The sequence below is a fragment of the Selenomonas sp. FC4001 genome, assembly GCF_000701565.1.
Classification (GTDB): domain Bacteria; phylum Bacillota; class Negativicutes; order Selenomonadales; family Selenomonadaceae; genus Selenomonas_A; species Selenomonas_A ruminantium_B.
This window is the reverse complement of sequence record NZ_KL370793.1, coordinates 230,685-287,618: the sequence shown is the minus strand read 5'-3', so window position 1 is coordinate 287,618 and position 56,934 is coordinate 230,685. Positions and strand designations below refer to the sequence as shown.

Annotated in this window: 47 protein-coding genes, 1 tRNA gene, 1 pseudogene and 1 riboswitch (1 of these 50 cut by a window edge); of the genes and pseudogenes, 45 read left to right on the top strand and 4 right to left on the bottom strand. The window is 51.4% G+C overall.

Going from position 1 to position 56,934, the window contains the following annotated elements; genetic code table 11:
• Positions 1–90: 90 nt before the first annotated feature.
• From T320_RS11010 to T320_RS14690, 16 genes and pseudogenes are all read left to right on the top strand, one after another.
• Positions 91–570, top strand: a pseudogene (locus T320_RS11010) (ATP-binding protein); the annotation flags it as partial.
• A 96-nt stretch (positions 571–666) separates the two neighbouring features.
• Complete coding sequence (locus tag T320_RS11005; RefSeq protein ID WP_037355734.1) at positions 667–1,821, top strand: exodeoxyribonuclease VII large subunit; 1,155 nt, start codon at positions 667–669, stop codon at positions 1,819–1,821.
• A gap of 104 nt (positions 1,822–1,925) precedes the next feature.
• Positions 1,926–2,001: transfer RNA gene (locus T320_RS11000), tRNA-Thr, on the top strand.
• Positions 2,002–2,214: 213 nt separating this feature from the next.
• Positions 2,215–2,958, top strand: coding sequence for a PrsW family glutamic-type intramembrane protease (locus tag T320_RS10995; protein ID WP_037355729.1), 744 nt, complete (start codon positions 2,215–2,217; stop codon positions 2,956–2,958).
• A gap of 178 nt (positions 2,959–3,136) precedes the next feature.
• A complete protein-coding gene (locus T320_RS10990; protein WP_051608731.1) occupies positions 3,137–4,453 on the top strand; it encodes a YjiH family protein in 1,317 nt (438 codons plus the stop codon).
• Positions 4,454–4,530: 77 nt separating this feature from the next.
• Complete coding sequence (locus T320_RS14065) at positions 4,531–6,558, top strand: PAS domain-containing hybrid sensor histidine kinase/response regulator (protein ID WP_051608730.1); 2,028 nt, start codon at positions 4,531–4,533, stop codon at positions 6,556–6,558.
• Between the two features lie 82 nt (positions 6,559–6,640).
• Positions 6,641–7,519, top strand: coding sequence for an ABC transporter ATP-binding protein (locus tag T320_RS10980; RefSeq protein ID WP_026761111.1), 879 nt, complete (start codon positions 6,641–6,643; stop codon positions 7,517–7,519).
• A gap of 2 nt (positions 7,520–7,521) precedes the next feature.
• Positions 7,522–8,265: an ABC transporter permease gene (locus T320_RS10975; protein ID WP_037355727.1), complete on the top strand. Its 744-nt coding sequence runs from the start codon at positions 7,522–7,524 to the stop codon at positions 8,263–8,265.
• Between the two features lie 83 nt (positions 8,266–8,348).
• Positions 8,349–8,544, top strand: a riboswitch (cobalamin riboswitch).
• Between the two features lie 138 nt (positions 8,545–8,682).
• Positions 8,683–9,675 (top strand): sirohydrochlorin cobaltochelatase, encoded by a 993-nt coding sequence (locus T320_RS10970; protein ID WP_037355725.1) that lies wholly within the window; start codon positions 8,683–8,685, stop codon positions 9,673–9,675.
• Between the two features lie 167 nt (positions 9,676–9,842).
• Positions 9,843–10,544, top strand: coding sequence for a precorrin-2 C(20)-methyltransferase (gene cobI, locus T320_RS10965; protein ID WP_037355723.1), 702 nt, complete (start codon positions 9,843–9,845; stop codon positions 10,542–10,544).
• 14 nt (positions 10,545–10,558) lie between these two features.
• Positions 10,559–11,506: an ABC transporter substrate-binding protein gene (locus T320_RS10960; RefSeq protein ID WP_037355721.1), complete on the top strand. Its 948-nt coding sequence runs from the start codon at positions 10,559–10,561 to the stop codon at positions 11,504–11,506.
• 57 nt (positions 11,507–11,563) lie between these two features.
• On the top strand, positions 11,564–12,517 hold the full coding sequence (locus T320_RS10955; protein ID WP_156032854.1) for a FecCD family ABC transporter permease: 954 nt from the start codon (positions 11,564–11,566) through the stop codon (positions 12,515–12,517).
• A 2-nt stretch (positions 12,518–12,519) separates the two neighbouring features.
• Positions 12,520–13,299 (top strand): ABC transporter ATP-binding protein, encoded by a 780-nt coding sequence (locus tag T320_RS10950; RefSeq protein WP_037355714.1) that lies wholly within the window; start codon positions 12,520–12,522, stop codon positions 13,297–13,299.
• A 195-nt stretch (positions 13,300–13,494) separates the two neighbouring features.
• Entirely contained in the window at positions 13,495–13,719 is a 225-nt protein-coding gene (locus tag T320_RS10945; RefSeq protein WP_026761104.1) for a FeoA family protein, read from the top strand.
• Between the two features lie 47 nt (positions 13,720–13,766).
• The gene (gene feoB / locus T320_RS10940) at positions 13,767–15,662 is read left to right on the top strand and encodes a ferrous iron transport protein B (protein WP_037355712.1); all 1,896 of its coding nucleotides are present in this window, start codon (positions 13,767–13,769) and stop codon (positions 15,660–15,662) included.
• A 14-nt stretch (positions 15,663–15,676) separates the two neighbouring features.
• Positions 15,677–15,835: a FeoB-associated Cys-rich membrane protein gene (locus T320_RS14690; RefSeq protein WP_155266750.1), complete on the top strand. Its 159-nt coding sequence runs from the start codon at positions 15,677–15,679 to the stop codon at positions 15,833–15,835.
• Positions 15,836–15,881: 46 nt separating this feature from the next.
• On the opposite strand, the gene T320_RS10935 is transcribed toward T320_RS14690, so the two are convergent.
• A complete protein-coding gene (locus tag T320_RS10935) occupies positions 15,882–16,235 on the bottom strand; it encodes an ASCH domain-containing protein (RefSeq protein WP_014424653.1) in 354 nt (117 codons plus the stop codon).
• A 162-nt stretch (positions 16,236–16,397) separates the two neighbouring features.
• On the opposite strand from T320_RS10935, the gene T320_RS10930 reads away from it, so the two are divergent.
• From T320_RS10930 to T320_RS10920, 3 genes are all read left to right on the top strand, one after another.
• Positions 16,398–17,378: a bifunctional heptose 7-phosphate kinase/heptose 1-phosphate adenyltransferase gene (locus tag T320_RS10930; protein ID WP_037355711.1), complete on the top strand. Its 981-nt coding sequence runs from the start codon at positions 16,398–16,400 to the stop codon at positions 17,376–17,378.
• A gap of 55 nt (positions 17,379–17,433) precedes the next feature.
• Complete coding sequence (locus T320_RS10925; RefSeq protein ID WP_037355710.1) at positions 17,434–20,349, top strand: insulinase family protein; 2,916 nt, start codon at positions 17,434–17,436, stop codon at positions 20,347–20,349.
• A 106-nt stretch (positions 20,350–20,455) separates the two neighbouring features.
• Positions 20,456–21,403, top strand: coding sequence for a hypothetical protein (locus T320_RS10920; protein WP_037355709.1), 948 nt, complete (start codon positions 20,456–20,458; stop codon positions 21,401–21,403).
• 75 nt (positions 21,404–21,478) lie between these two features.
• On the opposite strand, the gene T320_RS10915 is transcribed toward T320_RS10920, so the two are convergent.
• Positions 21,479–22,216, bottom strand: coding sequence for a DUF134 domain-containing protein (locus T320_RS10915; RefSeq protein WP_037355708.1), 738 nt, complete (start codon positions 22,214–22,216; stop codon positions 21,479–21,481).
• Between the two features lie 200 nt (positions 22,217–22,416).
• On the opposite strand from T320_RS10915, the gene T320_RS10910 reads away from it, so the two are divergent.
• The 3 genes from T320_RS10910 (at position 22,417) to T320_RS10900 (ending at position 24,192) form a co-directional block, all read left to right on the top strand.
• Positions 22,417–22,815 (top strand): DUF488 family protein, encoded by a 399-nt coding sequence (locus tag T320_RS10910; protein WP_197019424.1) that lies wholly within the window; start codon positions 22,417–22,419, stop codon positions 22,813–22,815.
• Positions 22,816–22,892: 77 nt separating this feature from the next.
• Positions 22,893–23,486: a hypothetical protein gene (locus T320_RS10905; protein ID WP_037355706.1), complete on the top strand. Its 594-nt coding sequence runs from the start codon at positions 22,893–22,895 to the stop codon at positions 23,484–23,486.
• Positions 23,487–23,703: 217 nt separating this feature from the next.
• Entirely contained in the window at positions 23,704–24,192 is a 489-nt protein-coding gene (locus T320_RS10900; protein WP_037355704.1) for an acyl-CoA thioesterase, read from the top strand.
• Between the two features lie 37 nt (positions 24,193–24,229).
• Here the strand turns inward: T320_RS10900 and T320_RS14995 are convergent, their stop codons facing one another.
• Positions 24,230–25,762: a sensor histidine kinase gene (locus T320_RS14995; RefSeq protein WP_037355702.1), complete on the bottom strand. Its 1,533-nt coding sequence runs from the start codon at positions 25,760–25,762 to the stop codon at positions 24,230–24,232.
• Positions 25,759–26,451: a response regulator transcription factor gene (locus tag T320_RS10890; RefSeq protein ID WP_037355700.1), complete on the bottom strand. Its 693-nt coding sequence runs from the start codon at positions 26,449–26,451 to the stop codon at positions 25,759–25,761. The genes T320_RS14995 and T320_RS10890 overlap by 4 nt, the downstream gene beginning before the upstream one ends.
• Before the next feature lie 145 nt (positions 26,452–26,596).
• Between T320_RS10890 and T320_RS10885 the strand changes: the two genes are divergently transcribed.
• The 23 genes from T320_RS10885 to T320_RS10775 all read left to right on the top strand — a co-directional run.
• A complete protein-coding gene (locus T320_RS10885; protein ID WP_156032824.1) occupies positions 26,597–26,815 on the top strand; it encodes a hypothetical protein in 219 nt (72 codons plus the stop codon).
• Positions 26,816–27,062: 247 nt separating this feature from the next.
• The gene (locus T320_RS10880; protein ID WP_255327097.1) at positions 27,063–27,293 is read left to right on the top strand and encodes a chaperone NapD; all 231 of its coding nucleotides are present in this window, start codon (positions 27,063–27,065) and stop codon (positions 27,291–27,293) included.
• A 92-nt stretch (positions 27,294–27,385) separates the two neighbouring features.
• Positions 27,386–27,937 (top strand): 4Fe-4S dicluster domain-containing protein, encoded by a 552-nt coding sequence (locus tag T320_RS10875; RefSeq protein ID WP_037355694.1) that lies wholly within the window; start codon positions 27,386–27,388, stop codon positions 27,935–27,937.
• Between the two features lie 16 nt (positions 27,938–27,953).
• On the top strand, positions 27,954–28,700 hold the full coding sequence (locus tag T320_RS10870) for a 4Fe-4S binding protein (RefSeq protein WP_081824838.1): 747 nt from the start codon (positions 27,954–27,956) through the stop codon (positions 28,698–28,700).
• A gap of 27 nt (positions 28,701–28,727) precedes the next feature.
• Complete coding sequence (locus tag T320_RS10865; RefSeq protein WP_026761092.1) at positions 28,728–29,255, top strand: cytochrome c3 family protein; 528 nt, start codon at positions 28,728–28,730, stop codon at positions 29,253–29,255.
• A gap of 12 nt (positions 29,256–29,267) precedes the next feature.
• Positions 29,268–31,541, top strand: coding sequence for a molybdopterin-dependent oxidoreductase (locus T320_RS10860; protein ID WP_231465893.1), 2,274 nt, complete (start codon positions 29,268–29,270; stop codon positions 31,539–31,541).
• Positions 31,542–31,670: 129 nt separating this feature from the next.
• Complete coding sequence (locus T320_RS10855; RefSeq protein ID WP_037355692.1) at positions 31,671–33,233, top strand: methyl-accepting chemotaxis protein; 1,563 nt, start codon at positions 31,671–31,673, stop codon at positions 33,231–33,233.
• A gap of 399 nt (positions 33,234–33,632) precedes the next feature.
• Complete coding sequence (locus T320_RS10850) at positions 33,633–34,151, top strand: phosphatase PAP2 family protein (protein WP_037355691.1); 519 nt, start codon at positions 33,633–33,635, stop codon at positions 34,149–34,151.
• A 183-nt stretch (positions 34,152–34,334) separates the two neighbouring features.
• Positions 34,335–34,655, top strand: a complete 321-nt coding sequence (locus T320_RS10845; protein ID WP_037355685.1) for a metal-sensing transcriptional repressor — start codon at positions 34,335–34,337, stop codon at positions 34,653–34,655.
• Positions 34,656–34,662: 7 nt separating this feature from the next.
• Positions 34,663–37,230, top strand: coding sequence for a heavy metal translocating P-type ATPase (locus T320_RS10840; RefSeq protein ID WP_037355683.1), 2,568 nt, complete (start codon positions 34,663–34,665; stop codon positions 37,228–37,230).
• Positions 37,231–37,515: 285 nt separating this feature from the next.
• A complete protein-coding gene (locus T320_RS10835; protein ID WP_037355681.1) occupies positions 37,516–40,653 on the top strand; it encodes a beta-galactosidase, LacZ type in 3,138 nt (1,045 codons plus the stop codon).
• A gap of 12 nt (positions 40,654–40,665) precedes the next feature.
• A complete protein-coding gene (locus T320_RS10830; protein ID WP_037355679.1) occupies positions 40,666–42,915 on the top strand; it encodes an alpha-galactosidase in 2,250 nt (749 codons plus the stop codon).
• A gap of 822 nt (positions 42,916–43,737) precedes the next feature.
• The gene (locus T320_RS10825) at positions 43,738–44,337 is read left to right on the top strand and encodes a cytidylate kinase-like family protein (RefSeq protein WP_026761082.1); all 600 of its coding nucleotides are present in this window, start codon (positions 43,738–43,740) and stop codon (positions 44,335–44,337) included.
• A gap of 18 nt (positions 44,338–44,355) precedes the next feature.
• On the top strand, positions 44,356–45,792 hold the full coding sequence (locus T320_RS10820; RefSeq protein WP_231465892.1) for a glycoside-pentoside-hexuronide (GPH):cation symporter: 1,437 nt from the start codon (positions 44,356–44,358) through the stop codon (positions 45,790–45,792).
• 177 nt (positions 45,793–45,969) lie between these two features.
• Entirely contained in the window at positions 45,970–47,163 is a 1,194-nt protein-coding gene (locus tag T320_RS10815; RefSeq protein ID WP_037355677.1) for a galactokinase, read from the top strand.
• An 80-nt stretch (positions 47,164–47,243) separates the two neighbouring features.
• Positions 47,244–48,233, top strand: coding sequence for a UDP-glucose 4-epimerase GalE (galE, locus tag T320_RS10810; protein ID WP_026761079.1), 990 nt, complete (start codon positions 47,244–47,246; stop codon positions 48,231–48,233).
• 102 nt (positions 48,234–48,335) lie between these two features.
• Positions 48,336–49,841: a UDP-glucose--hexose-1-phosphate uridylyltransferase gene (gene galT / locus T320_RS10805; protein WP_037355675.1), complete on the top strand. Its 1,506-nt coding sequence runs from the start codon at positions 48,336–48,338 to the stop codon at positions 49,839–49,841.
• A gap of 21 nt (positions 49,842–49,862) precedes the next feature.
• Positions 49,863–50,894: a LacI family DNA-binding transcriptional regulator gene (locus tag T320_RS10800; RefSeq protein ID WP_037355673.1), complete on the top strand. Its 1,032-nt coding sequence runs from the start codon at positions 49,863–49,865 to the stop codon at positions 50,892–50,894.
• Positions 50,895–51,048: 154 nt separating this feature from the next.
• Positions 51,049–52,350 carry a L,D-transpeptidase family protein gene (locus T320_RS10795; protein WP_037355671.1) on the top strand — a complete coding sequence of 434 codons (1,302 nt, stop codon included), beginning with the start codon at positions 51,049–51,051 and terminating at the stop codon, positions 52,348–52,350.
• Between the two features lie 30 nt (positions 52,351–52,380).
• Positions 52,381–54,987, top strand: a complete 2,607-nt coding sequence (gene polA / locus T320_RS10790; RefSeq protein ID WP_037355669.1) for a DNA polymerase I — start codon at positions 52,381–52,383, stop codon at positions 54,985–54,987.
• Position 54,988: 1 nt separating this feature from the next.
• Positions 54,989–55,819, top strand: a complete 831-nt coding sequence (gene mutM, locus T320_RS10785) for a bifunctional DNA-formamidopyrimidine glycosylase/DNA-(apurinic or apyrimidinic site) lyase (RefSeq protein WP_037355667.1) — start codon at positions 54,989–54,991, stop codon at positions 55,817–55,819.
• A complete protein-coding gene (gene coaE, locus T320_RS10780; protein ID WP_037355665.1) occupies positions 55,819–56,427 on the top strand; it encodes a dephospho-CoA kinase in 609 nt (202 codons plus the stop codon). Before mutM ends, coaE begins: the two co-directional genes overlap by 1 nt.
• Positions 56,411–56,934 carry the 5' portion of a lytic transglycosylase domain-containing protein gene (locus tag T320_RS10775; protein WP_081824819.1) on the top strand. 88 nt of this gene lie beyond the right edge of the window, so the window shows 524 of its 612 coding nt (coding positions 1–524); its start codon is at positions 56,411–56,413; its stop codon lies off the right edge, out of view. The genes coaE and T320_RS10775 overlap by 17 nt, the downstream gene beginning before the upstream one ends.

The following is a 56,934-nucleotide window of genomic DNA, read 5'->3' as shown; positions in this document are numbered from 1 at the left end:
TGATTCGCTCCTGCGTGGTTGTTCCGGGAGATGGGGCGGGCGGGTAGTCTACTGTTATCGTTACCGCACCCGCACAATTATCCGCACGGATGCCCCTGCGGTTATGCTGGTTCTCCGGACAGGGAATGCAAGTGCACGCCTTATGAAATCAAGCGCTATACGCAGCGGATTTCCGGGCCGCTGCTCGATCGAATCGATATTCACATTCAGGTGCCGCAGGTGAAGTATGAGGAGCTTTCCTCAGCCAAGCGGGCGGAATCGTCGGCGAAAATCCGTCAGCGGGTGGCAGCGGCCCGAAAAATACAGCTGCAGCGGCTCAAAAAATATCATATCTTCTGCAATGCCCAGATGAATCATGCCATGCTGCAGAAGCTCTGTCCATTGGAGCCGCAGGCAAAAGCCATGCTGGAGCAGGCCTTCAGGCAGAAGCATCTTTCCGCCCGTTCCTATGATAGGATTATCAAAGTGGCCAGAACCATAGCAGACTTGGCCGGGGCGGAAAATATCACAGCGCCGCATATTGCCGAGGCAATACAACTGCGCAACGATAAGGGGCTCGGGACGGATTAAGGAGCGATTTTTAATCTTGCTTTAATTGTATTTCCAGACGATATGCTTTATCATCAATAGATGTTTGAAACTCTGCTCATTGATGAAGGAAGATATATGGAATTTAAGATTAAGCAACAAGAGAACCAGAAAGACCCCTATCAGAACCGCAACTTTTGGGAGACGCTGAAGACGGAAAGATTTCCGGGAATTAATGTGGGAAATGTTAACCATAATTGGATGTGGTGCATTGACTCCCAAAAGCTGAACACAGAACAGCTGAGGAAACAACATGAAAAAGAATTTCCGGAGGCGGTTTCCTATATCATCCAGGAATACAATAAGCGAAGGCCCATCCCCATGGATGATTATCTGGATTTGCTATACGACAACGTGGAATTAGGGGATGAACTCAAGGAAGTCCGTACGCTATATGGAACCGTCCACTACATAAATGAGAAAAAGACCTTTATGATCATGACCTGCGGCATCGAGGAAAAGAAGAAACTTTCCGTCTGGATACCGGCACATATTGAAATTGCTGACCGGGATGCGATCGTCGAAGGTGCGGTGGTGGATGTTCGCGGCAGCCTGCAGATTTGGCATGAGCGCAAGAACGAATTTCAAATCAAGGCGGAGTATATCGGCCTGTCCCGTCTGGAAAACGGCGAGGCACGGGAATCTGAGTGGATAAATCAGCTCAAGCAGTGGCAGGCGGAGTACAAGGATGAATGGTCAGCAACGGCACCGCCGGAAATCAAAATCACAGAAAATCGGATGGCTTTGATTACCGCTGGCGGCAGTGCCGGCAAGGCTGACTTTTACGCCTTGCGCAAGGGCAATTACAGCATAAAATCCTATGATATCACCATAAGTTCCCCAGAGGAAATCGTGCAAACCATTCAAGCGATAAATGACGAAGCGGATAAATACGATTTCATCTGTATCGTGCGCGGCGGCGGGGACAGGGTGGACTTTACGCCCTTTTATCATCCGGCGGTAATCGAAGCGATTGCCAAAAGTGAAACACCTGTGACGCTGGCACTAGGGCATGCCTATGATATGCATTATGCCGCCAAGGTAGCCAGTGAAACCTGGCTGACGCCGACGGATGCCATCAAGGGGATAAACGCCTTGTACTTCCGCAATACCAATATCTCGGATAGTGATAAGATAAAAGTGCTGGAGGATGAAATCCATAATCTGCAGCAGAAGTTAAGGCGCTATGAAGACAGAGGATTCCTGGCTAAGGTTTGGGACCTGTTCAAGTAGGAAGGGGAATTTGACATGTCAATGTTCCGTTTTCGACCCGCCTCCGAAGATTAAAAAAAGTGTTGACAGGATACCCTGTTAAATGCTATATTATACGAGTCGTTGCTGATATAGCTCAGTCGGTAGAGCGTATCCTTGGTAAGGATAAGGTCACCAGTTCAATCCTGGTTATCAGCTCCATAATTGAATATATCCTGCATGGCAGGTTCGATTTTAAGATACCCCGTGGGGTTGGCACTTTTGCCTTAGTTGCAAAGATGCTGGCTCTGCGGGGGATTTTTGTTTGAGAAAAGGATTTCTTGAACATAGCGGGAAATATATAAAGAACTACCTGCACAAATGCATAGGTATAGGCTGGTCGTTGTAATTCCGTGACGAAAGGGGTGACGTATCATGGAACTTATTCAGATGCTTTTAGCCGCAATTATATTAGGCATAATCTACAAGAAAATGCGCAAATGGGAGGTCGGCGCAACCATCGGTAAAAAGCAGGCCCTGCTTCCTATCGGCCTGGGGGTACTTTCAACCATCCTGGCCTTTGCTGTTACGCTGGCCATCGGCTATGGCCTGACGGTGGAGGGCTATAGCCTAAGCGATATACAGGACCCGTTTTTGAAAGCTTTTGTCTCAGCTTTTCTGCGGGCTGGGCTCACCGAGGAATTTGCCAAGCTATTGATGATACTCTGGGCCATCTGCATATTGAAGCCGAAAAATGTCTACGAATACGCCCTGATAGGCGGTGCGACAGGTTTTGGCTTCACCTTGCTCGAAGAGATGGTGTATGGAGAAAGTATCATGACGCTCTTCCGCCTTACCGATGTAGCGATGCATATGTCAATGGGCATCATCATGGGCAAATACCTTGGGCTGGGAAAATACAACAGGGAAAACGGTCTTCTGTATAAGTCCTCCTATGTGATCGCGTTGGCCGTTCCTGTACTCATTCATACCATCTACGATGCCCTGACGGTCTACAATCCGGCCATAGCGGTTGAAGGAATGGATGATGAAAGCATGGCCTTCTGGATAATAATGGGACTTATCGTCATACTGTGTGCCTTTGTCTTCCAAATCGTCATCATAAAAGGCATGAAGCGGGAGGCGCCAAGGCTTTCTGAAATGTTGCTGACGAAGTGAACCGCAGATTTTAATCGTCCGGGGGGAGTGAATTGGCCCTGACATTTGACTTGTCAGATTGACTTGTCAACAAGGGCTGGGCTATAAGAATCGGGCAAAAAAATGCGTGACAAGAGGACAAAAACCGTGTAAAATAGGTGCTGTTGTAAATTTATGCATTAAAAGTGAGGAAAAATACATGACATGGATTAAGTTTGTGGTTGGTGCCCTGTTTGGTATGGGCATGTTCCTCCTGCCTGTTGGGGGCGGGGAGGGCTTTTCAACTCCTGTAGGGATGCTGACGGAGTGGCTGGAGAAGCTCATTACCGCCAATGTTCCCTGGTTCTTGTATCTCTTGGTGGCGTTGTCTTCTCTGGGCGCGCTAGCCTGCCGGTTCTGTCAGCCGTCTTTTATCACGAAGCGCAAGTGGGCCATGGGGCTTTTTAATGTGTCCTGGCCTTATCTGCTTACGCGGCTGGTGGCATTGCTCGTTGTCATTGCCGTGGGCGGTGAAATCGGCCCCGAATGGATTCGCGGCGCTGATGTGGGCGGCAGCATGGTGGGGCTTTCCCAGACCTTGGTGGCTTTGGCTTTTTCGTTGAGCTTTGTACTGCCCTTCCTGACGGATACGGGTATTATGGAGTTTACGGGGGTGCTCTTAAAGCCGCTTATCCGTCCGCTGTTTCATGTGCCGGGGCGGGCATCGGTTGACCTCATTGCCTCCTGGCTGGCTTCGTCCAACACGGCGGTGCTCATAACGGCCGGTCAGTATAACAGTGGCTACTACAGCCGCCGCGAAGCGGCCACCATTATGACGAACTTCTCTTTGGTGTCCATTCCCTTCTGCATGGTGGTAGCGGGCACGCTCCATGTGGAGCATTTATTTCCGCTGCTCTATCTGACGGTAACGGTGGTGGGCCTCTTGCTGGCGGTAATTGCCGTGCGCATTCCGCCACTGGCTGCGGTGGCCGAGGATTATCGCGGTGAGCCACAGCTAAAAGAAGAAGTGCCGCAGGGCAATTCACTCGTCAGCTGGGCCATTGCCGCGGCCTTGGAGCGGGCGGCAAAGTTCCGTCTGTCCGTAGCGGTGAAGGTGGGGCTTGAGATGGCCATCGGCATTCTCTTTGACCTGATTCCCATCGTCATTGCCTGGGGCACCATCGGCACACTGCTCGTCAATGAAACGCCTATCTTCCAATGGATTGCCTATCCCATGGGACTTTACATGTGGGCTATCGGTATTCCCGATGCTTTCACGCTGGCACCGGCTACGTTGGTGGGCTTTATCGACATGTTTATTCCGGCGCTCATCACGAATCCCGAAGCACCGGAACAGATTCGCTTCTTTATCTCGGCCCTGTCGCTCGTGCAGATTATCTATCTGACCGAGGTGGGCAGCATCATCGTCAAGAGTGATGTAGGCTTGGATATCAAGCGCCTGTTTGTGATTTTTTTGGAACGCACCTTGGTGGCCGTGCCGCTTCTCTGGATGGTGACAAAATTTTTTATTGGTTAACCACTTTATAGAAGGAAAATTTACGCTTCTTACAGAATATCTAGTGAAAGATTAAGTCATTGCTGGAGGGAGCGCAAATGTTAGCCGATTCGAAATATAAATTTGCTAATATTGATGATGCCTATGCGCCGGTTTTGGTTTGCCGGAGGTATCCTGACGCCCTTGAAGTCCTGCATATTTCTGCAGGACTTTGTCGTATGTTCAAAATGAGCCGCGAAGAACTCTATGATTTCTTTATGCTGCCGATAACTGAACAGATTCATCCGGATGATTTGGTACGCGTATTGCGCATGGTGCAGCGTGTTTTTCATAATCCGGAGGAACTGCTGCAGTTTAGTTACCGCATGGTTCTGCCACCAGAAAAAGATAAATTTATATGGCTGATGTCGACCATTTATGGCAGAAAATTGGCTGATGGTTCGGTTTTGCAGTATATTGCCAGCATGGATATAACGGCCGAACGGGAAGAACAGGAAAAGCAGGCGGCAGTGTTTACCCATACGAATGCGCTCTTGGAACGGATTTTGGATACCACGCAGACGGCACTTTTCTGGAAGGATAAGGAACGGCGCTTTCAGGGAGCAAACAAGGCCTTTTTGGATTATTACGATTTTCCTTCGGAGCAGGTCATCTTAGGGAAAACCGATGAGGAAATGGGCTGGCATGCGGAGGAAGAGCCGTTCAAAAGTGATGAGTGGCGCGTTCTGCATAAGGGAGAATCGACTTACCGCGTCCGTGGCAAATGCATGAGTCATGGCGAAATGCGGGATATTGTGGCCAGCAAACGGCCACTGATTGAAAATGGCGAAATTGTGGGGTTGGTGGGCAGCTTTGAGGACGTTACCGATGAAATTCGCCATCAGGAGCAAATGGAAAAGCTCAACGAACAGCTGCGACAGGCTTTGGAGAAGGCTGAAAGTGCCAATCGAGCCAAGTCGGCGTTCCTCTCCAATGTAAGCCATGATATGCGGACTCCCTTGAATGGTATTTTGGGTGTGGCAGAGCTGGCCTTGCAATGTCAGGAAATCGACAAGGTGCATGAATACCTGCAGAAGATTATGACGGCCGGTTCTTTGCTGAAGGATTTGATTAACGACACATTGGAGCTTTCCCGGATAGGCTCCGCGAAAAAGCAGCTGGATTATGAAGTGGTGGAAGCCAACCATATGCTGGACCGCTTGATTGCCTCCATCCGTTCAACGGCGGAGCAGAAGGGGGTCAATTTTCATGTCAATATGGATTTTGCAGAAGTGGGCCTTGTCCGGCTGGACAGGCTGAAGCTTTCCAAAATCCTGCTGAATTTCCTGTCCAATGCGGTGAAGTTCACGGAGGCAGGCGGGGATGTATGGCTTGAGGGCAAGGTGCTTGAAAGAGATGACCACCATTGTAAGTGCCGCTTTATGGTGAAGGATACCGGTAGGGGTATATCTGCCCATTTCATTCCCAAGCTGTTTGAACCCTTTGAGCAGGAAGATGCTCTGTCTGCGCAGGGCGTTATGGGCACAGGGCTGGGCCTTTCCATTGCCAAGGGGCTGCTGGATATCTTAGGCGGTACTGTGGTGGTGGAAAGTGAACTGGGGAAGGGCACAACCTTTACGGTGGAACTGGAGATAGAAAGGGCCAGTGATGAGGGGCGGCAAAAGCAGCTGCCGGATAGCGAGGCGGTCGATTTGGAAGGCCGTCAGGTTCTCGTCTGCGAGGATAATGAGCTGAACCGGGAGATTGTGACCACCATTTTGGAAATGAATAATCTGCAGGTCATTACCGCTGAAAACGGCGAACAGGGCGTACTGCAGTTCTTGGAGTCGCCGCAGTACAGCATTGATGTGATTCTGATGGATATTCGGATGCCGGTGATGGACGGTTTGACGGCGGCGGCACAGATTCGCCAGCTGGACAGGAAGGATGCGGGGCTTGTGCCCATCATTGCTCTGTCTGCCAATGCGTTTCAGGAGGATGTAGAGGATTCCCGCAAGGCGGGGATGAATGACCATCTGACGAAGCCGGTGGAGCCGGAACTTTTGCTGGCCAGTATGCGGCAGCAGATTGGCGCGTATGATGTACAGCGGAAAGCAGTCAGGGGCGAACAGACGGAAACACACTGAAGGTTCGCCAAAAGGACGTAATGATGCTATACTAATGGGTGAATGAACGCCATGAATACCGAGGGGGAAGAAATTAGACCCGATGATTGTTATTGATAAACTGACCAAAAAATTTCCGCATAAGGATAAGAAGGGGCAAAAGACGGAAAAGACTGCCGTCGATGCGCTGTCCCTGCATGTCCGTCCTGGGGAGGTCTTTGGCCTGCTGGGGCCCAATGGGGCAGGCAAGACCACGACCATCCGCATGCTCACCATGCAGCTTAAGCCCACCGCAGGTAAAATTGCCTATGGCGGGCGGGATATCTTCAGTTCCGGGGAAGCCCAGCGGGTCAAGTCTTTGATTGGCGTGGTGCCCCAGCATGTGAACTTTGACCAGGATTTGACCGTGGGAGAGAACATGGAGCTTCATGCCCGCCTGCATCATATGGAAAAAAGGGAACGCCAGCAGCGGATTGCGGAACTTTTGAACTATGTGGAACTGACCGAGGTCATAAATGATAATGTGCGCCGCTTGTCCGGGGGAATGAAGCGGCGCTTGCTTATTGCCCGGGCACTGATTCATAAGCCCAAGATTCTCTTTATGGATGAGCCGACTGTAGCCCTTGACCCGCAGGTGCGGCGGCGCATCTGGGACTTGGTGCGGGGACTTGCCCGGGACGGCGTGACGGTGTTTTTAACCACGCATTATATCGAGGAAGCAGAAAATCTCTGCCAGCGGGTGGCCATCTTAAACAAGGGGAAACTTACGGCACTTGACACGCCGGAAAACTTCAAGGAACGGCTCGGAAAATTCACCGTGGAATGGGATGGCAGCGAGGGACGGGAATACCGCTTCTTCGGAGAAAAACAGGAAGCGGCGGCCTTTGCCGGCAGTCAGGAAGCGGCTGGCGGCATCCTTATCCGCCCCACGAATCTCGAAGATGTGTTTATTGAACTTACCGGGCATAAAGGAGGCCTGTGATTTTGCAAGTTTTATACGATACCTGGACGGTATTCTGGCGGGATTGGGTTGTACTCAAGCGGCGCCTGACCAAGTTCATTCTGGCCCGTATGGTGGCGCCTATGCTCTATCTGGTGGCCTTTGGCTGGGGATTGGGGCGCAGTATTAACGTGGGCAGCGGCAGTTATCTGGACTTCCTCGTGCCGGGGATACTGGCGCTGAATTCCATGAATATCAGCTTTAACAGCATCACGCCGGTACATGCCGAGCGCATTTACCATAAGAGTTTGGAAGAATATATTCTGGCTCCGATTAAGCCTGCCGCCTATGTGCTGGGGAAGGTCTTAGCGGCGGTTCTCCGCAGCCTTATCTCCAGTGCCATCATTTTGGTACTGGCCTATGGTTTTGGCGCCCGGCTGGAGCTTTCCGGCCAGATGCTGCTGGTGCTGGTGCTCAATGCCGTTATCTTTGCGGAGGTAGGCTTTTTTGCCGCCATGAAAATCAGCACCTATGAGGAAATGAGTCAGGTGAACACTTATATCCTGCTGCCCATGTCCTTTCTCTGTGGCACCTTTTTTACCACGCAGGCATTGCCGAGCGTCCTGCGTTGGGCGATTGAAGCCCTGCCACTGACGCATACGAGCATGCTGCTGCGAAGTCTGGCTAGTGGCGGCGAAGGGGAAATTCTATCCCTGCTCGTACTGGCTGCGTATGCGCTGCTGGGCTTCTATCTGAGCCGTCGTGCCTTTGATAAGTTGGCCGCATAAATGAAATTCTTTTATGCTGTGATTGACAGCATATATCTTAGTGATTATAATTAAAAATGTGAGTGATTTCACATTTATTTATAAACTGCATAAGAGGAACAGGTGCAAGCCGGCGCACATCCGGCTGCTGAAAAGAGAAGCTGGTTAAAGGCCAGCGCGGTCCCGCCACTGTAAGGGGAGTAAGCCTGCATAGTTAAGTCACTGGAAGCGAAGCTTTTGGGAAGGCGCAGGGGAGCGATGAACCGAGCCAGGAGAACTGCCTGTTTGACAATCACCGTAGCAGCTGTTGGGAGGCTGCTGAACCTGCGAGCGATGGGAAGGGGATTTCGTCTTTTGAGATGGGAGCATCTTTCTGCGCTTTTTTGCAGAGAGGTGCTTTTTCTGATGCAGGGGAGTATTTAGGGAGGTTTTTTATTTATGAAAAACTGGCAGAAAATGTTAGCAGCAGCTATCGCCTGCGGGGCAGCTTTCTCCGCAAGCTATGTACCGGCAGAAGCAGCTTATCAGCTCAACGAGGAAGTCAAGGCTCCGACCAAGGCCCTCAAGCAGGCATCCGAAATCGGCGTGCTCAAGAACGAAAACCCGGCTATGGCTAACAAGGCCAACAAGGACGCCATTGTGGTGATGACTTTTGGTACGACGTTCAAAGATACCCGCGCTAAGACCATCGATGCTACGGTAAAGGCCATTCAGGCTAAGCATCCGAATACCAAGGTGGTAACGGCGTATACTTCCCATATCATCATTAACCGCGTGAAGAAAAACGAAGGCATTACTTTCCCGACGCCGGAAGAAGCCTTGGAACAGCTGAAAAAAGAAGGCTACACCCGCGTAGCACTGGCATCTCTCGATGTTATTCCGGGCATGGAATACAACTACGATATCGGCGTATATCACAACTACAAAGACCAGTTCAAGAAGATGACGCTGGGCACTTCTCTGATGTACTGGCAGGGTCAGGAAGAACAGGCTGACGATGTGGCTGAAACCATCAAGGCGCTGTCCACCCAGTTCCCGAAACAGGGCAAGGAAGATGCCATCCTGATTATGGCACATGGTACGCCGCAGGTTTCCAACGCTTACTATTCTGTAATTCAGGCTAAGCTCGACGAAGCCGGTTACAAGAATGTTTACGTTTACACGGTAGAAGGCTGGCCGAACCTCGAAACGGTTATGCCCAAGCTCAAGAAGAACGGCATCAAGAACATCACGCTCATGCCGATGATGATGGTTGCCGGTGACCATGCCAACAACGATATGGCTGGTAAGGAAGAAGATTCCCATAAATCCATTCTGGAAAAAGCCGGCTACAAGGTTAATGCCTACATTCACGGCATTGGCGAAAACAAGGCTATCCGCGACCTCTATGTAAAACGTGCGGAAGATGCCTGGAACGCTCTCGAAAAATAAGATTTCACCATATTCATCTATTTTATCTATATTCATCGCTGTGTTAAGCCGTCTGCCCTGCCTGAAATTGGGGCGGGCGGCTTAAACACACTTAGAGGTTTATTTGACAGGTGATAGTCAGCATAGTATGATAGGCTAAGACACTATTGTATGGAGGTTAATGATTCATGAGTGGAATCTTTTATGGTATCGGTGTGGGCCCTGGCGACCCGGAACTTTTGACGGTGAAGGCCATCAAGGCCATTGAACAGGTGGACGTGCTTATCGCTCCTAAGACGGAGAAGAAAGACGGCAGCGTGGCGCTGACGGTAGCCAAACCCTATCTCAAGAAGGATGTGGAAATCGTCTATCAGGTATTCCCCATGGTGAAGGGCTTTGCGGAAAACAGCATCGATGCATGGGAATCCAACAAGCAGGAGATTCTGGAACTGCTGCGCTCTGGCAAGAACGTGGCCTTCCTGACCATCGGTGACCCCATGTTCTACAGCACCTATATCTACGTGTTCCGCCTGCTCGAAAATGAGGGTGTGGACATTCAGACCATTCCCGGCATTCCGGCATTTGCCGCTATCGGCAGCCAGCTCGGTTACCCTATTGTGGAAGGGGACGACGTGCTATCCATCATTCCGGCAACTGCCAGCCCCGAAAAGGTGGAAAAGGCCATGCAGGCTGCCGACAATGTGGTGCTCATGAAGGTCTACAAGAACTTTGAAGAAGTGGCCGACATGCTGGACAAAAACGAAATGGCTGAACAGGCTGTACTTGTGAGCCGTGCCGGCCTCGATGATGAAAAAATCATCTATGATGTCCTGGCCCATAAGAAGGAAAAGCTGAACTATCTCTCCACGATTTTGACGCGCAAAAAATAATAGGGGATGATATTATGAAGCGTCAGCTGTGCGCATTGCTGGCGGCAGTTATGGTATTGGCACTCCTGCTGACTGGTTGTGGCAGTGAGCAGCAGAAGGCCGCTGACCAGTCAACTTTTGTTACGGTAACGGACGATTTGGGCCGTCAGGTAGAACTCAAGGCGAAACCTGCCCGCATTGTGGTGACTTCGGCTTCCTTTTTGGAACCCTTGGAAGCTGTGGGCGGTGCCGATTTAGTGGTGGGCCGTCCGGATTCCAAGACCAAGATGCCGGCCTATGCCAAGGACATTACCAGCGTCGGCAAGGTTTATCAGATTGATACAGAAAAGGTACTCTCCTGCCAGCCGGACTTGGTCATCATCAACAAGGGCATGAATGAAAAGCTCGTGGAAGCGCTGGAAGGAAGCGGCATCAAGACCTTGGTGCTCGATATGAAAAGCTACGAGGATGTGAAGCGGGAAGTAAATACGCTCGCTGCCGTTACCGGCAACAAGGAAAAGGGCGAAGCGCTGATTAAGGACATGGATGATAAGATTGCGGCCGTGAAAAACAGCATTCCTGCAGACAAGCGGCGCGTGTCCATCATCCATAGCACGAGTCAGGGCCTGTCGGTACAGCTCGATGGCAGTATCGCAGGTTCCGTGGCCAAAATGCTCGGCTGGGAGAATGTGGCCAGCGGCAGCAAGCCCTTGGAGAAAAATCCTGATGCGGCACCTTACAGCATGGAAACTTTAGTGGAGCAGAATCCGGAAATCATCTTTGTCACAAGCATGGGCAAGCTTTCGGCCATCAAGGCCAGCATGGAGGAAACCATGCAAGGTCCGGCCTGGCAGAGTATCCCCGCAGTGCGGGATAAGAAGGTTTATTATCTGCCCCAGGAACTCTTCCTGCTGAGCCCCGGTATTCATTATCCTGAGGCTGTGGCAGAAATGGCCAAATGTGTTTATCCGCAGGCAAAGTAAAGGAAAAATATAATGAAGGAAGCAGAGTTTTCTGCAGGCAGGAAACGGCGGACGCTAATGCTCTTAGCGTTGGCCGCTTTTGCCTGTTTAGGGCTGCTCATCAGCATGGTGAAAGGCTCTGTGGATATTCCGCTTATGGAAATCGCAGAGTTTCTAACCGGCGCAGGCAGCAGTCCTCATGGACAAATCATCTATAATATCCGTCTGCCCCGCAGTATCGTAGCGGCATTGGTGGGCATCAATCTGGCGCTCTCCGGGGCAATCCTGCAGGCCGTGATGAAAAATCCGCTGGCAGACCCGCATATTATCGGTATATCCTCAGGGGCAGGCCTTTTGGGCATTCTCATAATGCTGGCTTTCCCAGGCTTCAGTTATCTGGTAACTCCGGCGGCCTTTATCGGCGCTATGGGGGCGGCCTTGCTTATTTACATATTGGCTTGGAAAAACGGCATCCGGCCTATCCGCATTATTTTGGCTGGTGTGGCCGTATCGGCGTTTTTAAGTGCGGGCATTTCCGCGCTGCTGATATTCTACAGTGACCGTGTACACAGTGCTTTGATGTGGATGGTGGGCGGCTTGTCGGCCCGCAGCTGGCCACAGGTGGAAATGCTCTGGCCCTATACGCTTATCTGTGCAGTATTGGCACTTTTGGCCGCGCGTCATCTGAACATCTTGCAGTTAGGGGATGAACTGGCCAAAGGGCTCGGGCTGCGTGTGGGTTTAACGCGCATCATGCTCTCGGCTTTGGCGGCACTGCTTGCAGCCAGTGCTGTGTCCGTGGTGGGGCTTTTAGGCTTTGTGGGCTTGATTGTTCCGCATACGGCACGTCTTTTGGTGGGCTCGGACTATCGCGTATTACTGCCGGCTACACTTTTGCTCGGTGCAGGAACGGTGACATTCTGTGATACCATTGCCCGCACCATTGTGGCGCCGGTGGAACTGCCCGTGGGCATCATCATGGCCGTGCTGGGCGCGCCCTTTTTCCTGTATCTGCTGAGAAGGGAGCTTTGAGGATGGAATTGAAAACAGCCAACTTAAAAGTGGCCATTGACGGCAAGGAAATCCTTCATGGCATCACAGCTTCTTTTTCTGCGGGGCGGCGTACGGCCATTATCGGCCCCAACGGCGCAGGTAAGTCTACGCTCCTCAAGGCGCTGGCGGCCATCAATACGGATTACGCGGGCGAAGTTCTGCTGGACGGACAGGAAATCCGTGAGCTGGGGCGCAAGGAAATCGCCAAGCGAATCGGCATTCTGCCGCAGGGGGCGGCAGCGCCTCCTGACACCACGGTACAGCAGCTGGTGGATTACGGCCGCTTTCCCTATCGCAGTCTCTTTTCCCGGGATGCCAAAACCGACCGGGAAGTGGTGGAGTGGGCTATGCAGGCTACGCATGTGCAGGCGCTCTCGCAGCGTCAGGTGCAGACACTCTCCGGCGGTGAACGGCAGCGAGTGTTTCTGGCCATGGTGCTGGCACAGCAGCCGGAGATTTTGCTGCTCGACGAGCCGACCACTTATCTTGACATTGCGCATCAGCTGGAGGTTATGGATATTGTGGCGCGCCTTAATAGCGAGTACAGGATGACCATTATCATGGTGCTTCACGATATCAACCATGCTTTGCAATACGCCGATGAAATCATGATTGTGAAGGATGGATGCTTGAAAGCCCAGGGAATGCCCCGGGAGGTAATGACCGTTCAGCGTCTGGCGGAAACCTTCGGCGTCCGGGCGGACATTTTCACCAACAGTCAGGGCAAGACGGTGTTGTCGCCGATTGAGCTTGTGAAATAGCATGCAGATTGACAAGTCAAATTTGACTTGTCAATTTTTTTGCCTCGATAAGTTGTCATAAAATTTGCTAAAGATAATATTTTTCATTTGTAAATGAGAATCCTTGACAAATGTGATTGATATGCGTTATCATAACTTAAGTAGAAATAATCTCATTATCATTATTATTCGAGAACTCATTAGGAGGCGTTGATTTTGACATTGAAAGACGGTAAGACCGGCATGACGCTGAAGATTCAGCAGATTGGCGATTCCGACCTCAAGGAAAGACTGATGACTATGGGCCTCACTCCTGGTACCAAGGTAAAGGTACTCCGCAGTGCACCCTTAGGCGACCCGATTGCGATTGGTGTTCGTTCCTACAATCTGGCTCTGCGTCGTGATGATGCAGCCAAAGTTCAGGTGCAGCAGGTAAATTAATCGTCATGGAGATTGACAAAATGGATAGAGGAGATGTAGTGAATACAATGTCAACATTAGCAGTAGCACTTACCGGCAATCCAAACGTCGGTAAATCCACGATTTTCAACGAACTCACTGGCGCCCGTCAGAAAATCGGTAACTGGCCAGGGGTTACGGTCGATAAGAAGGTCGGTTATACCCGTCATAACGATAGAGCCATTTCCATTGTGGACCTGCCGGGTACCTACAGCATCAATGCCCGTTCTCCGGAAGAAAAAATCGTTATCGACTATCTTCTGAACAATAAACTTGACCTTGTGGTGGATGTGGTGGACAGCTCCAACCTCGAGCGTAATTTGTTCCTGACGGTGCAGCTGTTGGAGCAGGGGATTCCTGTGCTCATCGACCTCAACATGAAAGATGATGCGGAACGCCGCGGCATCAAGGTGGACTGCCGTAAGATGGAAGATGCCTTCGGCATGCCCGTGGTGGAAAGCATTGGCCGCAGCAGCAAGAGCACCAAGAAACTGCTGGATGTGTTCACCAGCACGGTGATGGACAACTACGAGCCCAGCGATAGGGTCAAAGCCCATATCGCCAAGGTGCAGGAAATCAAAGCCAGCAGCAAGAGCGATGACCAGAAGAACGAAGAAATCATCGAAGCCCGTTATGCTTTGATTGATACGGTTATGGCTGATGCCGTTACCGTTAACAGCGTCGGCTCGGATATGTCTGAGAAGATGGATAAGTTCCTGGCTAATGGCATTCTGGCGCTGCCGATTTTCCTCGGCATCATGTATGCGGTGTTCAACATCACCTTTGAATGGATTGGCCAGCCCATTGCCGATGCTTTGGATGCAGCCATCAATGAAGATTTCCTCGACTTTGCCAAGGAATCTCTGGAAGCAGCTGGTGTGGCTGACTGGATGGTATCCCTCGTTTGCGATGGCGTTATCGCCGGTGTGGGTGCCGTGCTGACCTTTGTACCGCTGATTTTCGTGCTGTTCTTCTGCCTGTCCTTCCTCGATGGCACGGGTTATATGGCCCGTATCGCCTTCATCATGGACCCGATTATGCGCCGCTGCGGCCTCACGGGTAAAGGCGTTATGCCGCTGATGATGGGCTTTGGCTGCGCTGTGCCTGCCGTTATGGGTGCGCGCGCTTTGGATTCGGAAAAAGACCGCATGGTTTCCATCATGGTTACACCGTTTTTGACCTGTGGTGCAAAACTGCCGATTATGGCGCTGTTTGCTGCCATGTTCTTCCCGGATAATGCTGCGAATGTGGTATTTGCGATGTACATCATCGGTGTAGTCATGGCGATTGTTGCTGCCAAAATCCTCGGCAGCTCCGTGTTTAAGGATGGCGGTTCCACGTTCCTGCTCGAACTTCCGCCGTATCGTATGCCGGATATGAAGATGGTTCTCCTGGAAACCTGGGACAAGGGCAAGGGCTACCTCATTAAAGCCGGTACCATTATCTTTGCCGCATCCGTTCTTCTCTGGGTAATGTCTAACTACAACTTCGAAGGCCCCTGCGAAATCAACGAATCCATCCTGGCAACGCTGGGCAACTGGATGAGCACGCTCTTTGTCTTCCATGGTTTTGCCACCTGGGAAGCCGGTGCTGCTCTGCTCTCCGGTATCATGGCTAAGGAAACTGTGGTAGCAACCATCGGTGTTCTCTATGGTGCTGCTGATGTGTCCACGGAAGCGGAAGAAGCTGTGGAAACGGCTGGCACTCTGCTGCAGACGGGCATGGCAACGAGCTTTACGGCTCTGTCCGCCTTCGCCTTCATGATTTTCTCCCAGCTCTACACGCCTTGCGTAACGGCTCTGGGTACGATTAAGAAAGAAGCTGGCGGCTGGAAGTGGATGGGCTTCTCCGCTGTTTACATGTTTGTGATTGCCTGGGTAGTATCCCTGCTGGTTTACCAGATTGGCCGCCTCCTGGGCTTCTGATTGGAGGAATCCTTATGGCAACTTATGTGGTAGGAGCAATCCTGGCGGTTGCCCTGTTCTTCGCCCTGCGGCATGTGTACAACAACTTCCGCACGGGGCACAATGACTGCTGTGGCAATGAAAGCTCCGGCTGCGGTTGCGGCTGTTCCGGTTGCCATAGCGCCAAGCACTGACTTTTAGACACAAAAATACGCTTGCTCGTGAGCAAGCGTATTTTTATTACAAATCTTCGTGGACTTCGGTGAAGTAAATGACGGTTACCGTGTCTTCCATAAGAATCCGGCGCTTATAAATTTTTTCAAAATCCGCTACCAGTTCCTCCTGGGAGTTGATTTCGGGATTTTGATGGCCCAAATCATTGGAGGTAAGGGTGCCCATGGTCTTTACCCGGACTTTGTCGAGATAAGCCGGATAGAGTTTGTGCTTGGGCTCGCCTTTGACACCGGTGGTAATCCAGACAATGGAACCCTCGGGATAAAGCTGGCTGACATCGCCTAAGCGCACAGTGCAATTTTTCGTGCGTTCCATCAACATTTTCTTATGCTTGGCGGCTTGAAAGTTCAAAGCCATCATAGCGCAACATCTCCTATCTGTTTATGTATAATAACTGCTTGTCTATCATTATAGCATGAATCTCTGTCTTTTGATAGTAGATAAGTGTAAAGTTGTATAGGAGGATTTTCCTATTTCACCGCGAATGTATGAATATGTTACAGAATATAAGGAGGCGGCAGTATGGAAGGGCAGCGATTACGGGAATTTTTGGCCACGAAACCGAGCCAGTGCAAGGTGCTGGTGGTCGGAGATATCATGCTGGATAAGTATTACTATGGGGAGGTTACCCGTATATCCGGCGAGGCACCTGTGCCCGTCACGCGGGTGCACTCATCATCGGAAAAGCTGGGCGGCAGCGCCAACATCGCTTACAGTTTGGCGGTGCTCGGCTGCAAGGTCAGCATTGCCGGCTTCGTGGGCAAGGACTCCCACTGCGAGAGTCTGGTGGAAAAATTTGCGCACTATGGCATCGATGCCAGCGGCCTTATCTACACGAGCCGTCCCACGACGACCAAGGTGCGTATCGTCAGCAATAATCAGCAGATGTTCCGTCTGGACTTCGAGGCGAATCAGGCGGTCGAGCTGCAGGATATGGCCCGCTTCGAGCAGTATATCGGGGAGAAATTAAGCGAAAGTCTGGACTGCGTTATCATCTCCGACCATGCGAACGGCGCCTGCACCGATGCATCCTGCAGCTGGATTATCGAAAAGTGCCATAATCATGGGGTGCCGGTGGTGGTGGATTTAAGCTCTGCCTGCTGGGGAAACTACCGCAATGCCGATTATGTGGTGGCCAATCTCAAGCGCATTAACAATGCCCTGTTGCAGCCCATTGAAAACGAGGATGCCGCCGTGGAGAAGGCCTGCCATTATCTCATGCGCAAGTTCCATATCAAGAACATCATTGCCACCCGCTCGCAGAAAGGCATGGTGCTGGTACGGGAAAATGAAACGGTGCATATTCCCACGACCGCCCAGGAACTCTTTGATGTATTGGGGGCAACGGATGCGGTGACGGCTGTCTTTGGCATGGCACTGGCCGGCGGGCTGCCGCCAGCCTTGGGCGCTTATATGGCCAATCTGGCTGCCAGCCGCGTAGTGACCCGCTTGGGTACCTATGCCGTTACCCGTGAGGAACTTGAGAGCATGCTCACACAGTGATATAATATTATGTTGTTTAATAGTAGATTTTGATGCCAATTACAGGAGTGATTTTGTGAAGGTGAATGACCATATTCATGGATTTAAGATTATAAATCGCAGCGAAAGCAAGGAGACCAGCTCCATTGCCTGGACCATGGAGCACGAAAAGAGCGGTGCCCGCCTGTTCTTCCTGCAGAATGATGATGATAACAAGGTGTTTTCCATCAGCTTCCGCACGCCGCCCTTTGACGATACAGGCGTGGCCCATATTGTGGAACATTCCACGCTCTGCGGCAGCCGCAAGTATCCCTTGAAGGAACCGTTTGTGGAACTCGTGAAGGGTTCCTTAAATACGTTCCTCAATGCCATGACCTATCCCGATAAGACCATGTATCCGGTGGCCAGCCGCAACGACAAGGACTTCCAGAACCTTATGGATGTATACCTCGATGCAGTATTCTATCCGGCCATGCTGGAAAACCCGCAGATTCTGATGCAGGAGGGCTGGCATTACGAGATTGACAGCGCTGATGCGCCGCTGGTATATAGTGGTGTCGTTTATAATGAAATGAAGGGTGCGCTGTCGGCACCGGATGATTTGCTTGAAAGCCGCATTATGGCTGCGCTCTATCCGGATACGACCTATGGCTATGAATCCGGCGGTGACCCCGAGGCCATTCCGCAGCTGACCTATGAGATGTTCAAGAACTTCCATCAGCGTTACTACCATCCCAGCAACAGCTATATCTATCTCTATGGTGATATGGATATTGAAGAAAAGCTGGCTTATCTGGACGAGGAATATCTGTCCCATTTTGACCGCATTGCCATTGACTCCCATATCGAAAAGCAGGCACCTTTTGCCGGCTTGCAGCGTCAGGCGCTGGAATATCCGGCCAGCCCGGATGAGGACACGGCAGAAAAGACCTTCCTGTCCCTGAACTGGGTCACGGGGGAATCTTTGAATCCCGTCGATATGATGGGCTTGGAAATCTTAGAGCATGCCCTGCTCAGAACGCCGGCGGCTCCTTTGCGCAAGGCGCTGATTGATGCCCAGCTGGGCAAGGATGTGGATTCTTCCTTCGAGGATGATATGCTGCAGCCTTTCTTCAGCATTGTCATCAGCAATTCCGAGGCCGACCGGGTCGATAAATTCTACAGCATTGTGCAGGATACCCTGCAGCAGCTGGCCGATAAGGGCATTGACCGCACGCTCCTGGAAGCGTCCATTAACCTGCTCGAATTCCGCTTGCGCGAATCCGACTTCGGTTCTGCGCCCAAGGGCCTTATCTATGGCATTCGCGTGATGAAGACTTGGCTCTATGACGGCGCACCGGAAAGTGTACTTGGCTATGAAGAGGCCATTAAGGCCATGAAGGACGGCCTAGATAATGGCTATTTTGAAGAACTCATCCGCCGTTACTTCCTGAACAACAATCACGCAGCGCTCATCACCATGGCCCCGTCCAAGACCATGGCGGCAGAGCGTGAGCAGAAGCAGGTGGAAGAACTGGCCGCCTGCAAGGCAAAACTGAGTCCGGCCGAAATTCAGCAGCTGATTGCTGACAACAAGGCCCTGAAGGAACGTCAGCAGAGTGAGGACACGGAAGAGGCCTTAAAGACGATTCCGCTGCTAAAGCTTAGCGATATCCGCCGCAAGGCCTATGAGCTGCCTCTCGAAGAAAAGGATTTGAACGGGACGAAGATTCTGTTCAGCGATGTGGAAACCAGCGGTATCACCTATTTGAGTGTGCTCTTTGACGCGCAGGTGGTGGCGCAGGAAGATATTCCCTATGCTTTCCTGTTGAGTGAGCTTATCGGCAATGTGGACACGGAAACGAGCACCTATGGGGAACTGGCCAATCGCAAGAATCTCCATACCGGCGGCATCACCTACGATATGGTTACTTATACGAAGATGAATGAGCCGGATTCTTCCACGCCGAAGTTCAAGGTAAAGGCCAAGGTCCTGCGGGAAAAACTGCCGCAGCTGTTGGAACTGCTGCAGGAAATCCTCATGAGCAGCAAATTCAGCGACGAAAAGCGCATGCGGGAGCTGTTGGAACAGGAACAGGCCACCATTGAGCTGAATCTTCAGCGCAGTGCCCATCAGGTGGTCAGCGCCCGTCTGGCCGGTTATTTGACTCCTGCCGGCCGCTATGCTGACGAAGGCGGCCTGCCCTTCTATCCCTTTATCAAGGGACTGCTCTCTGACTTCCCCGCCAATCTTCCGGCCATCAGCGCCAAGCTCAGCGAGCTGGCAAAAAAACTCTTTACCCGCAACAATCTCATTGTCAGCGTGACGGACAGGGCTGCCCATTATGATGAATTTGCAGCTGAATTTGACAAGTTCCAGCAGAAACTGGGGACGGAAACCTACCCGGCGCAGGAATACCATTGGGATTTGCAGGCTAAGAATGAAGGCTTGACTTCCTCCAGTCGCGTGCAGTATGTCGGCAAGGGTGCGAACTTCCTGAAACTGGGCCATGCGTTCACGGGGACCATGCATGTGCTGGAAACCATTCTACGCTACGATTACTTCTGGACGAAAATCCGCGTGCAGGGAGGTGCCTATGGCGCGTTCACGAGCTTCAACCGCAATGGCATGATGTATTTCGGTTCCTATCGCGACCCAAATTTGACGGAGACGCTCGCGGTGTTTGACGGCACAGCGGATTACCTCAGAAATTTTGCAGCTTCTGAGCGGGAGATGGATAAGTACATCATCGGTACCATGAGCAATATCGATACGCCGTTGACGCCCCAGATGAAGGGCAGTGCCGCGGCTACCTGCTGGCTGCGAGGCATTACCGAAGCGGACCGTCAGAAGTCCCGGGATGAAATCCTCGATACCCGGCAGAAGGATGTGCAGAAGCTGGCAGATATGGTCAAAGACTGCATGGAACAGAATGTGATTTGCGTATTCGGCGGGCAGGAGAAAATCAACGAACATAAAGAAGTGTTTGGCGAAGTCCGTCCGGCGCTCTAACCTGAAACTATTTTCGGCCGTTAAAAAAGTGGTAGGGAAAAAACATCCTTTGTAGAATAACCGATATAGATGCTTATGGGTTATTTTATGGAAAGGATGAGGACAGATGAAATATGGCAAAATGGCCACAGCAGCATCTTTGGCAGCCTGTGTTTTAATGGGCTCATGGGGAGGCTGCGAGGCCGCGGTCAAGGCAACTGCAGAAACTGTGCAGTTCTATCCGGTACCCCGCGTGTTTGAACATGCAGAGTACCGCCTGTGCCTGCCGCAAAAATATGCCAAGCTTGTGCTGACGCAGACAAAATTCCAGGATGGCAAGCGGCTCTTTTCCGTTGCAGAAAAAGCTTCAATAGAAGCGTCCCACAAGGCGGCCGGAGAATGTTCCGGAGCGGGCTGGCTCTTTGCCATCAGCAAGGTGAATAAAGCCGAGCTCAAGCAGATGCTTTGTGGAGATATGTCGGGTAGAACGCTCTTTGCCCGGGATGATAAAGGCGGCTATTTCATTTTCGAGCATCCCACGGATGTGCGTTATATGCGGGAGACGCCAGAAGCCATGAAGCGGGACCAGGAGCAGTGGAGCAAGCTGTCTGCCTGGGCCTGGTCTGATGTGCGGAAGAATTTCCTGAAGGATAATCCGGGGCTTTCGCCGCTGACTGCTGACAATAGCAATATTGGCATCTGTCTGGCCAACCTCAGTTACCGGTCAGGAACGAAATATTCGCTGGGGAAGAAGTCTGCGGCAGATTGTTCCGGGGAGGGTGTCTGGTCGCTGCCTTTTGGCGAAAAACTTCTCTATGGCAATACCTATGAGATGGTCAAGGGCGATACGACGCTTAAAGGCGATTATGTAAAACTGACGATTCCAAGGGATAAAACAGAGCTGTACTTCTTCCAGCGCAAAGGGACAACCTATGTGCTCGAAAAACGCGAGGGCCAGCAGAGTAATCTTTACAAGGCCACGCCGGTAGAAGAGCATGCTGAGGCATTGTCTGTTGTGCAGGAATGGTATGACACGGCAGCGGCCAAAGCAGAAAAAAACAAGAAAGCTAAATAAGCTAAATAAGCAAATAAAATCACCTGCTATACCAATGACGAACCATTGGATAGCAGGTGATTTATTTTTATCGGTTTATGCGTGATGACCGCCGCAGCCGTGGCTGCCGCAGGTATGGTTTTCGCCATGGCCATGATGGTTGCAATGTACAGCCGGGTCATAGGCAAGGTTGCCGGCCAGGAAATCACTCACGGCTTTATCGGCTTCACCCTGTACACCGCCATAGAGGGTTATACCGGCCTGAGCCAGTGCGTTCTGGGCACCGCCACCGATACCGCCACAGATGAGGGTATCGATTTTTTCATCCTGCAGCAGTGTGGCCAAAGCGCCATGACCGGCACCGTTGCTGTCCAGAATATGGGAATCCTGTACCTGATTGTTTTCTACGGTATAGATTTTGAACTGGCTGGTATGGCCAAAGTGCTGAAAGATAAGGCCATTTTCATAGGTTACAGCAATTTTCATAATGGTGTTACTTCCTTTCTGTCTGGTGAATCTCACGGGATGGCGGCTATGCTGACAAGCGGGGCACAATTCGAAGTTACCGCCGGTAATGATTAGCGGGCGGGCTTCGACCAGGCAGCCGGCAATCCGCTTGCGGGCTGCCGCATAGAGTGCCTGTACGGTTGTACGGGCAACGCCCATGCTTTGGGCACATTCCTCCTGTCCCATGCCTTCATAATCCATGAGACGAATGCATTCATATTCTTCCAGAGAAATGTATACGGGTGGATGCTCTGTGTCAATTTCCGGCTTAAAGCAGGAACTAATCGGCAGGGCACAGACACGCCGTTTCTTCAATGGCCTGCTCATTCTCTAACCTCCATGATTTTTGACATATGTCTTAATGAAATTATAACATATTTTAGACATATGTCAAATAAATAAAAGTGGCCTTCCGTAAGAAAAATTACATAAGCATTGGTTATCACCTGCTATACTGAAAGCGAAAATTAGTATGGCAGGTGATTTTTGTGGAACGTTGTTTGGAAGTAGGGCAAAAAATTTTTCTATTGAGTGCTTATGAGACTTCGGCGGCAGATTTTTTCCAGACTTTAGTGCGGAACAAGGCGGACTTAATGCTGGATGTACGGCAGGGGAATACCTCGCAGCTTTGTGGTTTTACGAAAAAGAAGGATTTGGCGTTCTTTGTACCGCAGCTTACCGGTGCGGACTATATTCATGATGTGGTATTTGCGCCTGACAGGGAACTGTTGGATTTATATACCAAATACCATATGCCTTGGGAAGATTATGCCCGTGAGTACGAGAAAATCATCCGCAAGCGGGATGGCGTTGCACATTTCAAGGAAAGGTACGGCAAATACCATTCGGTTTGCCTGCTCGGAACGGCTACGCGAAAGCGCCGCTCCCACAATGAAGTCCTGCGGGATTTACTGCTGAATTCGTAGCCCTGTAACATTTTTTACAGCCTTTTACTTGTTCTTTCGGTATATTGATTACATTAACGATAATTGGAGGTAATAGTATGAGTGCATTTTTAGGACCGATTCATTATTGGATGTATGATAAAATCAGAATGCAGGAGGAACTGTTGCGGCGCGTTGCCGTCAAAGGCGAGCAGTCAGGCTGGTTGGATTCGGCCATGAGTTTTGTGGATGATGAGAACCGCCCGTTGGAGGAAATCATTGATGAGGCCAATATTCATGGCTGGATCAGTGCCCGCATTGAAAGCGTGGAAAAACGCTATGCAGAGTTGACAGTCAAAATTTTGACTGGTCACGAAGAGCGGCTGGAAGAATTGAAGGCCATCGCCTATGGGCTTGGGGAGGAACAGGCAGCTGCTGCAGACAGCTCGGCCGAACAGTGTTACAAGCGTATTGAGGACTGTACCTTGAATGGCATGCCCTGTGATGGCGTTAATATCGTTACGGATAAGAGCGAAGACCATTTTAGCTGGGAGCAGCGCTTTGATGTGCATGGGGATTATTGGATAAAGGCCGGTGGTAAGGCGGAGGTTTACTATACGTTGCGCAATCAGCTGATTGCTGGTATCCTTTTCCAGACAAAGTTTACGCTGGCGATTCCCCGCCCCCATGAGTACGCTCTTTGCCGGGCTTGATTCCTCCATATGCTGAAAATGTAAACTGAAAAATTGACATGTCAAAAATAAGGACATTGTCTCGGCAACAGTGCTTTGTAATTTACTCACATACAATTGCATAACCAAACTGATATAATCACAAGAAAAGTTAAATTGTCATAAATGTTACTGTGAATGGAAACAAATTTGTTACAATAGTAGATAACATTATGTGAGATAAAAGAATGGAGGCCTTATGTCAACGAAGATTTATTTGAGCGAAGTTATGATGCCCAGCCAGACCAATCCCAATGGCAATGTTCATGGCGGTGAATTGATGAAGATGATGGATTCCACGGCTTATGCGGCGGCGCGCAAGTACAGCCGTTCCAATGTGGTCACCGCCCGGGTGGATGAACTGGAATTCCATACGCCGATTCTTATTGGCGATTTGGTAACCTGTACCGCTGAAGTCATCTATGTAGGCCATACCTCCATGGAAGTGGCTGTCAACGTAGAAGTAGAAGTTTTGGAGGCAGATCAGGGGCCGCAGCATGCCCTGTCTGCATATTTTACCATGGTGGCTTTGGACCGAAATGGTCGGCCCATGACTGTTCCACCACTGGAGCTGGAAACGGAAGAGCAAAAAGCAGCTTTTGAGGCAGCAAGAAAACGCCATGAGCTTTATCATCAGCGGAAGAAGCAGCGCGAAGAAGCAAAAAAGTATAGTGAAAATAAGCAATAAAAAAATCTGCAAGCGTTTTGGTGCTTGCAGATTTTTCTTATTCCGCGATGATGATGAACTTGCTGCCCTGGCCGATTTGGCTTTCACAGGCCAGCTGTAGCCCGTGGCGCTGGGCAATCTCCTGCGCGATGGCCAGGCCCAGGCCGGTGCCCTGCCGGTTTGCCTGTCCCCGGCTGCTGCGGAATTTAGCAAAGATATGGGGAAGTTCCTCCGGTGGGATACCGCAGCCCTGGTCGGTTACGCTGAACTGCCAGCCTTGGGGCGTGATTTCCTGCGCAACGATGATGGAAGTTTCTTCAGGAGAAAATTTTACGGCGTTATCCAGCAAAATGACGAGCAGCTGCCGCAGACGCCCATAGTCGCCCTCGATAATCTGGGGCTGGTGGAATTCCGTGACGATTTTAATCTGCTTGGCTGCTGCCATAATCTGCATTTGCCGCACGGCATCTTGAAAAGCCTCGGTGATATCAAGTGTTTCCTTTTGCAGAGTAAAACCGGGATTTTGCAGCCGCGTGAGCTCCAATAAATCCCCCACCAGCCGTTCCAAAGTGGTCAGACTGCTCATGGCCTGCTCTTGGCAGCGGCTTTTTTGCTCTGGTGTGGACGTTAAATCCTGCCAGAGAAGTTCGAGGGTTCCCCGCAAAACGGTCAGCGGCGTGCGCAGTTCATGGGAAATGGCAGTCAGAAAATCCTGCCGCTCGGTACGGGATTGTTCCAGTTCCGCGCCTAGCGTATCGAGGTCGGCGGCCAGTTGACCAATCTCGTCCTGCTGATGGATGCCCGTGCGGGCTGTCAAATCTCCGCTGGCAAAGGCGCGGGCCGTCTGCTGCATTTTTAGCAGAGGACGGGTGAAGTGTCTGGCCAGAATCGCAGCCAGCACGGCTGTGAGCAATAGCGCCAGCAGCAGGGAAAGAGCCAAAAGGCGTATGCCCTGCCATTGACTGGCTTCCATATTTTTCAGGGAGTGATGCAATAGCACAGCGCCGCTTATTCGGCCGTTTTGGTAGATGGGCGCCGCAACGGTTATGGCGGGAGTTCCGAGAAGCGGGGAAAAGGCCCGGCTATGAACGGCCTGACCCTGCAGCACTTCGGCAATGAGTTCTTCGGCTTCCGGCGGCAGGTCGGTCAGGATATCTTTATTTTCAGCGCCGTAAGAACGAATCATACGGCTGCCCGCTGATACCAGCCAGACCTCGCCTTCGCCGAGTTCGTTGAGTTGTTGGAAAAAAGCCGTTGCGTTATTGTCTGGTTCACTGTACTGTCTGCGGCACCAGCCCTGCCCTTGCTGCATCATGGAGCCATGACGTCTGTGGCCTCTGCCGGAGAAATTTACGGCCGGCCTGCTGGTATTGGCGGAGCTGTCATCTTCGGCCTGCAAAATTTTCGTGGCTTCTTCCATGGCAGGAATCGCCGCCGCTAGCGCCAAAGCACGCTTTTGCATTTCCTCCTGATGGATTTCCTGGCTGTGCCGGGCAAATAGCAGGGAAAAGACAATGCCCATTAGCAAGGAAAAAAGCAATAGCACCGCGGAAAAATACAGCAGCATTTTCTTGAGCAGGGATTGTTTCATGGCTTGCTGCCTCCAAGTTCCCAGCGATAGCCGCGGCCCCAGACAGTGGCTATGCTGCCGCCCTCAAGTCCTGCTTTATCCAGCTTGGCCCGCAGGCGGCGGATATGGGTGTCCACGGTGCGGGTGTCGCCGCTGTAGTCATAACCCCAGAGTAAATCCAGCAGCTGTTCCCGGGAAAAAATCTGCTGCGGATGGGTCAGAAATAAATGCAGCAGGTCGTATTCCTTGTGGGTGAGGGGCAGGGGGGAACCTTCAATCTCTACTCGTCCCTGCTGTTCATGCAGGCAAAGATTGCCGCAGGTAAGATTATCGCCAGCGGGCGCGTCCTTCTGCCAGCGCCGCAGCACGGCCTTGACCCGGGCCATGACCTCGGCGGTGGAAAAGGGCTTGACCACATAATCGTCGGCGCCTAAATCCAGCCCCATGATGCGGTCATAATCGTCACCGCGGGCGGTTATCATGATGATGGGCACCGCCGATTCCTGACGAATTTTGCGGCACAGGGCAAAGCCGTCCATTTTGGGCAGCATTACATCCAACAGAATCAGGTCAATATCTCCACTGGAAAATTTCTGCCAGGCGTCCTCGCCGTCAATGGCCAGAACGGTATCAAAACCTGCCGCGTTAGCGGCGATGCTTAGTATCTCCCGGATGGCAGCATTGTCATCTGCAATCAAAAGCCGTGTCATGTACATCCCTCCTCGTGATTGCCTACAGTTTAGCAGAAAAAATCCCCTGCGGCAAAAAATATTTTTTTCTAAAATCGTAACATTTTCGTCACAAATGTATGGCATAATGAAAGCATCAACAAGCAGAGTTATGTAGGAGGTTTTCATGATGAAAAAGATATTTGCATCCCTTGCTGCCGGTTTGATTATCGCCAGTGCTGTGCCTGCCATGGCCGCAGAAACGGGCACAGGTTCCGATAATTATCGTCCCGGCTACTGCTGGCAGGCAGATGGGAGCCAGTCAGATGATGGCTATTACTGCGGCCGTCGTCACCGTGGGGGACATGGTGGCTGCTACTGGGGCAATCAGCAAAACAACCGATAAGCGTCACGCCTGACAAAAGAAACCGCTGGCTCACAACGAGTCAGCGGTTTTCGTTTTAGGATTTGCTGGGCCATTTTTGACGGCATATTCCAGCAGAATGTGACCGCTCTTGTGGTTGGTGCTCAGGGGCGGTGAATTTTTCCGCGTGACAAATGATGGGAAATAGCATAGAATGGGAGAAAGAGTTTGACTATTTTTGCAATAATAAGTGAAGGGATGATTGTTTATGGCCATGGGAAGTGTTTTATTGAAAATGAAGAATGGTGCGGAGGAAAATCTGCGCATGAGTTTGACGAAGATTCCAGGTGTCAGCGTGGAGAGTAAGGCACCGAGCGGGGAACTGATTGTACTGGTGGAGAGTGCTGATATCAATGAGCTGCACAAGCAATGCTTGGAGATGGAAGGCATGGAAGGGGTGCTGGGGGTATATCCCAGTTATATCACAACAGAAGATGAAGCCATGGCGTTAGAAAAATAGTTTGCGGCTGGTGACTCTGGCAACATAAGCAGGTGGTTAAATCAGATATAATAATAGTAATGGTGACAAAAATCACATAAAGGAGGGCGTTTATGGAAAGGCGGTCTCTTATCAAGATGCTGCTGGGCGGCGGTCTGTTGGGGCTTTTTCTGGAAAACAGCAAATCAGGAAAGGCAGAAACAGGCTTGATTCGTCCCCCGGGAGCTGAACCTGAAGAACTGTTTCTGGCAACTTGTGCCCGTTGTGGGAAATGTGCGGAAGTCTGTCCGTTGGGCTGCATCAAGATAGCGCATGGGGAACAGGGGCTGGCCATTGGTACCCCCTATATCGTGCCTGTGGAAGGCTACTGTGACCTCTGCATGAAATGTACGGAGGTCTGCACGACAGGCGCCTTGAAGCCTGTCGCCAAGGAAAAGGTACGCATGGGGCTGGCAGAGATTGACAAAGATATCTGCCTGGCCAGAAAAGGGGAAGATTGCCGGGTATGTCATGCGAATTGTCCGTTTTATGACAAAGCCATAAAGCTGGAGAATTATAAGTACCCCACGGTGGACCCGGATTATTGTACCGGTTGCGGGCGTTGCGAATACGTTTGCATTGCCAGCCCGCAAAAGGCGGCAACCGTGAAGCCGAGAAAAGAATAAGGGGGGCAGGATGAAGATGACAGTAAAAGTAATTCGCAAAATTATCCAAATCTTCTTTATTATTGTACTACTCCTGCCTATCTGGTATGTGGACCTTTTTTGGTATGGTACATACATTTCGGCGGATTTGCTGGGGGTGGCCCTGACTGACCCTTTGACGGCACTGGAAATTACACTGGCGGGCAGGAGCCTTTTGATGCCGCTGATGGTATCGGCACTGCCTTTGACCGTGGCAGCCGTGCTGGGCGGTAGATTGTTTTGCAGCTTTGTCTGTCCGCTGAATTTTCTCTTAGAGCTGATTCCGGTGAAGAAAAAGAAGCCGTTGCAGGAAAAGAAATATCCTTTAGCGGCTTTGGGAATTACGCTGATATTGTCGCTCGTTACGGCATTGCCGGTTTTTAATACGGTGTCACCCGTTTTTGCCTTGATGCGGATGCTGCTCTTTGGCGTGGGACTGGAAATGGTGCTGTTGCTTTTTGTCGTAGGTGCAGCCTTTCTTTGGGGGCAGAAAATTTGGTGCCGTACGTTATGCCCGTTAGGCGCGCTTTACGGGGTGTTAGGCAGCAGGAGGCTGCTGGCCGTGCAGGTGGATGCGTCAAAATGCACCCATTGCGGCAAGTGTGCAGTCGTATGTTCCATGGGAACGGCTCCTGAGAGAGGCAAGTGGGAAGATTCTATGCTCTGCACAAATTGCGGTGATTGCATAGATGTTTGCCAAGAAGGAGCAATTGGGTATACGTTAAAAGGGAAAACGAAGAAATAGGCCGATAACCAAGGAGGAGGGAGAACTATGAGTTTAGGAGAGAAAAAGATTAAACTGAAACATCTAGCCATAGCGGGCTTTGTCTGCATCGCCGCCTTTGCAGGGGCTTACGGCATGATTGAGGCCACCAATCAGAGCCCTTTTTGTGGAGAGACCTGCCATGAGATGGACCCTATGTATGTGACCTGGAAGCATTCCAACCACAAGAATGTGGATTGTGCGGATTGCCATGAACAGCCGGGCTTTACCGGAATGGTACAGTCCAAGATGAAGGGCACCAAGGAACTGTTCCTGCATGTGACAGGCAATATTCCTGACCCCATTAAGGTGCATAACACCAATGAGGTGAACTGCTACCAATGCCATCAGGATAAAATCAAGGATGCAGAAATTGCAGGGCCACGCAAAGACCCACATACGGCCAAGCATTTTGAGAACGGTATGAACTGCGTTACCTGCCATACGGGTATTGTGCATAATGACGCTGTGAACAAGACGTTGCCGAGCCGTGAACGCTGCTATACCTGTCATCTGGATGCCATGGGGTCGCTTTAAGGAGGGTCGATTATGGATATGAAGTTTACCAGACGAGATTTTTTGAAGGCCATGGCTATTTCAGCGGCCATGTTTACAGCAGGCTGCGGAACGAAGCGGGATACCCATAAAGGCCCGGTTGACCAGAAAGATGCGGAAAAATGGGTCAAAGGTGTTTGCCGCTACTGTGGCACCGGTTGTGGTGTGCTGGCAGGGGTTACCGGCGGCAAGATTGTGGCCGTAAAGGGTGACCCGGACTGTGCGGTAAATAAGGGCAGACTCTGCGTTAAAGGCATCTTGCTGCCCAAGATTATGAATACCCCGGACAGACTGTTGCATCCGCTGATTCGGAAAGACGGCAAATTGGTGGAGGCCAGCTGGGATGAAGCCATGAATCTGGTGGTATCGAAGTTCAAGGAATCCATTGAGAAGTATGGACCGGATTCTGTGGGATTCTATGGTTCCGGGCAGACTTATGCCGAAGAAACTTACACCATGCAGAAGATATTCCGGGCTGGTATCGGCACCAATAATGTGGAAGGCAATCCGCGTACTTGTATGGCCAGTGCAGTGGCCGGGTTTGTGACTACCTACGGCGCTGATGAACCCATGGGTACTTATGCTGACATTGAGTCGGCAGATACCTTCTTCCTGATTGGTTCTAATTCTGCCGAAGCGCATCCGGTACTGTTCTCCCGCATTATTGACCGGAAGAACAGCGACCCAAATGTCAAGATTATCGTAGCTGACCCCAGAAAGACCCGTACGGCTGATATTGCGGACTATTATCTGCCCTTCATTCCCAGCCGTGATTTGGCGCTGATGAATGCCATGGCTTATGTCATCGTTACCGAAGGGCTGACCAATGAGAAATTCATTGCGGACCATACGGAATTTATGAAGGGGGCCAGCGACAAGCTGACCTATGATGAATACAAGGCCTTCCTGCAGGATTATGCGCCGGAGAAAGTCGAGGCAGCCTGCGGGATTCCGGCGGCAACTATCCGGGAAGTGGCAAGGCTCTTTGCTGACCCCAACCGCAAGACCATGTCCATGTGGTGCATGGGCTTCAATCAGCGGACCCGCGGTGTATGGGCCAACAATCTGGTGCATAATCTCCACCTGCTGACGGGTAAAATTTGTACGCCGGGCAATACGCCGTTCTCACTTACAGGGCAGCCCAGTGCCTGTGGCAGTGTCCGTGAGACCGGTGGTCTATCCCATATCCTGCCGGCGCATCGGTTTGTGGCCAATGAGAAGCATCGCAACGAATTGGAAGAAATCTGGGGGGTACCCAAGGGAACGCTGCCCTCTAAGCCGGGATACCATACTTTGGAAATGTTCAAGGCGGCGGTTACCGGCGACCTCAAATGCCTTTGGGTCATGACCACCAATCCTGGTCAGTCCCTGCCCAATCTCAATTACTATCGTCCCGGCATGGAAAAGACCTTCCTGGTGGTGTCGGAAACCTATCATCCCACCCGTACTTCGGAACTGGCGGATGTGGTGTTGCCCGCAGCTCTTTGGATGGAAAAGGAAGGCATTTACGGCAATGGCGAGCGCCGTACCAACCATATCGCCAAAGCGGTGGACCCGCCAGGAGAAGCTCGGCCGGATTTGGATACCATCATTGACTTTGCCAAACGCATGGGCTTTGAAAAATTGGTGCCCTTTAAGACCCCGGAAGAGGTATGGGCAGAATACCAAAAATGTCAGGCAGGCACGGATATGCAGATGGCGTCCTACAAGCGTCTGCGGGAAGGTCACGGGTTCACCTGGCCGGTGCCGGATGACAATTCACCGGAGACTTATATCCGCTACGCCGAAGGCTATGACCCTTATGTGAAAAAGGGTGAGGGCATTAAGTTCTACTGCCGGAAGAACAATCGCGCGGTTATCTATGCACGGCCGCAGATTGATGCACAGGAGATGCCGGATGCTGAATATCCTTTCTTCCTGACCACAGGCCGCATGCTGGAGCATTGGCACACCGCCACCATGACAGGAAATGTGCCGGAACTCAAAAACGCGGCACCGGAGATGTACGTGGAAATCAACGAAGAAGATGCCAAGCGTTTAGGTATCAGCGATGGCGACTTGGTCAACATTACCTCCCGCCGGGCAACCTGCAAGTTCAAGGCGAAAATCAATGGACGCGGCAAGCCTATGTCAGGGCTGGTGTATGTGTCCTTCCACGATAAAGAAGATGACCGCTTGATTAACAAGGTACTCTTGGATGCTTTTGACCCTGGTTCCAAACAACCAGAGTATAAGGTATGTGCGGTACAGATTAGCAAGGCTTCGTAAACAGCAATGAAATCTCACCATGCATGTAACATGAGTCACAACATGGTGAGATTTTTCCTGCTATAATATGTCAAAATGGGGATTTTATAAGATGATAAGGATAAATTGGATGAAAAGGAAGTGTGAAAATTGAATGGACAAGAAACAATTGCCGGAGTGATTCGTAAGCTCTTAAAGCGGGTTTTTATCATGGTGGTGGCTGTGGTGGGCATTGTGGGCTTCAGCCTGTACCTGTTCACCAGCTATGTGGCACTGGTCAATGATGCCGGTGTTGTGCGTGGCGGCAGTCAGCGTATTGTGAAGCAGGTTTTAGCAGGAGCGGATGCCAGCAAGACTACCGCCAAGATTGAAGGACTGCTTTCCGGGATGGGCAGCCGTATGCATATTGGCAGTTTTCCTGCCAAGCGGGATGAGGTGGAAAAATATTGGCAGGGCGAAGTGAAGCCGGCCATTGCCGAATATCAGCAGTCGAAGAATCCAACCCACCTGCTGGAAGTCAGTGAGACTTATTTTGACAAGACCAATGCCATGGTGGATGCAGCCCAGACCATGGTGGATGTGATGGCGGTGATTCTCTATATCTTGTTGCTGGCCTTCATTGCCGCAGTCTATCTGGTGCTCAAGCGGGTGACGAGTACGTTTGAAGACCGGGTGGTACAGCCCCTGTCTGCATTGGAAGGCAGTGTCAATCAACTGGCACAGGGCCATATGTCGCAGAAATTCAGCTATCCCCGTCAGGATGAAATTGGTGCTTTGTACAAGCTCTTGAACGAAATGCGTCAGGAAATTCTGGGTTATGTCAAGGATATTGAAAGGAATCTGGATACCATGGCGGGCGGTGATTTGGTCAGCACTACGGATATGCAGTACATTGGGGATTACGCACCGATTCAGCAGAATATCAACCATATTCGCCAGACCCTTTGTCAGGAGATGCAGAACATGGGGGAAATGGCCAGCATGGTGGCCGTTAGTGCTGGGGAAGTGTCCAAGGTTTCCCAGAGCCTGGCGGAAGGTGCCATGAGCCAGAATGAAACGGTGCAGGATTTGCAGAATAAGATTGGCGAAGCCATAGAAGAAAATGCCAAAGTGGATACGCTGGTGGACAATGCCCTGTCGGCTCGTATGCAGACAAAGAACAGCATTGCGGCAACGCAGGAACAGATGAATAATGTGGTTGCTGCCATGCAGGAAATCAGCGATGCATCCAATGAAATCCGCTCCATATTGGGAACGTTGGATGAAATCACCGGACAGACGGCGCTGTTGTCGCTGAATGCTTCCATTGAGGCTGCCAGAGCTGGGGAAGCTGGCCGTGGTTTTGCAGTAGTAGCTGAAAATGTCAGAAAGCTGGCAGAACAGTCTGCGGATTCTACGCAAAATATTCAGCAGCTCATCAGCCGGGCCCTGTCGGCGATTGACAGAGGCACGCAGGTGGTCAATGCCGCTGCTGATTCTCTGGCCAGCACCGGACAGAATACGGAGGTGGTTGACGAAGCCTTCCGCAAGCTGAAAGAACAGAGCGCCGCTCAGCAAGTGAAGATGGAAGCCGTCAATTCCCTGTCCACGGATATTTTGGGCGTGGTTACGGACAACAGCGCCGTATCGGAGGAATGTGCCGCTTCCAGTACGGAGCTGTCCAATTTCTCGGATTCCCTGAAAGAAAGTGTGAACAAGTTCCGCACAAATTGATAGGGAACAGGAGTGTCCTTCTCCTGTATGATAAGACAAAGAACCGGACGCATGAGCAGTACGTCCGGTTCTTTGCTGTGTATTATATTTTAGGAGAGCTTTAACGAAAGCCTGTATATAATATAGCATCATTGAGAATGAAAATCAATAGATAAATAAAAATAATTTTGGGGCAAGGGGATTCGTCTGCTATCGGGGCGAATTCTTTAGATAAGCGTTTTATGATACAGGAAGATGCAGGCCCTGTTCGTTGACGGCGGGGCCGGATTCTATACTTACTTTGCCTGAGATGGCTGCTTTTTCTCGCGGTTTTCTTCACATTTGTCATAGAAATGTATCTGCTTTCATGCTATAATAATGACTTTCGAAAATGGCGTTAGGAAATTACGGGAGGTTTCTATGACTTTAGACCAGATGATTTTGCTGTTTATACAGGATTCGATACGCTGCGACTGGCTGACGGACATTATCCGCGCCATTACTTTTATGGGGGACAATGGGCTTATTTGGCTGGTTTTGCTGCTGTTGTTGCTCATCTATCCGAAAACCCGCAAGCTGGGAATGGTGGCAGGGCTTTCCTTCCTGCTCTGCGTTGGCGTTGCAGAAGTCATCAAAAATCTCGTGATGCGTCCCCGTCCCTTTCTGGATATAGCAGAACTTGTGCCGCTCGTTAAGCCGCCACAGTCGTATTCCTTTCCTTCGGTCCATACGGTATCTTCCTTTTCCGTAGCCTGGATTCTCCTGTGGTCGCGGGAGTGTAAAGCCATTCGCTATGCTGTGTTCGTCTTTGCGCTGTTGATGGCCTTCTCCCGCTTGTATGTGGGCGTCCATTATCCCTCGGATGTGCTGACGGGAATGCTGCTGGCTTTTCTGGGAAGCTATCTTGTCTGGCGCTGGCAGGGACATAAACTTAGCTAAGAATATTTTTGAACCGAATAAATGCCGAAACTTTATCAAGAAAAGACGGCGGGAACTGGGATGAGCATCCTGATTCCCGCCGTCTTTTTCTGTCAGCTATGGCTTGACAGATACCCCTTATGGGTATATTATGTATACCCATAAGGGGTATGTTTTTGAGAAAGATTCCCAGGAGGTGGAGTTATGGATAGAATAGATGGCTGCTGTTGCTGTGGAGAGGTAAAGCATAAGCACCGCGATAAGGCGGGCAAGGAATACAAAAGCCTTGTTTCCCGGCTCAACCGGATTGAAGGACAGGTGCGGGGCATCCGCCGCATGGTGGAGGACGACCGTTACTGTGTGGATATCATGACCCAGGTCAGCGCCATTCAGGCGGCTTTGGGAGCTTTTAATAAGGAACTTTTGTCCCAGCATATCAAGGGCTGTGTGGTTCACGACATTCGCGAGGGGGACGATGCGGTGGTAGATGAACTCGTGATGCTGCTCAGCAAGATGGTGAGGTGATGGGCTTATGAAAAAAGAACGATTCACCATAACCGGCATGACCTGTTCAGCGTGTTCGGCCAGAGTCGAAAAAGCTGTGACGAAACTGGAGGGGACGGCAGATGTCAGCGTAAATCTGCTGACCAATTCCATGCAGCTGGCTTATGACGAAGGAAAACTGGATGCAGGCGCCATCATCGCTGCGGTGGAAAATGCCGGCTATGGTGCGAGTGTCAAGGGACAGGAAAATGCTGCTCCCAAAAAAGAAGAATCCCCTCTGGAAAGGGAAGCGGCAGCTTTGAAAAAACGGTTACTGTGGTCGTTGTTCTTTCTCATTCCTGTTGTGTATATTGCTATGCATCAGATGCTGGCAGCCTGGTTTGGACTGCCGGTTCCGGCACTGGTGAAGGAGTGGTTTGACGGTGCGGAAAATGCACTGACTTTCTCCTTTGCCCAGTTTCTGTTGATTCTGCCCATTATGTATGAGAACCGGAAATACTATATCAATGGTTTTCGGAATCTCCTGCAGGGCACGCCTAACATGGACAGTCTGGTGGGGATGGGCTCCATGGCGGCGGCGCTGTTTGGCGCCTTTGCCGTGTTCCGCATTGGTTATGGAATGGGACATGGCGATTGGGCGCTGGTGGAAGAATACAGCCGCAATCTCTATTTTGAGTCTGCCGGTATGATTGTCACGCTGATTACCGTCGGAAAATATCTGGAGGCCAGAGCCAAGGGCAAAACAGGAACGGCTTTGTCAAGGCTTATGGAATTGGCGCCGCAGCAGGCCAATATCCTGCGCGAGGGGCGGGAAATATCCGTGCCGGCAGCAGAACTGCAGGTGGGGGATGAAATTATCGTGCGCCCCGGCGAGCGGATTCCCGCCGATGGCGTGGTACTTTCGGGACAGACCAGCGTGGATGAGTCGGCAATTACAGGAGAAAGCCTGCCGGTATTCAAGGCGGCAGGTGCTCATGTGACCTCTGCTACCTTGAACAAGACTGGAGCAATCCATTTCCGGGCCGAGAAGGTGGGCGGCGATACGGCCATCAGCCAGATAATCCGTCTGGTCGATGAAGCTAGCGCCAGCAAGGCGCCGATGGCTCGACTGGCAGATAAGATTTCCGGCATCTTCGTGCCAGTGGTTATCCTGTTGGCCGTTGTGGCAGGTGCCAGCTGGCTGGCCATGGGCGAAAGCGTGGAATTTGCCTTTTCCATTGCGATATCCATACTGGTTATCTCCTGTCCCTGTGCGTTAGGGCTGGCAACACCTGTAGCTATCATGGTAGGAACTGGCAAAGGTGCAGAAAATGGCATTCTGATTAAATCCGGGGAAGCATTGGAAGTGGCGCAGAGTGTAGATACCGTGGTTATGGATAAGACCGGCACCATCACCGAGGGCAAACCTGTGGTGACGGATGTGGCAGCGTTTACGAGAACGGAGCAGGAATTGTTGGCTTTGGCGGCGGGGATGGAGGCGCAAAGCGAACACCCGTTGGCTGAGGCTGTGCTGGCCTATGCAAAGAGTAAAGAGATTTCTCACTTGCAAGTAGAACGCTTTCAGGCGGTCGTTGGACGTGGCCTGCAGGCGCAGGCTCAGGGTAAGCCCTGTCTGGCTGGCAGTGAAGATTTTATGCTGGAGCAGGGCATTGATATTTCGCCGCATCGTGAGCTGGTGGCGAAATGGGCGGCTGAAGGCAAGTCCTTATTGTTCTTTGCCGTGGCAGGAGAATTGGCCGGTATTATTGCTGCCGCGGATAAGGAAAAGGCTTCCAGTGTCGAAGCCATCCGCAAACTTACCGCTATGGGGCTGGATGTCATCATGCTTACCGGTGACAACGAGCGCACTGCTAAGGCGGTCAGTCAGCGGTTAGGCCTGCAGAAATTCATTGCCGGGGTGCTCCCAGCTAATAAAGAGGCCCATATTGCAAAGCTGCAGGAGCAGGGCCATAAGGTGGCCATGATTGGCGATGGCATCAATGATGCGCCTGCCTTGGTCCGGGCTGATATTGGCATTGCCATTGGTGCTGGCACGGATGTGGCGATGGAAAGCGCGGATGCGGTGCTCATCCGCAGCAATCTCTTGGATGCCGTAAGTGCCATCAAACTGTCCAAGGCCGTAATCCGCAATATCAAGGAAAATCTCTTTTGGGCCTTTATTTACAATATCATTGGCATACCGTTGGCGGCAGGCATTTTATACCCCGCCTTTGGCATAAAGCTGTCCCCGATGATTGGGGCGGCAGCTATGAGTATGTCCAGCGTCTGTGTGGTCATGAATGCCCTGCGTCTGCGCTATTTTAAGCCGGAGCAGGAGGCAGCCGTGACGGCAGCTTCGCTGGACAATGCAGAAGAAGCAGCAATGGACAGAAAGGAAGAGAGAAAAATGGCTATGGAAAAAGAACTGAAAATCGAAGGTATGATGTGTGCACACTGCCAGAAGCATGTAACGGATGCGCTGTCTAAGATGCCGGGGGTTACGTCTGTGGATGTAAATCTGGAAGCCGGCACGGCTAAGGTAACAGCTGAACGGGAGATTCCCCAGACGGAGTTTGCGCAGGTCATTACTGAAGCAGGTTATGAACTGGTGGGCTGAGTCCCCAAAAAGATGCGTCGCTTATGGAAGTGGCGCATTTTTTTCGATATGAGTAAAGATATAAATAGTGCCGAGCATGACACCCAGTCAGCCATGAAGAAAAAGAGCTGATAATGGGAAGCTAGAGGGCATAACCGCAGCCGCAAAAAACTGTCTGTGATTTTTACAGGCAGTTTTTTGCGGCTTTATTTATCACAGCCCCTTGTTTTATCTTGTTTTTGCGTGTATAATGAGCGTAGTTCAGAAAAGAAATCGTTTACTATAAGCGATTAAGGAGGAAATCACATGTCAGAGTCCAGTTTTTCATTGGCCAGCCTGGCTGACCCCGAATTTTTCCAGGAGAACCGTTTGCCGGCGCATAGCGACCACCATTATTATGCCGATATGGCCGAGCTTACGCGCGGCGAATCTTCTTATGTGCGCAGTCTGGACGGACTGTGGCATTTCCATTATGCGAAGAATCCGAAGCTCGCGCCCGCAGGCTTTGAGCAGTTGGACTTTGACTGCCATGATTGGGATACCATCCGCGTGCCGGCGCATTTCCAGATGGAAGGCTATGGCGTCCCGCAGTACACCAACCAGACTTACCCCTGGGACGGGCAGGAAGCAGTAGTTCCCGGTCAGGTGCCGGAGCATTTCAATCCCACGGGTTCTTATGTGAAGTGCTTCCGCCTGCCGCAGGGCTGGGAGAATCTGTATCTGTCGCTGACTGGTGTGGAATCGGCCGTGGCAGTCTATCTAAATGGTCATTACGTGGGCTATAGTGAGGACAGCTTTACGCCGGCGGATTTTGACCTGACGCCGTATCTGACGCAGGGCGAGAATAAACTGGCCCTGCGGGTGTTCCGTTTTTCCTCGGGCAGCTGGATTGAGGATCAGGATTTCTGGCGCTTTGGCGGGATTTTCCGGGAAGTGCGTATCTATACGAAGCCGCGCATCCATGTGGAGGATTTGCACCTTACGGCACTTCCGGTAAACGATTACCATGATGGCGAGCTGACGGGCGAAATCCATTGGTCAGGGGCGCATGCCAAGAAGGTCAAGGTCAGCCTGCTTGATGCAGCAGGGGCGCTTATTGCTGAGGAGGATATCAGCGGGGCTGCAGGTGAGGATGAATTTATCCTGTCGGTGAAGGAGGCCAAGCTGTGGAGTGCGGAGCATCCGCATCTGTATAAACTCCTTTTGGCTGTTTATGATGACGCGGACAATCTGCAGGAGGTCATTCCCTATAATGTGGGCTTCCGTGAGTTCAAACTGGAAGACGGCCTCATGAAAATCAATGGTCAGCGCATTGTCTTTAAGGGTGTGAACCGTCATGAGTTTGACTGCTATCGCGGGCGGGCCATGAATCCGGCGGAATTTGAGCAGGATATCATCACGATGAAGCAGCAGAATATCAACGCCCTGCGCTGCTCGCATTATCCCAACAGCAGTTATATCTATGAACTCTGTGACCGCTATGGTCTCTATGTGATTGACGAGACGAATCTTGAGACCCATGGCACCTGGCAGAAGAACGGCGTGCTGGCCCGTGATGAGCATACCGTTCCCAATGACCATGATGAATGGCAGGCCGTTATCTTAGATAGAGCCAAGTCTATGCTCGAACGCGACAAGAACCATGCGGCCATCATCATTTGGTCTTGCGGCAATGAGTCCTGCGGCGGCAAGGATATTTTCGCCATGAGCGAGTATTTCCGCAAGACCGACCCCACCCGCCTCGTGCATTATGAAAGCATTTTCTGGGATAGACGCTATAACGATACCAGCGATATGGAAAGCCAGATGTATACCAAGGTTGCCGACATTGAAAAGTTCCTGAAAGAGCACCCCGAAAAGCCGTTCCTCTGCTGTGAATACACGCATAGCATGGGCAACAGCAACGGTGGTATGCACAAGTATACGGAACTTACGGAACGCGAACCGCGGTATCAGGGCGGCTTTATCTGGGATTTTGTCGACCAGGCCATTGCGAAAAAAGACCGCTACGGCAAGGAATTTTTGGCTTATGGCGGCGATTTTGGCGACCGTTCCAGCGACTATAATTTCAGCGGGGATGGCATTTTATATGCCGACCGGAAGCTTACGGCTAAATTGCAGGATGTGAAGTTCAACTATCAGAATTTCCATCTGCAGGTGGAAGCCGATGCCGTGACCATTGAAAACATCAGCCTGTTCACGGATGCCAGCGAATATGACCTGCATTATGAACTGTTGCTGGACGGCCATAAAATCTGGGAAAAGACAGAATCTGCGCCCAGTGTCAAGCCAGGTGAAAAACTGCGGATAGAACTTAGCGAGCTGCCGGTGACCGATGCCGGTGAGGAAAGCCTTACGGTTTCGCTCCTGCTGAAGGAAGATACCGCCTGGGCCAGAAAAGGTCATGAAGTGGCCTTCGGGCAGGGTGTATGGCAGGTCGAGGAAGTGGATGTCTTAACGCCTGCTGAAGCCGTGACCGAAGCAGAGGTCAGCGAACCTGTGCATTATACTCCTCAGCTGCGGGCGGACGGGATGGATTCCCTGCATGTGGTGCAGGGCGATATCAATCTGGGTGTGCAGTTTGCCGGTGGGCAAATCCTGTTTTCCAGCGCGCAGGGCAATATCGTTTCGTATAAGTTCAACGGCGTGGAACTCTTAGAAGAAATGCCCAGACCTTCCTTTTGGCGGGCACCAGTGGATAACGACTACGGCTGCCGCCGTGACTTTGCCGTAGCCCAGTGGAAACTGGCCAGCCTTTACCGCCGTTGCGTCAAAAAGGAAATGCTGGCAGACGGCAAGTGGCAGGAATTCAACTGGTTCGGTCAGCTTGGCATCAAGGAATATGCGGCAGATGAAGTCAAGGTTCGCTTTACCTATGAGCTGGCTACCCAGCCGGTGGCCAGCTGCCAGATTACCTATACGGTATGTGCTGATGGCGGCCTGAAGACGGAACTCGACTATGAGCAGGTGAAAGGCCTGCCGGAGATTCCCGACTTTGCTATGCTCTTTACCCTGCCCGCGGATTACAGCGAGCTGCGTTACTATGGCTATGGTCCGCAGGCCAACTACGCAGACCGTCAGGAAGGCGCAAAGCTTGGCCTCTATAAATCTACCGTGCAGGATGAAATGGAAGACTACCTGCTGCCACAGGAATGCGGCAACCATAACGGCGTCCGCTGGCTGGAAGTTACCGACAAGCGGGGTAGGGGTGTGCGGATTAGCGGCGATATTCCGCTCGCTGCTTCGGCACTGCCGTACAGCGCCCATGAACTCGAAAATGCACGTCACAGCTACGACCTGCCGCAGGTACATCATACTTTCCTGCGGGCATCGGCCGGACAGTGCGGCGTGGGCGGTGACGATACCTGGGGCGCTCCGGTTCTGGAAGAATACCGCATGAAGAATGAAACAATGCATCTGGAATTTTCGTTTAAGGGCATTTAAGGAGGCCTCAACATGATTACATTTGATCAAGAAACCGGGATTTTTCATCTGCACAATGCGCAGGTAAGCTATGTTATGCAGGTGGTAAGAGACCGCTATGTACTGCACCGCTATTGGGGCCGTCCCTTGAAGACGTTCCGGGACAGCTCGCCTATGCAGGCCATTGACCGCGCCTTTTCGCCACAGCCGGCGGCATATTCCAACGAGCGTACCTTCTCGCTGGATGTTCTGCCGCAGGAATACCCCGCTTATGGCCATGGGGACTATCGCCTGCCCGCCTATGAAGTGCGCCTGGCAAACGGCACGACCGTGACGGAACTCTTCTATGACCATTACGAAATCACGGCAGGCAAGCCAAAACTTAAAGGTCTCCCCGCCGTATATGCCGGGGAACAGGAAGCTGAAACCCTGCATATCTACCTAAAGGACAGTCAGGGAAAACTGGCAGTGGAGCTCTTATATACGCTGCTGCAGGATTCGGCCATGCTGACCCGCAGTACAAGGATTACGAACTGCGGCAGTGAAGCGCTTGACCTAACCAATGCGGCCAGCTTTGCACTGGATTTTGCTGACCATGACTTTGACCGTTTGAGCCTCTATGGCGGCCATGCCGCTGAACGCAGCCTGGAACGCGTGCCCCTTATGCGCGGTGTACAGGAAACGGGCAGCCGCCGCGGGGCCAGCTCCCATCAGCAGTCCCCGTTCCTGGCACTGGCCAGAAAGGATGCCGGCGAAACGAGCGGCGAAGTCTATGGCTTCAGCCTGATTTGGAGTGGTGAAGCATCCTTTGTCACCGAAGTGGAGCAGTTTGGCACGACCCGAGTTATCGGCGGAATCAATCCCTTTGAATTCAAGTGGCATTTAGGTGCCGGTGAAACCTTCCAAACTCCGGAAGCCATGCTCGTATACAGCGATAAGGGCCTTAACGGCATGAGCCAGGTTTTCCATCAGACGGTGCGTGAACATATCGTACGCGGCAAATATCAGCATGAACTGCGCCCGATTCTCGTCAACAACTGGGAAGCCACCTACTTTGACTTTGACGAAGAAAAAATCGACAATCTGGCACAGTCTGCCGCCGATTTGGGGTTGGAACTCTTAGTCCTTGATGATGGCTGGTTTGGCAAGCGCAATGACGACAACAGCAGTCTGGGCGACTGGTTTGTCAATACGGATAAATTAAAGCAGGGCTTAAAAGGCGTGTCGGCTTCTGCCCATAAGCGGGGGCTGAAATTCGGACTGTGGTTCGAGCCGGAGATGATTTCCGAGGATTCCGAGCTCTTCCGTGCGCATCCGGACTGGATTTTGCATGCGCCTGATTACAAGAACAGCTTCAGCCGCCATCAGCTCGTGCTGGATTTGTCCCGTTCGGAGGTCTGCGACTATGTGGTGAAAGCAGTCGGTGATGTACTGGAATCGGCAGAAATCGACTATGTAAAATGGGACTTCAACCGCCATTTGAGCGAGGCTTTTTCAGCAGCATTGCCAGCAGAACGTCAGGGCGAAACCAAGACGCGCTTTGTGCTCGGTCTCTATGATGTTCTCGAATGCCTGACGGAAAAATTCCCGCAGGTGCTCTTTGAAAGCTGCTCCGGCGGTGGCGGCCGCTTTGATGCGGGCATGCTCTACTACATGCCGCAGACCTGGACGAGTGACAACACCGATGCCATCTGCCGCCTGTCTATTCAGAGCGGCACGAGCCTGGTGTTCCCGCCGATTACCATGGGCGCCCATGTATCGGTGACGCCAAATCATCAGGTGGGCCGTGTGACGAGCCTGCAGACGAGAACACTCTGTGCCTTTGCGGGAGATTTTGGCTACGAGCTTGATATTACCCGTATGAGCGCCGCAGAAAAGGAACAGGTCAAAAAGCATGTTGCCCTGTATAAGAAACTGCGTCCGACCCTGCAGCTTGGCAAGTTCTACCGCCTGCTGACGCCCTTTGCCGGGACGAAAAACGAAACGGCTTGGCAGTTTGTCAGCGAAGATGGTAAAGAAGTGGTCGTGCTCTACTTCAAGACCCTGGCCGAACCGGCTACGCCGATTCGGAAGCTGCAGCTGACGGCACTGGACGCAGATGTGGAATATGAACTGACCGATTACCTGCCAGCCCAGCGCTTGAGCATGGACTTTGGCGGGGAAAAATCCCTGGATATGAAAGGGCAGGTTTTCTATGGGGATGAGCTCATGTATAACGGACTGGGCGTGGAGAAGATTGACACGGACTTTGCGGCTTATATGTGGGTGCTGACAAAAAAATAAGCTATTCTTTCGCTTTCTAAAGAGTCCGCTGACGAACAGATCAGCGGGCTTTTTATTGCAGTTTGTGGGGGAGTTCGTGATAAAGGTATCTAGTTCATACGCAGTTAGGGGCAAACGTGGGAGTAATTTTTCTGTTTTCCGCTAAACGACTCTCCCTGAAAGAAATCGCTGTTTAGCTATATGCGCCGGGCAGGCCGGCGGCGCGTCTTTCAGCGTGCTTTCTAGTAGCTGCCTACGTCGGGCCGGCCTTCACTACGTTCAGGCAGTCGCTCCTGACAGAAAAATCACTCCCACGTCTGCCTCCAGTTACGGAGTAACGATTGCCACGAACTCGTTACTCCCGTTACGAGAACATCGATGTACTTGTTGCTGGTCACCGCGAAAATGCCGTCTTATACGGACATCACTTGGGGCGGAGGTGGTGATGCTTTTCGCCGTGGAACGACTGTCCGAACGCAGTGAGGACTGGCCCACAAACGGCACAGACTAAACACTGAGCTGAACATACGCGCCGCCGGTCTTGCCCGGCGCAGGTAGCTAGAAAGCTATAAATTTGCATGTGGGTCATTCAGTGCAACGGCGAAAAGTATTACCACCTCCACCCGCGCTGAGCTGTAACAAAACGATTTCAGCACGAACCGACAAATAAACTGAAAATTACTATTTTTACCAAACATATTGCATTATCTACAAAACACGCTATAATAATAGATAAGGAAATCGTTTACTATTGTTTGAGTAACGATAGTAAGTCGATATTTATTTTTTAGATCTAAAGAAAACGTTTACATTATTTTCCGAACAAAACAAGGGGGACTATTAATGGAAAATACGGTTATCACCATCAGCCGTCAGTATGGTGCTGGCGGGCGTGAGCTGGCGGAGATTATGGCGAAGAAATTAGACATCAAGCTTTATGACCGCCAGATTGTCCACATCGCCGCAGCGAAGCTGGGGATTGATGATTTGAGCGAAGAAGAGCTGTTGGAAATGGAAAATCAGGTTAAGCCCCTGTCCATGAGTTTTATTCCGTTCCATTCCTTTGGCACTCATATGGGCAGCAGCAGTCAGGAAATGTTTATGAGCGAGTCGGCTGCCATCCGCAAACTGGCAGAGGATGCTCCTTGTATTTTCCTGGGACGCAGCGCCGATTATGCTCTGCGGAAAAAAGATAACGTTTTCTCAATTTTTGTCTGCGCTGACGATGATTTCCGTGAGAAACGTGGCCAGGAAGTCTATGACGGCAAGAGCCTGAAGGAACTGGACAAGGAAGACGAAAAGCGTGCCCGTTATTACAACTACTACACGGGACGTACTTGGGGCGCTGGTGAAAATTACGACTTGGTTGTCAATACCAGCTCCGGAGATTTGGAAAAAATCGCTGATGGCTTAATCGCTTATATGCGGACGATTAAAGGTTGATTTTAGGAGGCTCGGACAATGGAGGCAGTAGCAGTGGCAGAGAAGAAAAACAGCATGTGGCCGCGCATCGCTTATGCTTGCGGTACATTTGGACATGACGTATTTTACGCCATGCTGGCAACGTATTTTATGATTTTCGTTACCAGTAATCTTTTTTCATCCAATAATCCCAGCCGGGATGCGTACATGATTGGTGTAGTTACCACCATCATCATGGTACTGCGTGTGGCAGAACTTTTCATTGACCCGTTTATGGGCAACATCATCGACAAGACGAAAACTCGTTGGGGCCGGTTTAAGCCTTGGGTTATCGTAGGCGCGTTTGTAGCAGCGATTACGCTGGCAGCACTCTTTACGGATTTTGGCGGTCTTACCGTAACGAACCCGACCCTTTATCTGATTCTTTTCGCAATCGTTTACTTTATCATGGATGTGTTCTACTCTGCTAAGGACGTAGCTATCTGGTCCATGATTCCGGCGCTTTCTTTTGATTCTCACGAACGTGAAATCACGGCTACGGTTGCCCGTATCGGTTCGGTATTCGGCGGCCAGCTCGTAACTATCATGGTTATGCCGATTGTACTTTATTTCTCCGTTAATCAGAATGGCGGTGCTGGTGACCCGCAGGGCTGGTTTGCCTTTGCCTGCATTGGCGGTGGTATCGCAACCCTGGGCGCAATTATCCTGGGCATAGGTACCAAGGAGCAGGAATCTGCTCTGCGTGAAAACAAGGTGGAGACGTCTTTCAAAGATGTATTCAAAGTTCTGGCCAAGAATGACCAGCTGCTGTGGATAGCCTGCGCTTATTTGATTTTGGGTTTAGGACAGAATATTGTAAATAACTTCAATCTTTACTATTTCATCTATGTTATCGGTGATGCAACGAAATTCTCCATCTTAGGTATCATCAACGTGGTTATCGGCCTGATGGCTGTGGCTTTGTTCCCGGTGCTTACGACGAAATTCAGCCGCCGCAAATTGTTCTTCAGCTCCTTGGCTATCATGACGGCTGCTCTGATTCTCTATGCCGTTTCCGGCACGAACGTTTGGATGGCTCTGGTCGCAGCTGGTCTCTTTAACCTGCCACAGCCGCTGATCTTCCTCGTGGTTCTCATGACCATTACGGACTCTGTTGAATATGGCCAGCTGAAACTTGGCCATCGTGATGAAGCGGTCTGCCTCTGCGTGCGTCCGCTGGTGGATAAACTCTCTGGTGCTATTACGGGCGGTATCGTTGGTCTGACGGCTGTATGGGTTGGCATGACCGGTGGTGCAACGGCTGCTGACATCACGGCAGGCGGCCTGCTGAAATTCCAGCTCATCATGTTCGCTATTCCGGTACTGCTGCTGGTTATCGCTGCCTTCGTTTATCGTGGCAAGGTGACGCTGACGGAAGAAGAACATGCCCGCATTGTGGAAGAACTGGAAGAAAAATGGGAAGACATGAATAAGTAAAAAACGTAAGAAAATGTCAAAGAAAACGTTTTCAAAAAATCTTGACATTCCCGGCGTTCAGGAGTAAACTAGAAACAACAAAGGGAAATGCGGCGCAACTTTGTAAGCGAAGCACAGAGTTGCGCCTTAATTTTTCAAAACAAAAGAAAACGTTTACATATATAGGAGGCCTTGAACATGGAAAAAGAAAATGAAATTCTCGCGAAAATGCAGGCGAAGTTTGTTGCTAAATTCGGTGCTGATGCTGCCAGAGAGACGCGCAGCTATTTCTCACCAGGCCGTGTGAACTTGATTGGTGAACATACGGACTACAATGGCGGCCATGTGTTCCCCTGTGCAATTTCGCTAGGAACCTATGCACTGGTGGCTGACCGTCAGGACAGCAAGACGCAGATTTACTCCATGAATATGGCAGACAAAGGCGTAATCGAGTTTCCGATGAGCGGCCTGAGCTATGACAAGGCAAAGGATTGGGCCAATTACCCCATGGGTGTGGTAAAGGTTTTTGAAGATGCAGGGTATAAGGCTGGTCACGGCTTTGACATTCTGATTTTCGGCACGCTGCCCAATGGCTCCGGTCTTTCTTCCTCGGCTTCCATCGAAGTGCTGACGGCCCTTATTTTGAACGATGCCTTTGACTTCGGTCTGGATATGGTTGAAATGGTAAAACTTTCCCAGAAAGCTGAAAACACCTTTGTCGGTGTCAACTGCGGCATTATGGACCAGTTCGCTGTGGGGATGGGCAAGAAGGATTGTGCAATTCTTCTCGACTGCAACACGCTGTCCTACCGTTACAGCAAAATCGCTCTGGACGGTGCCAGCATCGTCATCACCAATACCAACAAGCCGCACAGCCTGGCTTCCAGCGCCTACAATGTACGCCGTGCCCAGTGCGAGCATGCGCTAAACGAACTCAAGGAAGTAAAGCCGGAGCTGAATGCCCTGGGCGAGCTTTCCAATGAAGAGTTCAATCAGTTGGCCGGCGCTATTTCCGAACCGTTGGAGCGTCAGCGTGCCCGTCATGCGGTACTGGAAAACAACCGCACGCTGGAAGCCGTTGAGGCTCTGGAAGCAAATGATGTGACTAAGTTTGGCAAGCTGATGAATGAATCTCATTATTCCCTGCGTGATGATTACGATGTAACGGGCAAAGAGCTCGATACGCTGGCAGAGCTTGCCTGGCAGGTGGATGGCGTAATCGGTTCCCGCATGACCGGCGCCGGCTTTGGCGGTTGCACGGTGAGCCTCGTCAAGAATGAAGCCATAGAAGCCTTCAAGGAAAAAGTAGGCAAGGTGTACACGGAAAAAATCGGCTATGCACCGAGCTTCTACGTGGCGAATATCGCAGATGGTACCCATCGGGTAAAATGATAGAAAACGCATAGTAAATCCATAGAAAAGATGTTAAAATAGAAAGCGATTTCTGTTTGATGATAAAGGAGCGCATTGACATGTCAATTCTTGTTTGCGGCGGTGCCGGTTACATCGGCTCCCATGCCGTACATCAGTTAGTGGAAAAGGGCGAAGATGTGGTTATCGTGGATAACCTGCAGACTGGTCATCGCGATGCCCTGAATCCGAAGGCAAAATTCTACGAGGGCGATATCCGTGAAGCAGCGGTTCTCGACAAGATTTTTACCGAGAATCAAATCGAAGCGGTCATTCACTTCGCAGCCAACTCGCTGGTCGGCGAGAGCATGGAAAAGCCGCTGAAGTATTTCAATAATAACGTTTATGGTATGCAGGTGCTGCTCGAAGCCATGGTGCGCCATCATGTGGATAAGATTGTGTTCTCCTCGACAGCTGCTGTCTACGGCGAACCCAAGAAAATCCCCATCATGGAGGATGATGAGACTTGCCCGACCAATACCTATGGCGAGAGCAAGCTCACCATGGAAAAGATGATGAAGTGGGTCAGCCGGGCCGACGGCATCCGCTATGTGTCCCTGCGCTACTTCAATGCCGCAGGTGCTTTGGACGATGGTTCCATCGGTGAGGACCATCATCCGGAAACGCATCTGATTCCGCTCATCCTGCAGGTTCCACTGGGCAAGCGTGACCATATCACCATCTTTGGTGATGATTATGCAACGCCGGATGGCACCTGCCTGCGCGACTACATCCATGTAATCGACCTCGCCGATGCCCATGTACTGGCACTCGAGTATCTGCGCAAGGGCGGCGACAGCAATATCTTTAACCTGGGCAATGGTCAGGGCTTCTCCGTAAAGGAAATGATTGAAGCCGCTAAAGAAGCCACGGGCAAGGACATCAAGGTGGAAATGGGTGCCCGCCGCGCTGGTGACCCGGCACAGCTTATTGCGTCCAGTGAGAAGGCCAGAAAGATTCTAGGCTGGAATCCCCGCTACACCGATGTGAAGCAGGTTATTGGCACAGCCTGGAACTGGCATCAGAAACATCCCAATGGTTACGAAAAATAAGCGACCTCATCCGTCAGCCTAGCGGCTGCCACCGCCCGGGGAGTCCACTGGACTCCCGCGACTATGTCGCCTCCATCGGAGAGGGCTGAAAGGAAGATATAAGTGAACATCAACACAGAAATCAACCGCCTGCTGAATTTCGCTAAGCAGCGCGGACTTATCAGCGAAGACGATTACTACTACAGTGCCAATTTGCTCATTGATGTTTTACAGGTGAGTGAATTTGAGCCCGAAGAGATAAATGAAACCTTAGAAACAGCTGCCCCCATTTTAGAGCAGATACTTGATTATGCGGTGCAGGAAAAACTTATCGAAGGCACGACCAGTGAACGGGATTTGTTCGATACCCGCATCATGAACTGTGTCATGCCCCGCCCCTCGGAAGTGGTGCGCAGATTCCAAAGCGACTATGCTCGCGCACCCAAGGCGGCCACGGACAATTTCTACAAGATGAGCATTGCCTCCAACTACATCCGCAAGGACAGAATCGACAAAAACATCGTTTGGCAGACGGCTACAGAATATGGTGATTTGGATGTCACCATCAATCTGTCGAAGCCGGAAAAGGACCCGCGCGATATCGCCAAGGCAAAACTCGTTAAGTCCAGTTCTTATCCGAAATGCCTTCTTTGTCGGGAAAACGAAGGCTTTGCTGGTCATGCAGGACATCCGGCACGGCAGACCCACCGCTTAATCCCCTTGCGGCTGGCCTCCCATCGCTGGTTTATGCAATATTCCCCTTATACCTATTACAATGAGCATTGCATTGTCCTGAACCGAAAACACATTCCCATGAAGGTAAACCGCAAGAGTTTCGAGAACCTCTTGGATTTCGTGACGATTTTCCCCCATTATTTCTTGGGCTCTAATGCGGATTTACCCATAGTGGGCGGTTCTATTCTTTCCCATGACCATTATCAGGGCGGACGCTATGACTTTGCCATGGCCAAGGCCCCCGTAGAAAAGACGTACAGTGCAGCAGGCTATCCCAATGTGAAAATCGGCCGGGTCAAATGGCCCATGTCCACCATCCGCCTAACGGGGGATGACCGGGAAGAACTGGCTGACCTTGCGGAAAAGATTCTGGACAAGTGGCGTAAATATAGTGATGAGAGCGTAGGGATTCTGGCCGAAAGTGACGGTCAGCCCCACAACACCATCACGCCGATTGCCCGCCGCCGGGGCGCAGCCTATGAGCTGGATTTGGTTCTGCGCAATAACCGCACGAGTGCAGAGCATCCGCTGGGCATTTTCCATCCCCATGCCGAAGTGCATCATATCAAGAAGGAAAATATCGGCCTGATTGAAGTCATGGGACTGGCTGTACTGCCGGCCCGCTTGAAGCAGGAAATGCATCTTTTGGGGGAGGAACTCGTGCGCGGGACGGAAGATATCTCCGCTAACGAAGAACTGGCCAAACACAGTGACTGGTATAAGATGCTGCGGGAAAAATACCCGCATGTGCAAGAAAACCAGGTCCATGGCATCTTGAAAGAGGAAATCGGCAAGGTCTTTGCAACCGTGCTCACACATGCCGGTGTCTATAAGCGCGATGCTGAAGGCATGGCGGCCTTTGATAAGTTTATGCAGACTGTTTCTGAGGACTAATGCCGAAGAAAGCAGGTTTTTATGGAAGAAAAGAAACAAGCTACCATCGTGGATGTGGCCAAAGCGGCAGGTGTTTCTGTTGCGACCGTATCCCGTGTAGTCAACGGGAATTACCCGGTGAAAGTAGAAACCAAGGAAAAGGTTAAGGCGGCCATCAGCAGCCTTAATTATGTGCCCAATGTACAGGCCCGGGAACTCAATACCCGCAAGTCTTCGACCATTGGTGTCGTGGTGCCGGGCCTGCATAATATGTTCTTTGCGGAAGTTATTGACGGTATCGAGGATGCCGTTCGGCAGGATGGATTTTCCTTTCTGCTGAACTGCGCGCAGAACGACCCCGTGCAGGAAATGCAGGCCATCAATACATTGGTGGCCCGCAATGTGTCGGGGATTATCGTCATCAGCCCCAATACCAAGAACATCAGCGAAACCTTTTATGAGGAACTTGTACAGCGGGTGCCGCTGGTGTTTATCAATGGGTATCATCGTATACGGGGCGTGTCTTATGTGGGCAATGATGAGCAGATGGGCTCGCAGACGGCGCTCGAATATCTGGCAGGCCTCGGGCACAAGCGAATTTTGTTTGTGCGCGGGTGCAATTCCGATTCCTACGATATCAAAGAAGATACTTACCGGGAGTTTATGACGAAGCGGGAAGTTTTCAGCGAGGACTACATTTTGAATATCGGTGAAGGTAATGGTGTAGAAACCGTGGATGCCACCACAGAGGCGCTGAAACGCAAATTGCCACAGCTGCAGCCCACGGCGATATTCTGTTGTAACGATTTGATGGCGGTAGGTGCCATGAATGCTTGTAAGCGTTTGGGACTGGCCGTGCCGGATGAAATTTCCATCATGGGCTATGATAATATTTCATTGTCCCGTTTGGTGGAACCTAAAATCACCACCATGGACCAGAATATGTTCCAGCTCGGCAAGAGTGCAGCCCAGCTGCTGATTGAAACGATTCGCGGGGGCAAGAGCAAGCGCATCATGCTGGACAATGTATTGGTAAGCCGGGATACCACTGGCGTATGTAAGGATAACCTCTGATTGCGTAGAGGTTATCCTTATACTATTTCGGTGGGAAAATCCCCTGCTTGTGTATTGAAAATTGCCTGCTTAAATGATAGGATATAGAAGTGACATGTCAAATTGACAAGTCAGATTGACATGTCAAATTTTGGAGAGAAAAGAGATTTTAGGTATGCTCAAGAATATTTGTGCCGGCCTGGTGACGGCCGCATTGTTAACTGGCGGGGCAGCTTCCTATGCAGGGGCTGCACCCATGCATGTGCCAACTCTGGCGGATATGTCTGTGCAGGTGAAGGAACCGACTGTACGGGAACAGGAACTGGCCAAGGAAACGGGCAAGACAGTTATGTCTGCGCCCGTGGCTCCGGCAGCTGAACCGGAAAAGGCGCAGAAGACAGAAACGCCGGCAGCAGAAAAGCAGGAAGCGAAGGAAGCTCCCGCAACGGAGAAGAAATCTTTGGAAAAGAAGATTTCCATTAATCTAGCGGCACGCTCCCTGGCCCTCTTTGCAGGCACGGAAAAAATCCGTCTGTATCCCATTGGTCCTGGCAAAACCAGTTCACCGACACCCGTGGGCTATTATAAGATTCGTTCCAAGGATGTAAACCCTTCCTGGACGGACCCGAGCACTGGGGAAACGATTCCTTCCGGCCCGCAGTGCCCGCTGGGCTATCGCTGGATGGAGATTCAGGGCAACTATGGCATCCATGGTACCAACCGTCCGGATTCCATCGGTCATTATGTTTCCAATGGCTGTATCCGCATGCATGAAGAGGATGTGGAAGCCCTCTTTGATTTGGTGGAAATCGGCACGCCGGTGGAAATCACCTACAATCGCGTGGTGGTAGAAAAGCTGGCGGATAACACGGTGGCTTACTATATCTATCCCGACGGTTATGGCTGGCAGAAGCTGACGGTGGAAGATGTGAACAAATGGCTGGCCGGTTATGGCGTGGCAAATTTTGTCAGCAACGAGGAAATCGAAAAGAAAATCAATGAATCGGATGGCGAACCCACTTATGTAGCCAAGGTTTATCCGCTCTATGTCAATGGCGTGAAACTGAAGAACAAGGCCATTGAGCAGGGCGGCACCATGTATCTGCCTGCCATTGATTTGGCAGATGCTGCGCATGTGGACCTGGGCTGGAATGCCAAGACGAGGAAACTTGTCAGCACCATTGGCGTAGCTGACGGCGTGGACAAGAAGGATGTGCTTTACTGCAAGCTGGCTGATGCCAAGGCTTTGTTCAGACTCGATGGAACTTTGGAGAAGAACAGCTTCGTCATGAAGACCATCCCTGAGGAGAAAAAATCCAAGTTGGAAGCCCGTGAGGAAAAGGTGGATGCCACCAAGAAGTTAGAGCATAAGAATGAAGCTAAGAGTGAGGCCGCCGAGGTGGCTAAGATAGCCGGTCAGGGCAAGGCTGACAAAGCTGATAAAACGGGCAAACAGGAAAAAACGAAACAGAAGTAATTTAGACGAACAAAATAGGGAGGAATTCGCTTGAGCCAGCGTTTTGTAATTTTGGATGGCAGCAGTTTGATGTATCGTGCTTTTTATGCACTGCCGCCTCTGACGGATTCCCAAGGTCGGCCGACTAATGCCATTTTTGGTTTCTCCAACATGCTCACGAAGCTGTTGGGAGAGCTGCAGCCGGATAAACTGGTCATTGCCTTCGACAAGGGCAGAACCACTTTCCGCACGGAACGGTATGCCGAATACAAGGGAACCCGTGACAAAACACCGGAAGAGCTCCTCGCCCAGATTCCGCTGCTGCATGAATTTGCAGCAGCTTTTGGTATCTCATTTATCGAAAAGGAACGCTATGAGGCTGATGATATCATTGGCACCTTGGCGGTAAAGGCGGCAGGAGCAGGTCATGAGGTTATGGTGGTCACGGGGGACCGTGATGCCCTGCAGCTCGTGCGGCCGAATCTGAAGGTGTTACTGACGAAGAAAGGCATCTCCGAGTTAAAAGAATATGATGAGGCAGCCTTTCAGGAAGAATATGGCTTCGAGCCCATTAAACTCATCGACTTGAAGGGGCTTATGGGCGATACTTCCGACAACATCCCCGGTGTGCCCGGGGTAGGTCCCAAGACGGCCAGCAAACTTTTGCTGGAGTATGGCTCGTTGGAAGAAGTTCTGAACAATATCGAAAATATTTCTGGCAAGAAGCTCAAGGAGCGCTTGACGGAAAATAAGGAGCAGGCCATTCTCTCCAAGGAACTGGCCACCATTGAGCTCAACGTGCCGGAGATGGAACTCGATTGGGAAAGCTACGATATTACCCCCGACCATGAACACATGAAGTCCTTCTGTGATGGCTATGAACTCAAGGCCGTCTGGAAGAACTTCGTGAAGATTTACGGCGAAGGAGAAGCCGAGCTCGTATTGGATTTTTCAGCTCCTGTGGCTGATGTCGATTTGTCTTATGCGGTTTGGGATAAGGAGACTGCGGCAACGGAACTGGCAGCGGCAGAGTCTGTGGCCGTCTGCGGCCTGTTCAGTGGCAAGGCGCCTTTTGTAAAGCTCACTGGGGCAGCCGTCTGCCTTCTGCCTGCAAAAAAGCTGGGCTATATTGCAGAGGCAGAAGGCCTGGCTGTACTGCAGGAGGTTATGGCGGAAAAGCCTGCTGTCGTAAAGGGCTTAAAGGCCTATTATCAGGCAGGTGTGAAGCCTGCGGACAGCTTCTTTGATATTGAACTGGCAGCTTATCTTTTAAGCCCCGAAGCCAATAAGTATGAACTGGAACGATTAGTGCAGGAATATCTGCCCACGCTGCGCAAGCCAGAGAATCTGTCCGGTGCTGAGGCAGAGGTCATTTGGGAGGCGTATGCCCTGGCCAGCCTGCAGCGGGTACTGGCTGCAAAGCTCAAAGAATTGCAGATGGATAAGCTCTATGAAGAGATTGAACTTCCCTTGGTGGAAGTATTGGCGGCCATGGAGCAGAACGGCATTTATATCAATCGGGAAGAACTCGTGAAGAAGGGCGAGGAACTAGAGGCCCGCCTCCAGTCCCTGCAGCAGGATATCTATGTGCTCGCTGGCACGGAGTTTAATATCAACTCGCCGAAACAGCTCGGCGAAGTGCTTTTTGAACGGCTCGAACTTCCGCCGGTGAAAAAGACCAAGACGGGGTATTCTACCAACGCCGAGGTTTTGGAATCTCTGCGGGACAAGCATCCCGTGGTGGAACAGGTGCTCCATTACCGCACGTTGAGCAAGCTGAAATCTACTTACATTGATGGTTTGCAGGAGTTGATTGGGGCAGAAGGGCGCATCTACACGAGCTTTAATCAGACGGTTACGGCAACGGGCCGCCTTTCCAGCTCGGACCCCAATCTGCAGAACATTCCGGTGCGCACCGAAGAAGGCAAGACCATCCGCGCACTTTTTGAGCCGGGCGCAGGCTATGACTGCCTGCTGTCGGCGGATTATTCCCAGATTGAACTGCGCATCTTAGCGCATGTGTCGCAGGACGAGCTCTTTATGGATGCCTTTAGGCAGAATCAGGATATCCATGCCCGCACGGCGTCAGAAGTCTTTGGCACACCCTTGGAACAGGTGACCGGGGAGCAGCGCCGCCATGCCAAGGCGGTAAACTTCGGCATCGTCTATGGCATCAGCGACTTCGGTCTGGCCAAGGATTTGCACATCGCCCGCAAGGATGCCAAGAGTTATATCGACAATTATTTTGCCCGCTATACCGGGGTAAAGAAATTCATTGACGACACGGTGGAAGGCGCGCATAAGGACGGTTTTGTCAAGACCATCTTCAATCGCCGCCGGGACCTGCCGGCCATCAACAGCCGCAATTTCATGCAGCGTTCGCTGGCAGAGCGCATGGCCATGAATACGCCGATTCAGGGGGCGGCTGCCGATATCATCAAGCTGGCCATGATTGCGGTATATCATAAACTGCAGGCGGCGGGTGTCAAGAGCCGTGTGCTGGTTCAGGTACACGATGAACTGGTGCTCGAAGTGGTAAACAGCGAGCGTGCGCAGGTGGAGGCCATCCTCAAGGAAACCATGGAAAACGTCGTGAAACTTTCCGTGCCACTGCTCATTGATATGCACGCAGGGAAGAACTGGGCGGAGGCGAAGTAAGATGCCGGAAATGCCGGAAGTAGAAATCATCCGCCGCTATCTCGACAAGATGGCGGCGGGGAAAAAAATCATGGATTTGGATATTCGCCTGCCCCGCATGATTAAGTGGCCGGATACCGAGGGCTTTCGGGCGCTCGTCACGGGCCGTACCATCAAAGCCATGAACCGCCGGGGCAAGTATCTCTTGCTGGAACTCGATAACGGCAATGAAGTGGTGTTCCATCTGCGCATGACGGGACGGCTTGTTTATGAACCCACAGGAAAGACAAGCGACAGCCATGCGCGGGTAATCTTCCATTTGCAGGGTGGTGCGAGCCTTGTCTATGGGGACACCCGCACGCTCGGAACTATTCATGGCATCCGCCCCGAGGAGCGGGCCATGCTCAAAGGGCTGGCGGAAATGGGGCCGGAACCCCTGTCGGCAGAATTTACGCCGGCTTATCTTTACGAGACGGCGAGCCGGCGCAAGGTGGCCATTAAGTCCTTCCTGCTTAATCAGAAATATATCGGCGGCATTGGCAATATCTATGCCGATGAGGCGTTGTTTTTGGCAGGGATTCATCCGCTGCGTCCGGCCCAGTCGTTGAGCCGGGAAGAGTGCGGGCGCCTTTGGGAAAGTGTCAACAAGGTTATTGCAGCAGGTATTGAAGACGGCGGCACGACCTTCCGTGATTACCAGAATGGTGAGGGTGGTCAGGGGAGCCATCAGGAACATCTCTATGTCTACGGCCGCAAGGGTGAGCCCTGCCGCAGCTGTGGCCGTCCCATTGAACGCATTACCGTAGGGGGACGGGGAACACATTTCTGTCCCAAATGTCAGGAGGCTGAGTGATGGCACGGGTTATCGGTCTTACCGGAGGCATTGCCAGCGGCAAGAGCACCATGGCAAGATTTTTCCGGGATAAGGGTGCGGCGGTGTTGAGCGCCGATACCATTGCCTTTGCCTTGGCAAAGCCCAGACAGATTCTCTACCGTCTCTATGTGGCGCATTTTGGCGAGGGGATTTTGCAGGCGGATGGCACTTTGGACCGCCGGGCCATTGGCCGTCTGGTGTTCGGGAATGAGTCGGAGCGCCAGTGGCTCGACGAAACGACCCATCCCATTTTGGAGCGGGCTATGCGCCGGCAGATTGCGGTGAAGCAGGCAAAAAATTTTCCCGTAATAATCCTGGATGTGCCATTGCTCTTTGAAGCCGGATGGGATAAAATGACAGAGGAGAATTGTTTGGTGTTTGTGGATGAGGCCGTGCAGCTCACGCGTCTGATGCGGCGTAATGGCTACACGGAGGCCGAGGCCCGGGCGCGCATTGCCGCCCAGATGCCTCTTTCGGAAAAGAAAAAGCGGGCAGACACCTTTATTGATAATAATGGCAGCCTGGAGGAGAGTTTCCTGCAGGCAGAAAAACTTTGGAAGGAGTGGACCCATGCAGGGATTTCGTGACAGGGTCCAGCAGAATCGGCGTATTCAGCGACGCATGGCAACCTGCTTTTGCGTTGCTTTATTTATTTTAATCGTAAGTCTCAGTGCGTTTTTTGTACTGCAATTTGAGCCGGTACAGCGGAAGTATTTTTATGTCTATCCCTATCATGATACGGTGATGAAATATGCGGAAATCTACCATGTGGACAGCAACCTCACCGCCGCTGTCATCAAGAGCGAGAGCAAGTTCAAGCATACGGCTCTGTCCCATCGCGGGGCTGTGGGGCTTATGCAGCTGATGCCGGACACGGCCGAGTGGATTGCCGGGCAGATAGGGGACAAGAGTTACAATGTGGAGAGCCTCCACGAGCCGGACCGGAATATCCGCTATGGCACCTGGTATCTGGCCGAGCTCCAGCGGGAGTTCAAGGGCAATGATGTGCTGGCGCTGGCGGCCTATAATGCTGGCCGTGGCAATGTGAAGGCTTGGATGGATGAGAATAATTGGAGTTATTCCTTCCATGATAT

Bases quoted from the DNA above. Each gene is read 5' to 3' on its own strand.
- T320_RS10830 (WP_037355679.1), top strand. From the start codon at position 40,666: ATGATTACATTTGATCAAGAAACCGGGATTTTTCATCTGCACAATGCG.
- T320_RS10955 (WP_156032854.1), top strand. From the start codon at position 11,564: ATGCTCTTAGCGTTGGCCGCTTTTGCCTGTTTAGGGCTGCTCATCAGC.
- T320_RS10800 (WP_037355673.1), top strand. From the start codon at position 49,863: ATGGAAGAAAAGAAACAAGCTACCATCGTGGATGTGGCCAAAGCGGCA.
- T320_RS10915 (WP_037355708.1), bottom strand. From the start codon at position 22,216: ATGAGCAGGCCATTGAAGAAACGGCGTGTCTGTGCCCTGCCGATTAGT.
- T320_RS10795 (WP_037355671.1), top strand. From the start codon at position 51,049: ATGCTCAAGAATATTTGTGCCGGCCTGGTGACGGCCGCATTGTTAACT.
- T320_RS11005 (WP_037355734.1), top strand. From the start codon at position 667: ATGGAATTTAAGATTAAGCAACAAGAGAACCAGAAAGACCCCTATCAG.
- T320_RS10885 (WP_156032824.1), top strand. From the start codon at position 26,597: ATGATGAAAAAGATATTTGCATCCCTTGCTGCCGGTTTGATTATCGCC.
- T320_RS14995 (WP_037355702.1), bottom strand. From the start codon at position 25,762: ATGAAACAATCCCTGCTCAAGAAAATGCTGCTGTATTTTTCCGCGGTG.
- T320_RS10905 (WP_037355706.1), top strand. From the start codon at position 22,893: ATGAGTGCATTTTTAGGACCGATTCATTATTGGATGTATGATAAAATC.
- T320_RS10820 (WP_231465892.1), top strand. From the start codon at position 44,356: ATGGAGGCAGTAGCAGTGGCAGAGAAGAAAAACAGCATGTGGCCGCGC.
- cobI (WP_037355723.1), top strand. From the start codon at position 9,843: ATGAGTGGAATCTTTTATGGTATCGGTGTGGGCCCTGGCGACCCGGAA.
- T320_RS10995 (WP_037355729.1), top strand. From the start codon at position 2,215: ATGGAACTTATTCAGATGCTTTTAGCCGCAATTATATTAGGCATAATC.
- T320_RS10935 (WP_014424653.1), bottom strand. From the start codon at position 16,235: ATGATGGCTTTGAACTTTCAAGCCGCCAAGCATAAGAAAATGTTGATG.
- T320_RS10825 (WP_026761082.1), top strand. From the start codon at position 43,738: ATGGAAAATACGGTTATCACCATCAGCCGTCAGTATGGTGCTGGCGGG.
- T320_RS10815 (WP_037355677.1), top strand. From the start codon at position 45,970: ATGGAAAAAGAAAATGAAATTCTCGCGAAAATGCAGGCGAAGTTTGTT.
- T320_RS10875 (WP_037355694.1), top strand. From the start codon at position 27,386: ATGGAAAGGCGGTCTCTTATCAAGATGCTGCTGGGCGGCGGTCTGTTG.
- T320_RS14690 (WP_155266750.1), top strand. From the start codon at position 15,677: ATGGCAACTTATGTGGTAGGAGCAATCCTGGCGGTTGCCCTGTTCTTC.
- mutM (WP_037355667.1), top strand. From the start codon at position 54,989: ATGCCGGAAATGCCGGAAGTAGAAATCATCCGCCGCTATCTCGACAAG.
- T320_RS10950 (WP_037355714.1), top strand. From the start codon at position 12,520: ATGGAATTGAAAACAGCCAACTTAAAAGTGGCCATTGACGGCAAGGAA.
- T320_RS10865 (WP_026761092.1), top strand. From the start codon at position 28,728: ATGAGTTTAGGAGAGAAAAAGATTAAACTGAAACATCTAGCCATAGCG.
- T320_RS10980 (WP_026761111.1), top strand. From the start codon at position 6,641: ATGATTGTTATTGATAAACTGACCAAAAAATTTCCGCATAAGGATAAG.
- T320_RS10900 (WP_037355704.1), top strand. From the start codon at position 23,704: ATGTCAACGAAGATTTATTTGAGCGAAGTTATGATGCCCAGCCAGACC.
- T320_RS10970 (WP_037355725.1), top strand. From the start codon at position 8,683: ATGAAAAACTGGCAGAAAATGTTAGCAGCAGCTATCGCCTGCGGGGCA.
- T320_RS10835 (WP_037355681.1), top strand. From the start codon at position 37,516: ATGTCAGAGTCCAGTTTTTCATTGGCCAGCCTGGCTGACCCCGAATTT.
- T320_RS14065 (WP_051608730.1), top strand. From the start codon at position 4,531: ATGTTAGCCGATTCGAAATATAAATTTGCTAATATTGATGATGCCTAT.
- T320_RS10840 (WP_037355683.1), top strand. From the start codon at position 34,663: ATGAAAAAAGAACGATTCACCATAACCGGCATGACCTGTTCAGCGTGT.
- T320_RS10960 (WP_037355721.1), top strand. From the start codon at position 10,559: ATGAAGCGTCAGCTGTGCGCATTGCTGGCGGCAGTTATGGTATTGGCA.
- feoB (WP_037355712.1), top strand. From the start codon at position 13,767: ATGTCAACATTAGCAGTAGCACTTACCGGCAATCCAAACGTCGGTAAA.
- T320_RS10890 (WP_037355700.1), bottom strand. From the start codon at position 26,451: ATGACACGGCTTTTGATTGCAGATGACAATGCTGCCATCCGGGAGATA.
- coaE (WP_037355665.1), top strand. From the start codon at position 55,819: ATGGCACGGGTTATCGGTCTTACCGGAGGCATTGCCAGCGGCAAGAGC.
- T320_RS10850 (WP_037355691.1), top strand. From the start codon at position 33,633: ATGACTTTAGACCAGATGATTTTGCTGTTTATACAGGATTCGATACGC.
- T320_RS10990 (WP_051608731.1), top strand. From the start codon at position 3,137: ATGACATGGATTAAGTTTGTGGTTGGTGCCCTGTTTGGTATGGGCATG.
- T320_RS10845 (WP_037355685.1), top strand. From the start codon at position 34,335: ATGGATAGAATAGATGGCTGCTGTTGCTGTGGAGAGGTAAAGCATAAG.
- T320_RS10920 (WP_037355709.1), top strand. From the start codon at position 20,456: ATGAAATATGGCAAAATGGCCACAGCAGCATCTTTGGCAGCCTGTGTT.
- T320_RS10930 (WP_037355711.1), top strand. From the start codon at position 16,398: ATGGAAGGGCAGCGATTACGGGAATTTTTGGCCACGAAACCGAGCCAG.
- T320_RS10870 (WP_081824838.1), top strand. From the start codon at position 27,954: ATGACAGTAAAAGTAATTCGCAAAATTATCCAAATCTTCTTTATTATT.
- T320_RS10860 (WP_231465893.1), top strand. From the start codon at position 29,268: ATGGATATGAAGTTTACCAGACGAGATTTTTTGAAGGCCATGGCTATT.
- galE (WP_026761079.1), top strand. From the start codon at position 47,244: ATGTCAATTCTTGTTTGCGGCGGTGCCGGTTACATCGGCTCCCATGCC.